General features: G+C 66.8%; 41 protein-coding genes and 2 pseudogenes (1 of these 43 only partly in view). 14 read left to right on the top strand and 29 right to left on the bottom strand.

Going from position 1 to position 57,671, the window contains the following annotated elements:
• Window positions 1-338, top strand: the 3' end of a protein-coding gene (locus J7E80_RS07580) for a helix-turn-helix transcriptional regulator (protein ID WP_215050856.1). Its footprint begins 1,150 nt before the window's first position; only the last 338 of its 1,488 coding nucleotides appear in the window; its start codon lies off the left edge, out of view; its stop codon occupies window positions 336-338.
• Between the two features lie 166 nt (window positions 339-504).
• On the opposite strand, the gene J7E80_RS07575 is transcribed toward J7E80_RS07580, so the two are convergent.
• Window positions 505-795, bottom strand: a complete 291-nt coding sequence (locus J7E80_RS07575; protein ID WP_311380778.1) for a DUF1801 domain-containing protein — start codon at window positions 793-795, stop codon at window positions 505-507.
• Window positions 796-1,181: 386 nt separating this feature from the next.
• Here J7E80_RS07575 and J7E80_RS07570 point away from each other — a divergent pair, with 386 nt between their 5' ends.
• Window positions 1,182-2,495, top strand: coding sequence for a serpin family protein (locus J7E80_RS07570; RefSeq protein WP_215050855.1), 1,314 nt, complete (start codon window positions 1,182-1,184; stop codon window positions 2,493-2,495).
• Between the two features lie 36 nt (window positions 2,496-2,531).
• Here the strand turns inward: J7E80_RS07570 and J7E80_RS07565 are convergent, their stop codons facing one another.
• The 3 genes from J7E80_RS07565 to J7E80_RS07555 are packed head-to-tail and all read right to left on the bottom strand — an operon-like array spanning window position 2,532 to window position 5,651.
• Window positions 2,532-3,560, bottom strand: a complete 1,029-nt coding sequence (locus J7E80_RS07565) for a TAXI family TRAP transporter solute-binding subunit (RefSeq protein ID WP_215050854.1) — start codon at window positions 3,558-3,560, stop codon at window positions 2,532-2,534.
• Window positions 3,553-4,986 carry a HAMP domain-containing sensor histidine kinase gene (locus tag J7E80_RS07560; protein WP_215050853.1) on the bottom strand — a complete coding sequence of 478 codons (1,434 nt, stop codon included), beginning with the start codon at window positions 4,984-4,986 and terminating at the stop codon, window positions 3,553-3,555. The genes J7E80_RS07565 and J7E80_RS07560 overlap by 8 nt, the downstream gene beginning before the upstream one ends.
• Window positions 4,983-5,651 (bottom strand): response regulator transcription factor, encoded by a 669-nt coding sequence (locus J7E80_RS07555; RefSeq protein ID WP_215050852.1) that lies wholly within the window; start codon window positions 5,649-5,651, stop codon window positions 4,983-4,985. The genes J7E80_RS07560 and J7E80_RS07555 overlap by 4 nt, the downstream gene beginning before the upstream one ends.
• A gap of 349 nt (window positions 5,652-6,000) precedes the next feature.
• Between J7E80_RS07555 and J7E80_RS07550 the strand changes: the two genes are divergently transcribed.
• Together J7E80_RS07550 and J7E80_RS07545 are read left to right on the top strand one after the other, a co-directional pair.
• Entirely contained in the window at window positions 6,001-7,428 is a 1,428-nt protein-coding gene (locus tag J7E80_RS07550; RefSeq protein WP_215050851.1) for an MFS transporter, read from the top strand.
• A gap of 161 nt (window positions 7,429-7,589) precedes the next feature.
• Window positions 7,590-7,802, top strand: a pseudogene (locus tag J7E80_RS07545) (VUT family protein); the annotation flags it as partial.
• Between the two features lie 172 nt (window positions 7,803-7,974).
• On the opposite strand, the gene J7E80_RS07540 reads toward J7E80_RS07545, so the two are convergent.
• From J7E80_RS07540 to J7E80_RS07510, 6 genes are all read right to left on the bottom strand, one after another.
• Entirely contained in the window at window positions 7,975-8,904 is a 930-nt protein-coding gene (locus J7E80_RS07540; RefSeq protein WP_215050850.1) for a type IV toxin-antitoxin system AbiEi family antitoxin domain-containing protein, read from the bottom strand.
• A 217-nt stretch (window positions 8,905-9,121) separates the two neighbouring features.
• Window positions 9,122-10,408: a tRNA guanosine(34) transglycosylase Tgt gene (tgt, locus tag J7E80_RS07535; RefSeq protein ID WP_215050849.1), complete on the bottom strand. Its 1,287-nt coding sequence runs from the start codon at window positions 10,406-10,408 to the stop codon at window positions 9,122-9,124.
• 33 nt (window positions 10,409-10,441) lie between these two features.
• The gene (locus J7E80_RS07530; protein ID WP_215050848.1) at window positions 10,442-11,167 is read right to left on the bottom strand and encodes an SRPBCC domain-containing protein; all 726 of its coding nucleotides are present in this window, start codon (window positions 11,165-11,167) and stop codon (window positions 10,442-10,444) included.
• 86 nt (window positions 11,168-11,253) lie between these two features.
• Entirely contained in the window at window positions 11,254-12,423 is a 1,170-nt protein-coding gene (locus J7E80_RS23715; RefSeq protein WP_251036597.1) for a DUF6707 family protein, read from the bottom strand.
• 88 nt (window positions 12,424-12,511) lie between these two features.
• Complete coding sequence (locus tag J7E80_RS07515; protein ID WP_215050847.1) at window positions 12,512-13,051, bottom strand: NUDIX hydrolase family protein; 540 nt, start codon at window positions 13,049-13,051, stop codon at window positions 12,512-12,514.
• A gap of 137 nt (window positions 13,052-13,188) precedes the next feature.
• Window positions 13,189-13,932, bottom strand: coding sequence for a VOC family protein (locus J7E80_RS07510; protein WP_215050846.1), 744 nt, complete (start codon window positions 13,930-13,932; stop codon window positions 13,189-13,191).
• An 86-nt stretch (window positions 13,933-14,018) separates the two neighbouring features.
• On the opposite strand from J7E80_RS07510, the gene J7E80_RS07505 reads away from it, so the two are divergent.
• Complete coding sequence (locus tag J7E80_RS07505; RefSeq protein ID WP_215050845.1) at window positions 14,019-14,639, top strand: YdeI family protein; 621 nt, start codon at window positions 14,019-14,021, stop codon at window positions 14,637-14,639.
• 60 nt (window positions 14,640-14,699) lie between these two features.
• Complete coding sequence (locus tag J7E80_RS07500) at window positions 14,700-16,403, top strand: glycoside hydrolase family 32 protein (RefSeq protein WP_215050844.1); 1,704 nt, start codon at window positions 14,700-14,702, stop codon at window positions 16,401-16,403.
• On the opposite strand, the gene J7E80_RS07495 is transcribed toward J7E80_RS07500, so the two are convergent.
• Window positions 16,400-18,280, bottom strand: a complete 1,881-nt coding sequence (locus tag J7E80_RS07495; protein ID WP_215050843.1) for a glycogen debranching N-terminal domain-containing protein — start codon at window positions 18,278-18,280, stop codon at window positions 16,400-16,402. The genes J7E80_RS07500 and J7E80_RS07495 overlap by 4 nt on opposite strands.
• A gap of 457 nt (window positions 18,281-18,737) precedes the next feature.
• Between J7E80_RS07495 and J7E80_RS07490 the strand changes: the two genes are divergently transcribed.
• Window positions 18,738-18,908, top strand: a complete 171-nt coding sequence (locus tag J7E80_RS07490; RefSeq protein WP_215050842.1) for a hypothetical protein — start codon at window positions 18,738-18,740, stop codon at window positions 18,906-18,908.
• 120 nt (window positions 18,909-19,028) lie between these two features.
• Complete coding sequence (locus tag J7E80_RS23710) at window positions 19,029-22,055, top strand: Ig-like domain-containing protein (protein WP_251036596.1); 3,027 nt, start codon at window positions 19,029-19,031, stop codon at window positions 22,053-22,055.
• 72 nt (window positions 22,056-22,127) lie between these two features.
• On the opposite strand, the gene J7E80_RS07465 is transcribed toward J7E80_RS23710, so the two are convergent.
• The 4 genes from J7E80_RS07465 to J7E80_RS07450 all read right to left on the bottom strand — a co-directional run bounded on the left by J7E80_RS07465 (window position 22,128) and on the right by J7E80_RS07450 (window position 27,432).
• On the bottom strand, window positions 22,128-23,294 hold the full coding sequence (locus J7E80_RS07465; protein ID WP_215050841.1) for an ABC transporter ATP-binding protein: 1,167 nt from the start codon (window positions 23,292-23,294) through the stop codon (window positions 22,128-22,130).
• Window positions 23,291-24,883, bottom strand: a complete 1,593-nt coding sequence (locus J7E80_RS07460; protein WP_215050840.1) for an iron ABC transporter permease — start codon at window positions 24,881-24,883, stop codon at window positions 23,291-23,293. Before J7E80_RS07460 ends, J7E80_RS07465 begins: the two co-directional genes overlap by 4 nt.
• A 4-nt stretch (window positions 24,884-24,887) precedes the next feature.
• Window positions 24,888-25,931 carry an iron ABC transporter substrate-binding protein gene (locus J7E80_RS07455; protein WP_215050839.1) on the bottom strand — a complete coding sequence of 348 codons (1,044 nt, stop codon included), beginning with the start codon at window positions 25,929-25,931 and terminating at the stop codon, window positions 24,888-24,890.
• 163 nt (window positions 25,932-26,094) lie between these two features.
• Entirely contained in the window at window positions 26,095-27,432 is a 1,338-nt protein-coding gene (locus J7E80_RS07450) for a glycoside hydrolase family 76 protein (RefSeq protein ID WP_215050838.1), read from the bottom strand.
• A gap of 100 nt (window positions 27,433-27,532) precedes the next feature.
• Here J7E80_RS07450 and J7E80_RS07445 point away from each other — a divergent pair, with 100 nt between their 5' ends.
• Together J7E80_RS07445 and J7E80_RS07440 are read left to right on the top strand one after the other, a co-directional pair.
• Window positions 27,533-28,387, top strand: a complete 855-nt coding sequence (locus tag J7E80_RS07445) for an SDR family NAD(P)-dependent oxidoreductase (RefSeq protein ID WP_215050837.1) — start codon at window positions 27,533-27,535, stop codon at window positions 28,385-28,387.
• Window positions 28,384-29,583, top strand: a complete 1,200-nt coding sequence (locus tag J7E80_RS07440) for an acyl-CoA dehydrogenase family protein (RefSeq protein WP_215050836.1) — start codon at window positions 28,384-28,386, stop codon at window positions 29,581-29,583. Before J7E80_RS07445 ends, J7E80_RS07440 begins: the two co-directional genes overlap by 4 nt.
• Before the next feature lie 129 nt (window positions 29,584-29,712).
• Here the strand turns inward: J7E80_RS07440 and J7E80_RS07435 are convergent.
• Window positions 29,713-30,530, bottom strand: a pseudogene (locus tag J7E80_RS07435) (DUF1684 domain-containing protein).
• A gap of 231 nt (window positions 30,531-30,761) precedes the next feature.
• On the opposite strand from J7E80_RS07435, the gene ppc reads away from it, so the two are divergent.
• Window positions 30,762-33,572 (top strand): phosphoenolpyruvate carboxylase, encoded by a 2,811-nt coding sequence (ppc, locus tag J7E80_RS07430; RefSeq protein WP_215050835.1) that lies wholly within the window; start codon window positions 30,762-30,764, stop codon window positions 33,570-33,572.
• An 87-nt stretch (window positions 33,573-33,659) separates the two neighbouring features.
• Window positions 33,660-33,965, top strand: a complete 306-nt coding sequence (locus J7E80_RS07425) for a hypothetical protein (RefSeq protein ID WP_215050834.1) — start codon at window positions 33,660-33,662, stop codon at window positions 33,963-33,965.
• Window positions 33,966-33,984: 19 nt separating this feature from the next.
• Here J7E80_RS07425 and J7E80_RS07420 read toward each other — a convergent pair whose 3' ends face one another.
• Window positions 33,985-34,614, bottom strand: coding sequence for a DedA family protein (locus J7E80_RS07420; RefSeq protein WP_215050833.1), 630 nt, complete (start codon window positions 34,612-34,614; stop codon window positions 33,985-33,987).
• Window positions 34,615-34,694: 80 nt separating this feature from the next.
• Between J7E80_RS07420 and J7E80_RS07415 the strand changes: the two genes are divergently transcribed.
• The gene (locus tag J7E80_RS07415; RefSeq protein WP_215050832.1) at window positions 34,695-35,249 is read left to right on the top strand and encodes an O-acetyl-ADP-ribose deacetylase; all 555 of its coding nucleotides are present in this window, start codon (window positions 34,695-34,697) and stop codon (window positions 35,247-35,249) included.
• Between the two features lie 25 nt (window positions 35,250-35,274).
• Here J7E80_RS07415 and J7E80_RS07410 read toward each other — a convergent pair whose 3' ends face one another.
• Both J7E80_RS07410 and J7E80_RS07405 read right to left on the bottom strand, forming a co-directional pair.
• Window positions 35,275-36,264: an RluA family pseudouridine synthase gene (locus J7E80_RS07410; RefSeq protein ID WP_215050875.1), complete on the bottom strand. Its 990-nt coding sequence runs from the start codon at window positions 36,262-36,264 to the stop codon at window positions 35,275-35,277.
• A gap of 139 nt (window positions 36,265-36,403) precedes the next feature.
• Window positions 36,404-37,882 carry a PLP-dependent aminotransferase family protein gene (locus tag J7E80_RS07405; RefSeq protein WP_215050831.1) on the bottom strand — a complete coding sequence of 493 codons (1,479 nt, stop codon included), beginning with the start codon at window positions 37,880-37,882 and terminating at the stop codon, window positions 36,404-36,406.
• A 60-nt stretch (window positions 37,883-37,942) separates the two neighbouring features.
• Here J7E80_RS07405 and J7E80_RS07400 point away from each other — a divergent pair, with 60 nt between their 5' ends.
• Window positions 37,943-38,614: a YitT family protein gene (locus tag J7E80_RS07400; protein ID WP_251036595.1), complete on the top strand. Its 672-nt coding sequence runs from the start codon at window positions 37,943-37,945 to the stop codon at window positions 38,612-38,614.
• Between the two features lie 59 nt (window positions 38,615-38,673).
• Here the strand turns inward: J7E80_RS07400 and J7E80_RS07395 are convergent, their stop codons facing one another.
• The 10 genes from J7E80_RS07395 to J7E80_RS07355 all read right to left on the bottom strand — a co-directional run bounded on the left by J7E80_RS07395 (window position 38,674) and on the right by J7E80_RS07355 (window position 56,169).
• Window positions 38,674-39,567, bottom strand: coding sequence for a DNA-formamidopyrimidine glycosylase family protein (locus J7E80_RS07395; RefSeq protein ID WP_215050830.1), 894 nt, complete (start codon window positions 39,565-39,567; stop codon window positions 38,674-38,676).
• The gene (locus J7E80_RS07390; RefSeq protein WP_215050829.1) at window positions 39,560-44,605 is read right to left on the bottom strand and encodes an ATP-dependent helicase; all 5,046 of its coding nucleotides are present in this window, start codon (window positions 44,603-44,605) and stop codon (window positions 39,560-39,562) included. The genes J7E80_RS07395 and J7E80_RS07390 overlap by 8 nt, the downstream gene beginning before the upstream one ends.
• 78 nt (window positions 44,606-44,683) lie before the next feature.
• Window positions 44,684-46,180 (bottom strand): FAD-dependent oxidoreductase, encoded by a 1,497-nt coding sequence (locus J7E80_RS07385; protein ID WP_215050828.1) that lies wholly within the window; start codon window positions 46,178-46,180, stop codon window positions 44,684-44,686.
• Window positions 46,181-46,322: 142 nt separating this feature from the next.
• On the bottom strand, window positions 46,323-47,015 hold the full coding sequence (locus J7E80_RS07380) for a DUF4232 domain-containing protein (RefSeq protein ID WP_215050827.1): 693 nt from the start codon (window positions 47,013-47,015) through the stop codon (window positions 46,323-46,325).
• Between the two features lie 131 nt (window positions 47,016-47,146).
• On the bottom strand, window positions 47,147-48,148 hold the full coding sequence (locus J7E80_RS07375; RefSeq protein WP_215050826.1) for a phosphotransferase enzyme family protein: 1,002 nt from the start codon (window positions 48,146-48,148) through the stop codon (window positions 47,147-47,149).
• A complete protein-coding gene (locus tag J7E80_RS07370) occupies window positions 48,145-49,182 on the bottom strand; it encodes a phosphotransferase family protein (protein WP_215050825.1) in 1,038 nt (345 codons plus the stop codon). The genes J7E80_RS07375 and J7E80_RS07370 overlap by 4 nt, the downstream gene beginning before the upstream one ends.
• 329 nt (window positions 49,183-49,511) lie before the next feature.
• On the bottom strand, window positions 49,512-49,637 hold the full coding sequence (locus J7E80_RS24225; RefSeq protein ID WP_285291824.1) for a hypothetical protein: 126 nt from the start codon (window positions 49,635-49,637) through the stop codon (window positions 49,512-49,514).
• Window positions 49,638-49,682: 45 nt separating this feature from the next.
• Window positions 49,683-51,620 (bottom strand): ABC transporter ATP-binding protein, encoded by a 1,938-nt coding sequence (locus J7E80_RS07365; RefSeq protein WP_215050824.1) that lies wholly within the window; start codon window positions 51,618-51,620, stop codon window positions 49,683-49,685.
• The gene (locus J7E80_RS07360) at window positions 51,617-52,642 is read right to left on the bottom strand and encodes an aminoglycoside phosphotransferase family protein (protein WP_215050823.1); all 1,026 of its coding nucleotides are present in this window, start codon (window positions 52,640-52,642) and stop codon (window positions 51,617-51,619) included. The genes J7E80_RS07365 and J7E80_RS07360 overlap by 4 nt, the downstream gene beginning before the upstream one ends.
• On the bottom strand, window positions 52,639-56,169 hold the full coding sequence (locus J7E80_RS07355; protein ID WP_215050822.1) for a glycogen/starch synthase: 3,531 nt from the start codon (window positions 56,167-56,169) through the stop codon (window positions 52,639-52,641). The genes J7E80_RS07360 and J7E80_RS07355 overlap by 4 nt, the downstream gene beginning before the upstream one ends.
• Window positions 56,170-57,671 lie beyond the last annotated feature (1,502 nt).

Genomic DNA, 57,671 nt, shown 5'->3' with positions numbered 1-57,671 from the left:
CCTACAACCAGTACACCGACACCCCGGCCGGAACCTACTGGTGCACGGCCCGGACCGAGCGGTCCGCGAACGGCGAGTTTTCGCTCTCCGTGGGAGTTCCCTACGCACAGGTCAAGTGGTTCCGCGGCCGGGACACCACCGAGCGGTCTAAATCGACCTGCCCGGACGAGAACTGCTGCAGGCGGCCCCCGGCTTCGCTGACGTCCGAGTGGGCGGGCAAAGCCTGGCCGTCCGCGCGGGCCCACTCGCACCTGCTTGCCGCGATGCCGCCGGGGGCATTTCCGGGCGTCGACGAGACCGAGGTCTACTCGTTCTTGCAGGCGCACTCGGGGAGCTGACGGGACGCTCCTGCAGATTTCGTCGGGAACTGGCTGACGCTCCCTCACTTCCTGCGGGTTCTCCCGGGGCGCTCCCTCAATTCCTGCGGGTTGTCCCGGGGCGCTCCCTCAATTCCTGCGGGTTGTCCCGGGGCGCTCCCTCAATTCCTGCGGCCAGGGGCGAGGTTTACTTTCCACCGTGCCTCTCCGCCGCTTTCCCGATCAGTTCGTAAGGAACCCGCTTCCCCAGCGGAAACTTCAGCGTGTCCTTGGCCGCCAGGTATGGTGCGATCTCCCGCTGGAACGCTTCATCCCCGAGGGGAACCGGGTAGACGGAGACGTGGTGTTTCCAAGCGGCGAAGTGTACGACGTAGTGCCCATTGCGAGTGATCGTGGGGATCCCGTAGCTGATCATCTCGCCGGCGTCTGGCACGGCTGCACGGGCTTGTGTGCGGATTTCCTGAAGGACCGGTTGCACGTCGGCGGGCTGTGCCGCGATGTACTCCTCAACGCCAGTGAAGTGCTGTGCCAGCCTTTCCTCGGAACCATGCCCCGCTGGAACCGGACTTGCTCCGCTTCCGGTGTGTCTCGAGCATACGCCGGTGCCCAACACGAGAGCGTTGATCAGGAATGTGCAGGAGGTGAGGGAGTGTTACCGAAACGCTGTGAATGGTGAGGGAGGGTTGTGACAAATCGTGCAGGAGGTGAGGGAGCGTTAGCGAAAACGTTGCGAACGGTGAGGGAGCGTCGGGGATGTGAGACCGAAACGACAACAAACCGTGACCGGACGGGCATCGAAACTGTCGGACCCTGCTGGTTGACTGTGGATAGGCGGTAACCGGCAGAATGTCTGAGGTTGGCACAATGAACAGGATTCGCGTGGCTAAATTGATGGCGGCGACCGCTGTGGCGGCATTAACTGCCTGTTCAGCGCCAGTACCCGGGCCCGGCATCCTGAAGTCCGGGCTCCTGAAGGCGGAGGGGGTGGAGCGCGTCTCCGTTGACCGTGCCTCGTACCCTGCTGAGCTGAAGTCCCTCAGGAACTCCGCCCTAAGGCTGGGGGAAGGACTGCTGACCAACGGCGGTAAGGGCGCCAACGGCAATGTCGTGTCGTCGCCGGGCAGCCTGCTCATTGCAATCGCCATGCTGAGGGCCGGCGCCGCAGGGCAAGCGGCTGCAGAGATGGATGCTGTCCTGAACCTCCCTGCCGAACACCGGGATGAAGCCATGAACGCGCTGCTCGCCTCGCTGGAAAAGTTCGACGGCGACCCCGGCTCCGTGGACGAGGAGAACCCGCCGCGGAAACCGGTCATGCACCCGGCGAATGGCCTGTTTGTGGACAAGAACGCGACGACCGGTGCCGCCTACCTCGACACGCTGGCCAAGCACTATGGAACCGGCGTGTACCCCGTTGACTTTCGGGATGAGGGGACCACTAAACCTGCCATCGATGCGTGGGTGGCTAAGAACACGGGCGGCCGCATCAAGGAGGCACCGGCCGAGTACGATACCCACAACACGTTCAGCCTGCTCAATACGCTGTATTTCGCGGCCGCATGGAGTTCGCCGTTTGATCCGGGCAGCACGTCCGACCGGCCCTTCACCACGGCGAAGGGCGAAGAGATCAAGGCTCCCGCCATGCGCAACCTTCTGCAGATGAAGTACGCGGACGGTCCGGGCTGGCGGGGCGTGGACCTTCCCTACGCAGAGGGCTTCGTGATGCGGCTCGTCCTGCCCGACGGGCCGGATGGCAACGCCACGGGCACTACTACGCCGGCCGCATTTGGCGCCGGGAAGTTAGCAGAAATCGCCGCTGCCATGGATTCCGCTCCACTGGAAACAGTCCAGATCCAGCTGCCACGGTGGGACCACAAGTGCAGCTTCGATCTTCGCACAGTCCTGGGTGCAATGGGGCTGACGAAAACCCTGAGCACCCAGACCGACTTCAATGCCATCCAGCCGGGCTTTATCCTGACGCAGGCAGGCCAGGCTGCCAACATCACTGTTGCGGAGAAGGGCACCGTGGCTGCCGCCGTCACGCAGTTCAACGGCACAGAAACAAGCGCCGGCCCGCAGCCGGAGCGGACCATCGATTTCGACAGGCCCTTCCACTACCAGATTGTGCACGTCGAGACCGGCCTGCCGCTGTTCATGGGAACGGTGGCGGATCCCCGCTGACGGTTGGCGGCGGCCGCCCACGGCCGCCGTCGCTGGCTAACCGTGCAATGTCCTGTATGCGGCGGCAGCTGCGGGATGCAGGGGCAGTCCCGCCGTGTTGATGAGCGATTCCGGGCTCAGGAACTGAACCCCCAGACTGGACCGTGGGATGAGTTCCTGAGCATGGTCCACCAGCAGTTCGACCGTCCTCTTCACGGTGGCATCATCCAGATCGTTGCGGCACAGGAGCAGGTTGGCCACGCCCACCGTCCACACTGCCGGGGTGCTTTCGTAGCCGCCTTCAGGGATCAAAACCCGATCGTAGAACACGCCGTAACGCGTCCGCATCGCCGGGATCAATGCGGAAAGGTCGAGGAAGCGAAGGCCGACCTCCTTGTGGGTGGCCGCGATGGCGGCCGTGGGCACGCCTCCGGACCAGAACAATGCATCCACTGAACCGCCCCGCAATGCGGCAAGGCCGTCGTTCAGCCCGAGGTTCACCACCCTGACGGTCTTCGCCGTGGAGGCAGCGTGGGCGGAGCGACCGGCAGCAGTGGATCCCAGCCCGGCGGCCTCGATGAGGCGATGAGTGGTTAGTGAGGTCCCCGAACCAGGCTGACCGATGGCCACGGTTCCGCCGGCGAGCTCGGTGAAGTCCCGGATGCCGCTGCTCTTGCGCACGACGCAATGGACGTAGTTTTCATACACCTTTCCCAGGGCGGCAATGTGGACAGTACCGGTTGGCGGATTTTTCGCCGCCACCTGCTGCGCCGCTGCGTCTGCCAGTGCGACGGCGAACGTGGTTTTGCCGGTCAGGAGATGCTCCAGGTTCTCGAGGCTGCCGCCCGTCGTCAGCGGCACCGCCCTGTCCGCAACGCCATGGCGCTGAAGGGACTCTGCCAGCAGGGTGGAAAACTCAAGGTAGAAGCCTCCCGGTTCGCCGCCTGCCACTGTGACCGTGCCGGGACGTCCCGTCGAAGTGCATGCACTGAGAGCGGGCAGAAGGACGCCGGCCAGACCCGCGGCCAGTCCGGCTTTGAGGGCGGTCCGCCGGGGAAGTCCGCAGGCTGCAATAAAATCAGTCATGAGGGTGCCCCTGCGGCGGGACCAACGGGTGCGGAAACTCGATGCGGGCCATCAGACCATGGGGTGATCGCTCCGCCAGCAGCAGGCGGCCGCCATTGGCCCCCGCCAGCTTGTCCACGATGGTCATGCCCAGGCCGTTGCCGCGAACCTCCCGATGCCGCGATGACCGCCAGAACCGGGTTGTGGCCGCGGCCCTTTCGTCAGCGGAAAGCCCGGGACCGTGGTCGGATACTTCGATTGTCGCCGTTCCTGTACCCTTGCGGACGGCAACGGAGATGGTGGCGCCGGGGGCGTATTTGATGGCATTGTTGAGGAGCTCCCCAACCATCTGGGCCAATTCGGCGGAGTTGCAGGCCAATTGCACCGCGGGGTCAGGCGGTCTTTCCAACACGATCGATGCTCCCGCACGCTGTGCGGCGGGTTCCGCCCGTTCGACTTCTTCCTGCAAAACAGGGAAGGGGTCGATGAGGGCCTTGTCCTGGCCGGAAGCGGGACCAAGCGCGCCGCGTGCAGAATCCTCGAAGGCCCGGTGCTCAGCCGCCGCCAGCTTCAGCACTCCGTCCAGGATCTCTTCCACACGTTCAAGTTCAGCCAATACTCCCGCCGCCGCGGCATGTTCCCGGCCTGTTTCCAGCTCCAGCTGCAGTAGATCGATCCTCAACCGCAGCGCGCCCACAGGATTGCGCAACTGGTGTGACGTGTCTGCTATCAGTTGGCGTTGGGAATCGATACTTTCACTGACGGCGCGGGCCATTGTCGAGAAGGAACGGCTCAGCTCCCTCAGCTCCGGCGGGCCATCCTCCGGAAGGTGACTCGTCCGGCCCGTCGCCTCGAGCTCGGTCACCGCCGAATTCAACCGATGAACGGGACGCAACACCCACCTGGTCACACGCGCCGCACCCAGGAGTAGCACCGCCCCGAGCGCCGACGCCGCCAGTCCGACGACGAGCCACCGTTCCCGAAGTTTGTGCCGGGCCGCGTCCAGGTTTACTTCGAGGACAGCCTCGCCAAGGACCTGGCTGGCACTTCCGAATGACCGCGATATCACTTCAGAGCCGGTTCCGAACGGCTGTAGCGGGGCGAGCGTCGTGTCGCTGAGGTTCAGATTGGCCCGGGCAATAGCCTCGCGAACGTCTGCCCGGTCCTCGCTCACGCCGCCGGAGCGCAAGGTACCCCGCTGGAGGCGGATCAGGACGCCCTCTTCGTACAGCCCGGAATACGTGTCCATCTCCCGCTGGAGCTGGGTGGAATCGCCGTCCAGCGCAGCGTCATAGGCGACTTGCGCGAACCTGTTGAGTGCTGCAACCCGGTTGATCTGGAGCTCCTGTGTGAGCTCCCGGCTCGCGGATGTCAGGATGGCGTTGGAGACGATGATGACCATGAGGACGGACAGCAGGCTGAGGACGCCCAGGACGCGCAGTTTCACGCAGAATCCGCCTCAATCCGGTAACCGACCCCGCGGACATTAATGATGAAACCGGGCAGCTGGAGTTTTGCCCTCAGGCCCGTCAGGTGAACGTCAAGGGACCGCGAGGATGCGACGAACGCATCACCCCACAAGGTATCCAGGATCTGTTCCCGGGTGACCACGGAACCCGCATGACGGGCCAAAAGCGCAAGCAAGTCGAACTCGGTCGCCGTCAATGGCAGCACCCGCGAACCGAGCGACGCCACTCGTCGGTCGAGGTCGACGTCGAGATCCCCCAGCACAATGTTTTGTTGCCTGTTGCCGCGGGGACGGCCTGCCCGCCTGGTGACAGCTTCTATGCGGGCAAGCAGTTCTACGAGTTTTACCGGCTTCACGAGGTAGTCATCGGCACCGGACCGCAGCCCCAGCACCACGCTCCGCTCATCGTCGCGGGCGGTGAGGATCAGGATGGGACACGGCGTGACCTGGCGAAGCTTCCGGAGTACCTCGAGCCCATCCATATCCGGAAGCCCCAGGTCCAGAAGGACCACCTCGAACCGCCTGTGGACCAGGAGTGCATCGGCCCCTCGGGACACCCTGGTTGCCTTATGGCCGGCGGAGACGACCGCTGCGTCAAGAGCGGCCGCCATGGCGTCGTCGTCCTCGACGATGAGCACTTCCATTGCCTGGTCCCTTTTCGCTGGTTGGGCGTCCGCATCATGCTGCCCGCTTTGGAGATTACCCCTTCTCCCGGTTTTTTGCCCTGCGGCGATGATGAGGCGCCACCACGGGGCGCCTTGATGGCGCCGTGGCGAGCCAGGATGAGCAGGGAGCGGGAAAACCTAAGGAAGTGTTAGGAAATCCCCGCGCACGTTGGTTGTGCCCTGCATCACGAATAGTTTGGATCGGGTCCTCTGCTGTTCAGGGGGACTGTCAACGTCGAGGAGGAACCGTGAGCAAAGTGGCCATGGACAGCATGAAAGTACGCCAGGAACGGCTGCCGGCAGCGGCACCGTCAAGGAAGGTTCACTGATGAGCATCCAGCAAACCGTGACCCAGTATGAGGCAGCCCAGACCCGCAGGGCCGTGAGCAATATCCTCAAAGGCTCCGCAGGCAACCTTGTGGAGTGGTACGACCTCTACGTCTACACAGTCTTCGCAGCCTACTTCCAGTCCCACTTCTTCAACTCCAAGGACGAGCTCCAGGCCGGCCTTGAGGCGATGGCCGTCTTCTCGACGTCGTTCCTCATGCGCCCCATCGGCAGCTGGTTCTTCGGCCGCTATGCCGACCGCAACGGCCGCAAGGCAGCCCTGACACTCAGCGTGACCATGATGTCGGCCGGCTCGTTTGCGATCGCGATCCTGCCCACGACCCAGCAGATCGGCGTCTGGGCACTGCTTCTGCTGATTCTCGTTCGCCTGGTCCAGGGCTTCTCCGTCGGCGGCGAATACGGCACCAGTGCCACGTACATGTCCGAGGCCGCCACCTCCAAGCGCCGCGGCTTCTTCTCCAGCTTCCAGTACGTCACCCTGATCGGCGGACAAATGCTGGCCCTGCTGGTCCTCGTCATCCTGCAGAACACCATGGGCAAGGACGTGCTGACGGAGTGGGGCTGGCGCATCCCGTTCGCCATCGGCGGCGTCGCCGCGCTCGTGGTCCTGTGGCTGCGGCGCTCCATGGAAGAGACCGTCTCCGAGGAGCAGGTCCGTGCTGCCAAGGCCCCCCTCGTGGCCGGCGAGGCCCGGCCCGGCACCATGAAGCTGCTGTTCACGCAGCACTGGAAGCCGCTGCTGATCTGCATCGGCGTGACTCTAGGCGGCACGGTGGCGTTCTACACGTACACCAACTTCATCCTGAAGTTCATGAACGATACTTCGGGGATCGCCAAGACGGACACGTCGGTCATCAACTTCTGGGCACTGCTCATTTTCATGCTCCTGCAGCCCGTCTACGGCATGATCTCGGACAAGGTGGGCCGCAAGCCGTTGCTGCTCTGGTTCGGCATCAGCGGCCTGCTGTTTACCTGGCCGCTGCTCTCCACACTCGCCGGCACCAAGGATCCGTTCACGGCGTTCCTGCTCATGATGGGCGGCCTGCTGATTGTTGGCGGCTACACCTCCATCAACGCCTTAGTGAAGGCCGAGCTGTTCCCTGCTTCGATCCGCGCCCTCGGCGTCGGCCTGGGTTACGCCATCGCCAACTCGCTCTTCGGCGGGACCGTTCCGCTCATCGGTGCGGCACTGCAGAAGGCCGGCCAGGTGGACCTGTTCTTCACCTACGTCACCGTGGCCATCGGCCTCTCGCTGCTGGTTTACATCTTCGCGCTGAAGAACAAGAAGGCAACGCACCTGGACCGTGAGCAGGGCGACGCCTGGTCGCAGGCAGCCGTTGCCGCGGACGACCCCACCGACGCAGGCCGCGGGGACGACGAGGAGCTTATCGAGGCATCTCGGCGCTAGGTCCGCGGGCCGTTTCGACGGTTCCGTGCACACTCGACGCCCGAAAGCGTCGAGGCGGCAGGGAACCATCGAAATAGACGCGTACGACGGCGGGTGGCCGGCTACTGGGCGGACTTCAGGTCCCGGAGCCGGCGGCCCGCCGTCGTCGTTAACCGGTCGTCGTCGCCGGGGAATTTGTGGACACACTGATCTTCTGCAGCATCCCGGCTTCCGTGATCTGCATCAGCGACTTGCCACATTTCTGAACTACGTGGTGGTCGGATTCCTTTACAAGACCCTCGTCGAGTTCCTGTTCGTGCCGGTGACGACCTTCGTCATTGGCTGGATCAAGAAAGCGCGAGCCGAGCTACGGCGCGGTGACGGAGACGCGGTGACGGAGACGAGGTGACGGAGACGAGGTGACGGAGGCAGTGCAGCCGGCCGCCGCCGTCCTACCGGCACGCCCTGACTGTGGGCCGTTTAGACGGTTCCTGCCCCAATCGATGCTGCGTGACATCGAAACGGCAGGGAACCGTCGAAACGGCGGGAGCGCCGGGACGGTGAAGGCTAGTCGCCTGGACGACCGCCAAGCGCCCGGAGCACCCGGTACTTGAATTCCGCTTCGTTGAACAGGTCCTTCCATTCGATCCGGATGAAGGTCCAGCCTTGCTCCATTAGCGCCTTTTCACGGCGACGTTCCTCAAACAGGACCTCGCCGGTGGGCTGATGGTCGAAATACTTGACCTTGCCGTCGAATTCGAGCGCCACTTTCCGCTTGCGCCAGGCGAAGTCCAGCCGATGCTCGCCCAGCCGCGTGTGCACCACGTACTGGGGTTCGGGCGGCTCGATCCTGAGCCGGTGAAGCAGCTCCCTGGTCAGGGTTTCACCGGGTGACTCAGAGCGGGGGTCAGCCAGTTCGAGGGCCCGCCGCACTGCGACGACTCCGTTGCGCCCCGTCAGTGCAGTGCAGCGGGACCGCAGATCCTCAAGGTCCGCGCCCAGCCGGCAGGCATGGTCCACAAGAATGAGAGACTGCCGAAGGTTGAACATCAGGCAGCAATCCACCACAGTCCGTTCAAGTGACGTGCAGGGGAGCCCGGCCACGAAACTGATATCGCCCGCGCCCAGGGTACGAGTATGGGCAACAACGTCACGGCCGTGCGAAATTCGGGACGGGCACGTGGGCTGCGTCAGATGGATCCGGTCGTCGACGTTCCACAAACGAAGCCGGCGCAGGCGGGCACCTGAGGTGTGGCTGTAAACAAAGCCGCCGGCCGACGTCGTAAGTGTCCCGTGTGCATGGGCATGAACCAGGTAGCGGCTGCGCGTACCGGGCTTCAGACTGTTCCACCAGCTGCCCCGGACGTAGCAGCCGCGGCGGGGCCGCACCAGGTCTCCGCTGCGCATCAGGCTGGCGATGGCCCGCGAATGAACGCCGACGCTGAGCAGTTCCTGCGTGCGCCACATGGTGCCGAGGGGAAGCTGAGGCTGTGTCATGGTTCCAGCCTCGGCTTCGCGACCGCCAGCTTCCAGACCCGGGATCGGCTATGTGGAAACCCGGCTCGACGGTTCCCTGCCGGTTCGACGCGCCCATGCGTCTAGCTGGCAGGGAACCGTCGAAACGGCGCGGGCGCGGGCGCAGGCGCGGGCGCGGGCGCAGGTGGCGGGCCGGGGTACGGGCGGCAGCGTCCCGGGTGGCGGGCCGGGACCGGACCTACGAGTAGTACCGCCCCAGGGTCTCGGCCTTGAACTCGAAGAAGGAACCGTCCTCGATGGCGAGCCGGGCGTCGTCCACCATCTTCACCACGAAGCGCTCGTTGTGGATGGAGATGAGCGTGGCGGAGAGCATCTCCTTTGCCTTGAACAGGTGATGGATGTAGGCGCGCGAGTAGTTCTGGCAGGCGTAGCAGTCGCAGCCGATCTGCAGCGGGCCAAAGTCGCGCTTGTACTTGGCGCCGGACAGGTTGAACCGCCCCTCGGGGGTGTAGAACGCGGAGTTGCGGGCCACCCGGGTAGGGGAGACGCAGTCAAAGGTGTCGGCGCCGTTCTCGATGGCTGTGAAGATGTCGTCCGGCTCAGAAATGCCCAGGAGGTGCCGCGGTTTGTTTTCCGGAAGCTCCTCGTTGCACCAGCGCACAATGGTGCCCAGGTTCTCCTTCTCCAGCGCCCCGCCGATCCCGTACCCGTCGAAAGGCATGGCGCCAAGGTCGCGGCAGGCCTTGCGGCGCAGGTCCTCGTACTGCGCGCCCTGGATCACGCCGAACAGCGCCTGGTACGGCTTACCCGCCCGGGAGACGGTGAGCCGGAAGTGTTCGTCCAGACAGCGCAGGGCCCACCTTCGCGTGCGCTCCAGCGACTCCTCCTGGTATCGGCGGGAGTTCTGCAGCGTGGTGAGCTCGTCAAAGGCGAACATGATGTCCGCGCCGATCTGGTGCTGGACCTGCATCGAAATCTCGGGCGAGAAGCGGTGGCGGTCGCCGTTGAGATAGCTCTTGAACCAGACGCCGTCGTCGTCCACGTGGGCCAGGCGTTCCTTGCCGGCGGCCACGGCGTCGTCGGGCCCGGACTGGTCCACGGATTTCATGTCGATGACCTTCTTGAACCCCGAACCCAGGCTCATCACCTGGAACCCTCCGGAGTCGGTGAAGGTAGGGCCGGGCCAGTTCATGAAGGCCCCGAGCCCGCCTGCCTCGTCCAGGACTTCCGGTCCCGGCTGCAGGTACAGATGGTAGGCGTTGGCCAGGAGTGCCTGCGCCCCTAGTTCGGCCATGGACTCGGGCAGCACTGATTTGACAGTCGCTTTGGTCCCGACGGCGATGAAGGCCGGCGTCTGAATCTCGCCGTGGGGCGTGGCAATGGTCCCGGTCCGGCCGAGGAACTCGCCGCCGTTGGCGGACACCTGCCCGGCCGCCGGGCGGCACGTTTCGGCGAGACGCTTGCCTACCCGAAAGGAGAACTCCGACTGGCGGGCGGGCGGCACTGGTTCAGGATTGGCTGGCACGGTTCAAGTGTGCCAGCTTGGGCGCGCGGCAGCTCAGTGGATCGGCTCCGATGTGGGGTAGTTCTCAGCCCGCCAGTCATCCCACAGGCTGCGGATGGTCTCGAGGCTGTGGGCCCCCAGATCGTAGGTCGAGAGGATCACCAACGAGCCGCCGTCGGGACGGACTTCCGGGATGACGGGCTGGTCCGCCACGATCAGCAGGCCATCGCCGCGTTCGGCATAGCTGTGCACGGTCAGTCCCACCTGATGGTTGGATTTGTACCAGACCTTGCCGGAAATCTCCTCGCCGGTTCCCAGAGTTAGGGAATAATCTTCGCCGGGTGCCGGGACGTCCTGGAGCCCGAGCTTTTCGATGGCGGAGCCTTCGCTGCCGGGAACCGAGAAGAAAAAGGTCCGGCGTTTGCCGTGGGGATGACGTTCCAAGGCAAACCTGAGCTGCTGGAGGAAGGTCAGCCAGCCCTGGGTGATGTCCTCGTCCCATGCCGCCCACTCGGAGTTGTGATCCAGCGCTGCACGCGTGACACTCACCTCGGTCCCGGAGGGCACCGGTTTCAGCGTGAAGATGTCACCGCCGTCGACGGTCAGTGAAGTGTGGTCCGGGCTTTCAATCACGGTGCTGTTGAAGTAGATTTCGTTGATTTCGGCGGCAAGGTCGTCTGCCTGCCAGCCGTGCCACTCGGCTACTTTGGCGGGTTCACGCAGCATCGTCCAAACCTGCGGCGCATCGGAGTTGATCACTACGCTCAGATTGTTCGTCATGGCCTGAATTTACAACTTCGGCACAGCCGGGGCTAGAGGAAGCGCACTCGTCGGGGGAAGACGCCCCGAGGCCAGGCCCGCACAGACTAGGCCCGCACAGACTCCAGTTCGTTCGCTATCCGCCGTTCCAGCTCACCTGCACTGATGGTCTGCGATCCGCCGTGCGCGCGCAGGAACAGCAGCGACTCGAGGCGCAGCAGCCGCCATTCGCGCTCGGCCTCATGGTTGGAATTGTCCATGGACCGGAAGATCTCTTTGTCATACAGGTTCGGTTCGTTCAGCGAGCGCTGGCGGACCCTGGCCTGCATCCTGGCCTTGAACGGGTCGGTCTCCTGGTTTTCCGGCGCGCGCAGCAACTTTTCGTAGACGGCCGCGCGCTCCTTCTGACCGGTCTGGCGGCAGATGTAGGTGGACAGCGCGAGCGACGCCTCCACGGACGACCACCTGCCGGGGTTGCCGTCGAATGGCAGCACATTCAGGAGGTCCGCGACGGCCAGCGCGCCGTCTGCGTCCTTGAGCATGATGAAGAGCTCGTGCGCCAGGTCGCTGAGGTCCTTGAGGCAACTGCCGGATTTCGTGTTGATGCCCTTGACCAGCTTGTCGGCCAGCAACAGCACACCCACGGAATCCGGATGGGCCTCCGCAACGGCTTCCACAACGGATTCCGGCGTACCTGCCGGCTCCGGGATGAGGGCTAGGTCTTCTGCGCTCGGCCCGATCACCGCGGGCGTTGTGGCCGGCAGGGGAGGAACGACGACGGCGGGAGGCGCCGGGGGCAGCGCCGCCCCCTCGCGGGGGTTCCCGACCACCTGAAGCGGGGTGGCGGCGTCGGAGTCCCTGACTGCACTTGCGTCGGCGGCATTTACCTGGACCACAGCGTCCTGGCTGGCACTGTTCTGGCTGGCGCTGTCCTGTCGGGCACTGTCCTGTCGGGCACTGTCCTGGCTGGCGCGTTCCTGGTTGGCAGTGTCTTGTCCGATACCGTCCTGGGCGGCGGCGGCTTCCAGCAGCGAGGGCTCATCCATCGCAGATTCCGTGCCCGTGATCCGTATTGACGAGCCGGCGGCAATGCGCAGCATTCCGCCACCGGTGAGGGTTGCGAGGACTATGGCGGGGCTGCCGAAGTCGTCGTTTTCGATTTCGACGGAATGGATTTCCGCGGACCGCTGGCCGTCTGGCAGGAGGAGGTGGTCGCCACTCTGCAGAGACCCAGCCTGCTGTTCGCGATAGGTCTGGGCAGCTGGTTGGTGGTTCATCGGGAGTCCTTAGGTTCTCTTGCGGTCCGCCCAACAGTCTACAAAGGACGGAGCACCAAGTCGGGGAGGCGGGACTCTCCGCGCGCTGTCAGCCCCCGACGCCGGCGAATGCCAGGGCCTGCCGGACCAGTGCTCCGCGCCCGCCCGAGAACTCCAGCTGGACGTCATCGCTGAGCACTTCCTGGGGAGTCATCCACGTGAGTTCCAGGGCGTCCTGGCGCGGTTCGCACTCGCCGGTGACGGGGATGATGTAGGCGAGAGAGACGGCGTGCTGGCGGTCATCGGTGAAGCCCGTCTGGGACGGGGCAGGGAAATACTCGGCCACGGTGAACGGCACCGGGCTGATGGGCAGCTGCGGGAAAGCGAGCGGGCCGAGGTCCTTCTCCATGTGCCGCAGAAGCGCGGCCCTAATAGTTTCGCGGTAGAGCACGCGGCCGGAGACCAGGGAGCGGACCATGGTGCCGTCTGCGTCAGCCTGCAGGAGCGTCCCCACCTCGTTAACGAACCCCAGCGGATCGAGCCGTACCGGCACCGCTTCCACATAGACCATGGGGAGCCGCCCGCGGGCCTCAAAGAGGTCCTCGTCGGAGAGCCAGCCGGGATTGGGGTCAGGGGTGCGCAGGTTCATGGTTAAGTTCTACCCCATCACCACCCATCCGGCCGCCGATGCGTGGGATCTCAGCTCTTAGCGGAGGGCTAAGTGCCGAGATCCAACGCATCAACGGGCCGGCCCGCCGGCGCACACCGGCCTGGCCGGACCGCCCGTCACGCCCCTCGCGGTGCCCGCTGGGAGATCCAAAGCGTTGGCGCCACGTGGGAGTCCGGAGCGGCGTCGTGCGCGTCGGGGTTGGCGACGTGCAGGGTACGCCCGAAGGCTTCCTCGGTCATGGTAACGCGGTGGCCGGCGGCGGTGAGCCGGTCACGCAAGACGTCGAGGTCGCCGTCGTACTCAAAACCGAAGCCTGACCGAGCCGGGCCGGTACCGGGGCGCACCATCAGCACGCCGCCGTTCTTGGCCGTGAAATCGGCGGTTTCATCGTCATCCGGGACGGGCCTGAACCGGGCACCCATGCACCGGAGCGTATCGGCGGCCGCGGCGGTATCCTCGGTGAACCAGACGGCGACGACGGTCAGCGCCGGGTCGGCGTCGGCACACTGCGCGCCGTGAGCGGCTTTGTCCGCGGTAAAGCTGAAGCCGTCCTCGCCCGTGATCCGGCAGGAGTCCCCGATATCCGCCGGGACCAGCTCGGCCGGGCTGGTTCCGGTTTCTGCGCCCGCAAGATTGGTGCGGCGGGCGAACTCCTCCAGATCGCCCACCTCGACGCCGAAGGATGTGCTGCCGTCATTCTCTTCTCCGGCCGGGGTGTGCTGGAGCGCCAGCCTCCCTGAACCGGCGTCGAATTCACGCCATGTGTCGTCTTCAGTGGTCTTGATCATGCCCAGGTCCGTGAGCAGCCGCTCCCACGGTGCCATCCGGGATGTGAAATGAACGGGGCGGACACGCAGCATGGGTTCTCCTCGGATTCGGAAACAGCGCTGTCATGGCCATGATGCCACGACTTGAATACTCCGGCACCGGGGGCAGAATAGGGCCTATGTCCGCTGAACTCGAGGAACTGCTGGTTAAGGACGCCGCCGAATGGCGCACCTGGCTGGAATCGAACCACGCGCACAGTCCCGGCGTCTGGCTGGTGCTGCATAAAAAGGGCGGTGCAGTCACGGAACTGGACTATGAAGCAGCACTGAACGAGGCGCTGTGTTTTGGCTGGATTGACGGGCAGGGCAGGAGGCGCGACGACGGCAGCTCTTTCCAACGGATGACGCGCCGCGGGCCAAAGAGTGCCTGGTCCGCCCGGAACGTGGACCGGGTCGGAAGGCTCGAAGCGGACGGCAAGATGACTGCCGCCGGCCGGGCTGCCGTCGATGCCGCCAAAGCGGACGGCCGCTGGGAAGCCGCGTATTCCGGGCAGGCGACGGCGGAAGTCCCGGCGGATCTCGCCGCGGCCATCGCTGCCGTCCCCGCAGCGCAGGCCATGTTCGACGTCCTCACCTCCGTCAACCGCTACGCCCTCATCTACCGGACGAACTCGGTTAAACAGCCCGCCACACGGGCGCGGAAAATCGCCGGTTTCGTGGACATGCTGGCGCGCGGCGAGACGCCATACCCGCAGAAGAAGCGCCCGCAGCGGGAAGGTAAAATTGAACCTGGTCAATGAAGCGCTGGCAGCCGCGCCCTGGCCCGCCGGCGTTTCACCATTCTCCGACGATCGGCGGACATGCACAGGTTTTCCCCACTGAAGCCCGGCCCCCGCGCCATCGGAATCGCAGCGGCTGCTGTCCTGGTTATCCTTCTGGCGGTCATGGCCGTGATTGGGCTGGCAGGAGGGTCCCCTGATGCGCCCGGTTCGCAAAACCAAGGTACCCAGAACCAGGGTGGTCAGAAGCCGGAGGCCCAGAACTTCAGCCGGCCCGAGGGGGCATCCCAGTACCGCCCGTCCTACCACCTCACACCGGCGAAGGAGTGGATGAACGATCCACAGCGGCCGTTCATGCTGGACGGCGTCTGGCATTACTACTATCTCTACAACGCCGACCATCCGGAAGGAAACGGCACCGAGTGGTTCCACGTCACCAGCACCGACATGGTGCATTGGAAGGACGAAGGCGTGGCAATCGAGAAGTTCAAGAACGGTCTGGGCGACATCGAAACGGGCAGCGCCGTGGTGGACCACGACAACACCGCGGGTTTCGGCAAGGGCGCGGTCATCGCCGTCCTCACGCAGCAGGACAACGGGGTCCAGCGGCAGTCCCTCTTCTACTCCACGGACAAGGGCTACACGTTCAAGCCCTACGACAGGAATCCAGTCATGGATAACCCGGGTGCGCAGCATTGGCGGGACCCGAAAATCATCCGTGACGAAGCCCGCGGGCAATGGGTGATGGCCTTGGCGGAAGGCGAAAAAATCGGCCTGTACACGTCGCGGGACCTCAAGGACTGGCGCCATGCCTCCAGCTTTGAACGCAAAGGACTGGGGATCCTCGAATGCCCGGACCTTTTCCAGCTGGACCTCGACGGCGATCCTGCGAAGCGCAGCTGGGTCCTCGCCGCGAGTGCCAACGGTTCAGGAGAAGGCCGGACGACCGGTGTGGCCTATTGGACGGGGGAGTGGGACGGCACCACGTTCACGCCCGCAGATGAAAAACACCAGTGGCTCGACGCCGGATCAGACTTCTACGCGGCGGTCACCTGGGATGATCCCCGGCTTCCGGAAAACCAGCGGACGGCGTCACGCCACGCCATCGGCTGGATGAACAACTGGACCTACGCACGCAAGCTGCCCACCAGTGACTGGCAGGGCGGCGCCGATTCAATAGTGCGGGACATCCGCCTCGAAACGGTCCAAGGCAAGCCGGCCCTGGTGTCGACTCCCGCCGAGGCCCTGGCAGGTCTGGAAGGCACCCCCGAGGCCATCAGCGACCGGCAGGTGACGCCGAGCGGTGCAGGGGAACTGCCTGTTCCCGACGGCGGAGCATACCGGCTCGACGTGACCCTCGAACGCGGGCCGGACGACGACGGCTCGGAAGTTCTCCTCAAGCTCGGGAGCGGCTCGGCGGGCAACGGCGCTGCTGGGAATGCTGCGGCGGACTTTGCCACGGTCGGATACAACTTCGAGGAGGGGACGGCCTCCGTGTCCCGCTCGGCAATGGCCCCGGGCGTTGAAGGGCTGGGCCCGGTGTTTACCGATCGGCGGACAGCGTCGAGCCCGCCGCGCCACGGTTCCGCAGCTGGCAGGGGCACGGTGGAGCTGACACTTTTCGTGGACTATTCCTCCGTGGAGGTGTTCGTTAATGGCGGCGAGCAGACCCTGACCTCGCTGGTCTTCCCGCGTGCCGGCGAACACAGGATCAGCGCCTCGACAGCAGGCGGAGGAGTGACGCTGAAGGCGTTCAAGTACACGCCCCTGGCCAACGCACGCTAGGCCAGTGCGCCGAGCGCCTGCGCCACCACCACGGCTGCCGCCGACGACCAGCTCTGCGGACGGCAGGACGCCGGGAACGGCACCGCATATCCGGTCTGCGACGCGGGCACTCCGGCGAAGAGCCCCGGCAGACGGTTTCCAAAGGACTCAGACGCCGTCAGCAGCCCTTCCGCCAGCGTCCGGGCCTCCGACGTGAAGCCGTCAGCGAGGAGTCCCCGGATTGCTACCGCGGTGTCGTGCGTCCAGACCGAACCGCAGTGATGGCTGTAAGGCCAGAAGCCGGAGGCCCGGTTCGAAATCGTGCGGAGGCCGTAGCCGGTGAAGAGCTCGGCGCCGAGGAGCCGGCCGGCCACGAGCCGTGCCTCCTCTGGCGACAGAATGTCGGTACCCAGCAGGTGGCCCATATTGGAACCCGGGACGTCCAAAGGCGTGCCGCTTCCGTCCAAGGCCATGGCCGGAAAACGTCCGGCACCGTCCTCCAGCCAGAAGCGCTCGCGGAACCGTTGCTGCAGTCGTGACGCAAAATCCCGCAGGGCATGTGAAACAGAATCGCCGGCTTCCCCGGCGGTGGCCTCGAAGAGCTCTGCAGCGGCGACCGCTGCCTGATAGGCGTAGCCCTGGACCTCGGCTAACGCAATGGGGCCGTCGGCCAGGCGGCCGTCCCCGAACTGCATGGCATCCGCAGAGTCCTTCCAGCCCTGGTTCCTGAGCCCGTTGCCGCCGGTGTCCTGGTACGTCAGGAAGCCGCTGTTTCCTCCATCGGGACTGCCCGTGGCGAGAAGCCAGTCCGCAGCGCTCCGGGCATGCGGCAGCAGGGCACGGACCACATCGTCTTCCTTGCCTGTGTGCCACAATTCGGCCAGCAGGCAGAGCCAGAGGAGCGTGGAATCCACTGCGCCGAAATACCGGGGAGGAAGGCGGAGCCCTTCGCTTTCCAGGACGAGCTCCTTGGAGCGCAGTTCGTGCAGGATCTTTCCGGGCTCCTCGGCGGCCTCCGGGTCGGACGCCGTGCCCTGGAACTGCGCGAGTACCCGGAGCGTGCCCGCAGCCAGGCCGGCGTCGAGGGGCAGCAGCATGCGCGCGGTCCACAAGGAGCTTCTGCCGAAGAGCGTGAAGTACCAGGGTGCGCCAGCGGCGATGAAGGGTGCGTCGGGCAGTTGGCGCGTTGCCAGGCGCAGACCGTCGAGTTCGTCCAGCGAGTTCTCGAGGAGCGTCTGCAGGGCCCCGGTGGGGACGGCATGGGACGGGAAGGTCAAGGAGGAGGGCGCGGCGGCCACCAGAATGCTGCTGTGGTCATCCAGGACGGCCTGCCATTCCGCTTCGTAAGGCCTGCCTCGCCCGGCGCTTCCCCGCCACGCCAGCTGCTGCCCGGACCCGGCACTGCCGGGAGCCGAGACGGCAAGGCTCCTGCCGTCGTCGTGCCAGCGCAGCACCGTGTCATCCGGGGCCGGTTCCTGGGGATCGCGGAAGCGGCCCAGGCGGATGTCAGCCATATCGGTGAAATCGGCAGAGAGTTCCACGGCGACTTCGACGGCGAGCTCCTCCAGAGACGTACTGACCCGCAATGTGTGGCGGACGACGCCCGGCGTCACGGTCCAGGTCTGGAGGAGTTCGACGGCGGGATCTGCCGTCTGCCCCGCGATGCCCCTGATGAGGCCGCGGACCCGCAGGACGCCGCCGGGTGCCTGGTCAACGGAGATCTGTTCGGGCTCCAAGCCGTTGACGGTGACCGACGCCTGGCAGAGCATGCGCGTGTCCCCATGGAGCAAGCCGGTAAAGGCGGAGCCGCCGGACAGCCTGCCGTCGGCATCGAGCCACAGCTGGGTCGGCGCGGCCACGGAACAGTACTGGCGGTGGAGACCCAGCTGAACGCTCATGCGCCCAGCCTACGCGGGACGTGCTGACGCGGGGATTTCGACAGGCTCAATCGGCGGTGCGGGGAATTCGACAGCGCGCGATAGGCCCAGGATTAGCGCACGTAGACAATGTGGGGCCAAGCCGACACCGATCTGGGAGAGCACGAGCTGAACCCTGGTAGTACTTGTTAGTCCTTTGGCGACTAAGAGCGAGTAGTCCGGGCTGAGAACGGGTAGTGCTTGCGGGAAAAACGAGTACCGGGAGGCCTCTCGCTACGCTGGTTGGCCTCTTGTCCCGGACATACACTGGCCAAGTCTCATTTGGCCTTAATAACAATCGGTACATCTCACGGTTCGGCGCTGGGGACGCCCGCGACTGGCAGAACGTAGGACGCCATGTCTGTGCGCAGTCTCCCGAATCGTCATACTCCGCCGATCCGGGCCCGGGTGCGGGCGCGGAATCCGGAAGACGCCCTCAATGAACCCGGCCATCATCATGCTGCGCATGGGCCGGCAGTCTCACTTCCACGCGCCCCGGATTCACGCACATGCCCCGGCCGGAATGAACGGCCCAGAGGCGGCCGAGGTACAGCCTGCTGACCCCGCAAAATTTCTCGTCGGTTCGCCGCAGCTCTGGAAATTCTGGTGAACAACGTTTCCGTTAACCGCCCGGTAAAAGGCTTCGCACCGTGCTCGAGGGGCACGGCGCACGATCCACCTAAAGTCAGACGCTTCCCGCGACGCCCGACTAAACAAAGGGAGAAGAATCATGAAGAAACCATCGCCCCGGGAACCAGGGGGACGTCCGGCACTGCGACGGTTAGGGGTTTCACTGATTCTGCTCACCGCCATCCTCGGAGTCCCCGCGCCGGCGTCCGCCGCCGGCCCAGCCACGACCCGGGCAAGCGTCGCCAGCGACGGCACCCAGGCCAACGGCTCTAGCGGGTCTGCCGAGATCAGTGCCGACGGACGCTACGTCGCCTTCGAGTCGTCAGCGCCCAACCTGGTGCCCGGCGACACCAACAACAGTTCGGACGTGTTCGTGCACGACCGGGGCACCGGCGCCATGGAACGCGTCAGCGTCGCCAGCGACGGCACCCAGGCCAACAGAAGCTTCGGCAGCTCCTGGCCCGCGATCAGTGCCGACGGCCGCTACGTCGCTTTCGTATCGTTTGCAGACAACCTGGTGCCGGGCGACACTAACGGCTGGGATGACGTATTCGTGCATGACCGGGTGACGGGGAGCACCGAACGGATCAATGTCGCCAGCGACGGCACCCAGGCCAACGGCCACAGCTTTTACCCCGCGATCAGCGGCGACGGCCGCTACGTCGCCTTCCATTCATTTGCGACCAGCCTGATGCCCGACGACACCAACAACGACAATGACGACGTGTTCGTGCGTGACCGAGTGACGGGGATCACCGAGCGGGTCAGTGCCGCCAGCGACGGCACCCAGGCCAACCGCGAAAGCTTCGGCGCCGCGATCAGCGCCGACGGCCGCTATGTCGCCTTCACATCGCCTTCGGACAACCTGGTGCCCGGCGACACCAACGACAGTGACGACGTGTTCGTGCATGACCGCGTAACGGGCAGCACCAAACGGGTCAGCGCCGCCAGCGACGGCACCCAGGCCAACAGCTCTAGCTCCCAGCCCGCGATCAGTGCCGACGGCCGCTACGTCGCCTTCGTGTCGTTTGCGTCCAACCTGGTGCCCGGCGACACCGACTTCACCTACGACGTGTTCGTGCATGACCGCGTGACGGGGAGCGCCGAACGGATCAGCGTCGCCAGCGACGGCACCCAAGCCAACTCACACAGCGGCGGGCCCGCGATCAGTGCCGACGGCCGCTACGTGGCCTTCCAGTCGGACGCGAACAACGTGGTGCCCGGCGACACCAACTTCACCGACGACGTGTTCGTGCATGACCGCGTGACGGAGAGCACCCGGATCAGTGTCGCCAGCGACGGCACCCAGGCCAACGGCGCAAGCGGGGACGCCGCGATCAGCGCCGACGGCCGCTACGTCGCCTTCACGTCGGATGCGAGCAACCTGGTGCCGGGCGACACCAACGCCACCGGTGACGTGTTCTTGCGCGACCGGCAGGGCGTTGCCCCGAGCGATACGACCGCTCCGACCGTGACGCGTACGTCTCCGGTTGCTGGTGCGACCGGTGTGGCCGTGACGGCGAATGTGACGGGGTCGTTCTCGGAGGCGATGGATGCCTCGACGCTCACGTCGAGCACGTTCACGTTGAAGGCCGGGACGACGACGGTGGCGGCCGCTGTGACGTACAACAGCACGGACAGGGTTGCGACGTTGAATCCTGGTGCGGATCTGGCGGCGGGTACGACGTACACGGCGACGATCAGGGGCGGCTCCAGTGGGGTGAAGGATGTCGCCGGCAACGCGTTGGCGTCGGACAGGACGTGGACCTTCACCACGGCTGCCGTGGGCGGCGGCACGTCGGAGACGGTCACGCTCACGGCCACCGCTGACAGCTATGTCTCGAGCGGGGCGACGGGGACGAACAATGGCACGAGTGTCATGTTGGGTGTGGACAACAGCCCGGTGGAGGCCACGTACTTGAAGTTTGACCTGTCGGCGTATGCGGGCAGGACGCTGGAGAGTGCGACGTTGCAGTTGCGCAGCGCGGGGAGCGGGTCAACGGGTAAGCAGAACGTCAAGCTGGTCGCTAACGACAGCTGGACCGAAGGCGGGATCACGTACAGCAACCGTCCGGCGCTGGGCACCAGCATCGGCACCCTTGGCCCGACAACGACCAACACCAGCTACAGCGTTCCGCTGACGGTCAGCGGCCTGACCGGTGAGCTCGGCCAACAGCTCTCTCTTGGGATGGACTCCAGCAGCAGCGACGGCCTGGACCTCAACTCCAAGGAGGCCGGCAGCACGACCGCACCCAAGCTGGTGCTCACGTTGAGCCCCAGCGGCGGCGGTGGCGGTGGTGACACGACCGCTCCGACCGTGATGGGTACGTCTCCGGTTGCTGGTGCGACCGGTGTGGCCGTGACGGCGAATGTGACGGGGTCGTTCTCGGAGGCGATGGATGCCTCGACGCTCACGTCGAGCACGTTCACGTTGAAGGCCGGGACGACGACGGTGGCGGCCGCTGTGACGTACAACAGCACGGACAGGGTTGCGACGTTGAATCCTGGTGCGGATCTGGCGGCGGGTACGACGTACACGGCGACGATCAGGGGCGGCTCCAGTGGGGTGAAGGATGTCGCCGGCAACGCGTTGGCGTCGGACAGGACGTGGACCTTCACCACGGCTGCCGTGGGCGGGGGCACGTCGGAGACGGTCACGCTCACGGCCACCGCTGACAGCTATGTCTCGGGCGGGGCGACGGGGACGAACAATGGCACGAGTGTCATGTTGGGTGTGGACAACAGTCCGGTGGAGGCCACGTACTTGAAGTTTGACCTGTCGGCGTATGCGGGCAGGACGCTGGAGAGTGCGACGTTGCAGTTGCGCAGCGCGGGGAGCGGGTCAACGGGTAAGCAGAACGTCAAGCTGGTCGCTAACGACAGCTGGACCGAGGGCGGGATCACGTACAGCAACCGTCCGGCGCTGGGCACCAGCATCGGCACCCTTGGCCCGACAACGACCAACACCAGCTACAGCGTTCCGCTGACGGTCAGCGGCCTGACCGGTGAGCTCGGCCAACAGCTCTCTCTTGGGATGGACTCCAGCAGCAGCGACGGCCTGGACCTCAACTCCAAGGAGGCCGGCAGCACGACCGCACCCAAGCTGGTGCTCACGCTGAAGAAGTAGGCACACGTTCTCGGTCGGGGGTTTTGTTATTGGAGGCTGCAAACAACGAGGATGAAGCCTCGAGATGACCGATTAGCCGCCGTTTTCGATGGGGAATGCCACAGCCTCGCCCACCACACGCAGGCAGAGCTCGGTACCGGGCTGGGCGATGGAGGCGTTCCAGTGCCGGATGGTGATCACTTCACCGCCGCCGGGGTAGCGGTGGTCAGGCATGGCTCCGGCGAGTTTCGGCGGGACCGCCAGCTTGAGCCGCACTGTGGTCTCGGGGCCGAAATAGTCGGTGTCCACCACCACTCCCCGGATGTTTCCGTCCTCGGCAATGCGGATCTGCTCAGGCCGCAGCATGAGCTGCACGCGGCCCTGGGCCGGCGGGCGCCGGACGGGGATGCCGCCGAGCGAGCACGTGGCCAGGGAGCCCTCCATCCAGGCGTCGAGGATCACGGCGTCGCCCAGGAATTCGGCGGTGGCACGGTCGGCCGGGCGGGTGTAGACGACGAACGGATTGCCGATCTGGGCAAGCTTGCCGCCGCGCATCACGGCCACCTGGTCGGCGAAGGACAGGGCCTCGGCCTGGTCATGCGTGACCAGGATCGTGGTGACGCCGGCCTGGCTGAGTACTTTCGCCACAGCCCGTCGGGTTGCCACGCGGAGTCCGGCGTCGAGGGCCGAAAACGGCTCGTCCAGCAGCATGAGTTCCGGCTCGCGGGCGAGGGCGCGTGCCAGGGCAACCCGCTGCTGCTGTCCGCCGGAGAGCTGGTGCGGGCGCCGTTTGGCCATGGCGGCATCCAGGGAAACCATCTCCAGCAGTTCGGAGACGCGCGCCGCAACAGCCCGCCGCCCGCCGTCGAGCTTTGAGGCGCTGAGCCCGAAAGCGATGTTCTGGCCCACTGTCAGGTGCGGGAACAGGGCGCCGTCCTGGGCCACGTACCCGATGTGGCGCTTGTGCGCGGGTGTCCACACGCCGTCGCCCGCCACCGGACTGCCGTTGAGCAATATCCTGCCGGTACCGGGATGCTCGAAGCCGGCGATGAGCCGGAGCAGCGTGGTCTTGCCGGAGCCGGAGGGGCCCACGATCGCGGTGGTGCCGCCCTTGGCCACGGACAGGTTGACGCCCTTGAGCACGGCCTGCGAACCGAAGTCCTTGGTGACATCCTCAATCACCAGATGGCTGTTGGTGCTCGGCGCCACGGACGGCGAGATCCGAGGCTCCGGAAGCCTGGAAGGCGCTTGTTCGGTCACTGTCCCGCTACTTTCTTGGACTGCTGGAAGAGCAAATAGGTCATGGGCGCCGAGATCACGATCATCAGCAGGGCATAGGGCGCCGCACCGGCGTAGTCGATTTCGCTGCTCTTGCTCCAGAACTCGGTGGCGAGCGTGCGGGTGCCATTGGGGGCGAGGAGCAGCGTTGCAGTCAGCTCGTTGACGATTGCCAGGAAAACCAGGGCAGCCCCGCCCGCAGCCGCCGGCGCCGTCAGCCGAAGTGTGACCCGGATGAAGGACAGCAGCGGCGGTGTTCCCAGCGACTGGGCTGCCTCGTCCAGTTCTTTCGGTGCCTGCGCCAGCCCGGCCCGGATGCTGACGAGCGCCCGGGGGAGGAACAGAAGCACGTAGGCGGCGATCAGGACGAAGGCCGTCTGGTAGATCCCCGGCGCCAGCCGGATGCTGACGGTCACGAAGGCAAGCCCCACCACGATTCCGGGCATGGAGCTGGTGATGTAGTTCGATAGCTCAAGCGCCTTGCTGAACCAGCTGGCATGCCGCACGGCGAGGTACGCCATGGGGAACGCCACGGCGGTGGTCACCAGGGCGCCGCCCAGCCCGAAGCCGAGGGTCTGCAGCAGGGCAGGGAGGAACTCGTCGGCCGCCCAGACATCGGAGCCGCCTGCGACAATCCAGCGGAACACGAACAGCAGCGGCAGCCCGAACGCCAGTGTGCTCGCGGTCAGCAGCGCCGCCTGTGCAGGGAGTTGGTAGGCGTGGAGGGGAAGCCGCAGGGCCTTCGCCTGGGCGCCGGAGCCGACGCGGGCGTACCGGGCAGTGCCGCGACTCCGGACCTCCACCAGCAGCAGGATCAGGCAAAAGAACACCAGCACGCTGGCCAGCATGTTCCCGGCGGGGCCGTTGAAGGTGGATCTGAACTGCACCATAATCGCCGTGGTGAAGGTGTCGAAACGGATCATGGCGAAGGCGCCGTATTCTGCCAGCAGGTGCAGTGAAACCAGCAGCGCGCCGCCGGTCATGGCAATCCGCAGCTGGGGCAGGACCACCCTGAAGAAGGCCCGCCAGGCGCCGAGCCCCAGCGAAGCGGCGGACTGTTCCACGGCGGGGTCCAGCCGGCTGAGGGTGGCGGCCGCGGGGATGTACACCAGGGGGAAATAGGACAGTGTGGCGATCAGGACGCCCGAGAAAAGGCCCTCCAAGGACGGCACCGCGGAAACCCATGCGTAGCTGTTGACGAAGGCCGGTATGGCCAGCGGCGCTGCGAGGAGCACGGCCCAGACTTTGTGGCCCCGCAACTCGGTCCTTTCCACCAACCAGGCAGCGCCCACACCCAGGACAAGGCACAACGGAACGGTGAACGCGATCAGCAGCGCTGTGTTCAGCAGCAGCTCGCCCACGCGCGGCCGGAAGATCAGGGACGCCGCCGTATCCCAGCCCGTGACTGCCGTCATGAAGGCGACGTAACCCAGCGGGACGAGCGATACCAGGGCAATGAGAACAGCAATGACAGCTATGGTGGAAACGCCGAAAGGCGGGCGGGGGCGCTTGCCCCTGCCCGCCGTCGTCGTGCGTCCGGAAAGCTCCAGAGCCGCAAGATCGGTGATCACGGAATTACAGCAGTCCTGCCTTGGTCATCAGATCGGAGACCGTCTTGGAATTCAGCTTGGCCGGGTCCACGCTGGGAGCCTGGAGGTCCTTGATCGGGACCAGCTTGTCGTTGGCCGGAACCTGGGAGCCGATGGCATACTCGAAGGACGTGCCCTTCTGCAGGACTTCCTGGCCCTTCTTGCCCGTGATGAACTTCAGGAAGGCCTGGGCCTTCTCGGTGTTCTTGGAGGACTTCAGCACGCCGCCGCCGGAAACCGACAGGAAGGCCCCCGGGTCCTGGTTCTTGAAGTAGTGCTGGCTGACATTTTTCGAGTTTTCGCCGGTCTTGGCCTGGTCGCCGAAGTAGTAGTAGTGGTAGATCAGCGCGGTCTCCACCTCGCCGGCGTTGACGGCCTTCATGGCGGTGCTGTTGCCCTTGTAGACCTTGGCGTTTTCCTTCATGCCCTTGAGCCACTGTTCGGCAGCGGCCTGGCCCTTGAGCTCAACGAGAGCTGCGACGATGGCCTGGAAGTCGGCGCCGGACGGTGAAGCGGCCCACTTGCCCTTCCACTCCGGCTTGGCCAAGTCCAGCATGGACTTCGGCAGCTTGTCCTCGGTCAGTTTGGTCTTGTCGTACACGAGAACGGTGGAGCGGGCGGCAATGCCGGTCCACTTGTTGGTGCTGGGGCGGAAGGCGGCGGGAACCTGGGCCACGGTGGCCTTGTCCACGTCCGCGAACAGTCCAGCGTTCTCCACCTGGGCCATCGCCGGGGAGTTCTCCGTGAGGAAAACGTCCGCGGGGGAGCCTGCACCCTCCTGGACGATCTGGTTGGACATCTCGGTGTCGTCGCCCTGGCGGAGCGTGACCTTGATCCCGGTCTCCGCTGTGAACGCGTCAACCCACTCCTTCGTGAGGCTTTCGTGCTGGGCGTTGTAGACGGTGATCTCGCCGTTGGTGGCTTCCGCGGAGGTGGAGCCGGGGGCGGGCGAGCCGCCGCAAGCGGACAGTCCCAGTGCTGCGGTGGCTGCGAGTGCGATGCCGGCCAGAGCGTTGTTGCGGATCTTCATCGGGGCTTCTTTCTGCAAAAGTCAGGGCGGACCGCAGTCCTTGTGAGCTGGGGAAGTTAGGTGAAGCTCACTTCGAAAACTGTAGGTTAGCCATACCTAAGCAGCAAGGCGACAGGGGGATTAAGTGACCAGTATCACATCAATTACGGAACTGTTGCATGACCTATTTCGGGGCGATGTCTTCGGAGGGCGCCCCCGCGGCAGCGGGTGGGGCGGCGGCCGCTGCCGCCGCTGCTTCGAGCATCATCCATGCCTGGAGCTGGGTGGAAAGTTCGACGGCGGCGCCCGGCGGATAGGCGGAACCGGCCGACAGGTGCGGATCGTAGGAGAAAACCAGACGTCCCGCCCCGCCGTGTTGTGCGAGGGCCTCGCCGGCGGAGACGACCCTGCGGCCTGCCCAGAGGGCGGCGGCGGTGTCCCTGACCAGCCGGGCGGCCGTGGTGCGCGTGTGATCCGGCAGCCGTCCGTCACGTGCCGCCAGAGCGAGGTAGCGCATCAGAATTCCGGTGAACAGCCCGCCGTCGCCCGTTCCGTCGCAGCGCAGGACAGCCGTGCCGGTGGTGCCTCCGTTGATGCCGGTGCTGCCGCCAGCATCCGGCGCGCCCGCTTCCGGCGCGCCCGCTTCCGGCGCGCCCGCGCCGGGCAGCGTGAGATGCGGCGTCACCGCGTCCACTACTGCTGCGGCGCGCTCCAGGTTCCTGGTGCCGCCGAGTTCCAGCAGCGCGCCGAGGACCGGCCCCTGGTTGTAGGTGTAAATAGCGTCCTCGAGGACTGTTTCGCCCGTCGGGCTGATCCGCAGGCCGTCCAGGTAGAGGCCGCGGCCGGCGTCGAAGAGCCTGGCGTCGAGCCAGTCCAGCAGCGCCTGGGCTTTGGCCGGATTGCCCGTGCGTGCGTAGTAGAGGGCCACCGGTGCCGTGGCCGGCGTGTTCTTGAAGTCGCGTTTTGTGCTCCAGAACGTGCCGCCGTCAAGGTCGTCCGTGGAGGCGGAATCGAACTGGAGCGTCAGGCTCTTGCGGATCCGGGCGTGGCGGCGTCTGCTTGGCCGCCGGCTTTCCTCCGCCAGCTTCTCCAGCCGGAGGGTGGACAGGGCCAGCCAGGCCATGTCGTCGTAATAGCTGTTGACGAAGGTCAGGAAATTGCGCAGCCGGATGCCGGTTACCAGGCGGGATGCGAGCTGGCCGGCGCTGGGGTTGTTGTCGCCGTCGAACCGGGCAGGGGGCCGGTCGGCCGTCCCCAGTTCCCGCCGGCCGGTGTCCACGAGGCAGTCGACGTAATGGGCCTGCCACCAGTAGTGCCACGGTCCGACGAGGATCTTGAATTGACCCGAGGGGCGGGTGGTGGCGGCGATGTGTGTCCCCGGCAGGAAGAGCAGCCGCTGGCCGAACAGGTGGGTGACCGACCGGGCGGCCTCGTCGGCACGGGCGGCCCAGTCCGGATCTGTGCCCGGCTTCCCGGCGTGCGGCTGATCCTCACGGGCGGCGGATGCGTCGTGCTGGCTCATCCCGTCAGCCTAGCCAATCCGGTGAAAGGTGCGCCCGCGGTTGCTTTCAGTTAACATTCACTAACTATGCTCGCGCCGGTTTCCGCATCAAGGAGGATGTATGGACATCAAGGGTTGTGTCGCGCTGGTCACGGGCGGGGCGTCCGGATTGGGCGCTGCCACCGCCCGGCGGCTGTTCGACGCCGGTGCTTCAGTGGTGCTCGCGGACCTCGGCTCCTCGGCGGGCGCCTCCTATGCGGAGGAGCTGAACGCCGGTGCTGGCGCGGTTGGCGGCACTGGCGGTGCCGGTGGAGACGGGGGGAACGAAGGGAACGGCGCGGCCGACGCGAAAAGGGCTGTCTTCGTCCCCACGGACGTAACCCATGAGCAGCAGGTGCAGGCCGCCGTCGACGCCGCCGTGGCGCTGGGTCCGCTGCGGATCGTGGTGAACTGCGCCGGCATCGCCACCCCCGGCAAGGTTCTGGGCCGCGACGGGGTCCTGCCGCTGGAAACCTTCAACCGCGTCATCCAGATCAACCTGGTGGGCACCTTCAACGTGGTCCGCCTGGCCGCCGCGGAAATGGTCCTCACGAAGCCGGCCGTCACCGACCTTGGCGGGGAAGAGCGCGGCGTCATCATCAACACAGCGTCTGTTGCAGCGTTCGACGGGCAGATCGGGCAGCCGGCCTATGCCGCTTCGAAAGGCGCGGTCGCCGCCATGACCCTGCCGCTGGCGCGGGAACTGGCCCGCTCGCTGATCCGCGTGGTGACCATCGCCCCCGGCATCTTCGAGACGCCCATGATGGCTGGCCTGCCGCCCGAGGCACAGGAGTCCTTGGGGAAGCAGGTGCCGCACCCGTCCCGCCTTGGCCGTCCCGCCGAGTACGCCAACCTCGCCGCGCACATCGTGGACAACGCCATGCTGAACGGCGAAACCATCCGCCTCGACGGGGCCATCCGGATGGGGCCGAAATGACACCGCTCACCGCCACCGAAACCCTGCCCACCGCTGACTTTTTCGACTATGAATCGCAGCTCAGCGCCGCCGAACAGCGCAAGCTCCGCGAGTTGCGGGAGTTCCTCGCAGCTGAGATCGCGCCCTACGCCGGGGAATGGTGGAACAAGGCCGAGTTTCCCGCCCACATTCTGCCGAAGCTCGCAGCACTGGAGCTAAGCACCCCGGCACAGCGCGGTTACAGCCACTTGTTCGCCGGGCTCGTGATCGCCGAAATGACCCGCGTGGACACCTCGATCGCCACGTTCTTCCTGGTGCACCACGATCTCTTCGTGGAGGCGCTCTACGAATTCGGCTCGCAGGACCAGCGGGACCGGCTGCTCGACGACGCCTCCAGCCTGCGCACCACGGGTGCCTTCGCGCTGACGGAACCGGACCACGGCTCCGACGTCGCCGGCGGCATGGAGACCGCGGCCCGATTGGTTCCGGGAGGTGCCGACGACGGCGGCGACTGCTGGGTGCTGAACGGCGCGAAACGCTGGATCGGCAACGGGACGTTCTGCGACTACATGCTGGTCTGGGCGCGCGACGAGGCGGACGGCGCCATCCGCGGCTTCATTGTGGATGCCCGCCTGCCTGGAGTGAGCCGGACCCGGATCGAAAACAAGATTGCGCTGCGGACCGTGCAGAACGCCGACATCCGCTTCGACAACGTCCGCATCCCCGAGGCCGACCGGCTCGCCGGGATTAACGGCTTCGAAGACACGAATGCGCTGCTGCGAGGCTCCCGGATCATGGTGGCGTGGCAGGCCGTGGGGCAGCAGCTGGCGGCGTTCGACGTCGCCCGGCAGTACGCGGTGGAACGCTCGCAGTTCGGGCGCCCGCTGGCGAAGTTCCAGCTGATCCAGCAGCAGCTCGTCTCCATGCTGGGCAACGCGGTGGCAAGCGCGGGCATGATGGTCCGGATCGCGCAGCTGCAGGACCAGGGCGCCGCCGACATGGCGCGGGTGGCCCTGGCCAAGTCCTACACCTCGGCCAGGATGCGTGAAACGGTGGCCATGGGCCGGTCCATCCTGGGCGGCAACGGGATCGTTACGGACTACCGGATGGCGAAGATCTTCGCCGACGCCGAGGCGATTTACACCTACGAGGGCTCGTACGAAATCAACACGCTCATCGTAGGCCGGGCCGTCACCGGTGTTTCCGCGATCGTCTAGCCCGCCCGCCAAAGATTCGAAGCGCGAACGTGCAGCTAATGCCCGCGAAACCCGGGTTTGAGGGCATTACCTGCCTGTTCGCGCTGGGGTGAGGGTACGTTCGCGCTGGGGGTAGGGGCCTGTTCGCGCTCAGGCGTTGGGCTGCTTTTCGCCCGCTTCGATCCGGACGTCCAGGCTGTTGTTCTTCACCGGCATCGGGCATGTGCCGTACGGCGTGAACGCGCTCGGGTAGTTGATGGCGCGGTTGAAGTCCAGGATGACCGAGCCGTCTGGCCGTGGCCGGGCCGTGGAGACCTTGCGCCATTCATCGGTGCTGTCCCCGTTGGTCTCGTCGTGGAACGTCACCGTCAAGGCGCCGAGCTTCTCTTCCTCGGCGTGGAGCCGGTACTCGTGGTCCCTGCCGGGCAGGCGGAACACCAGCTCGCCCACCGTCCGGTGCACCCCGTCCACCAGGGGATTGGCGGTGGCGATCGGCACGTCCTCCGGCTCGGAATAGGCCTCAAAACGGGCCTCCACCACGAGTCCGGGCGGTAATCAAAGGTCGGCACGCCGTCGAACTCCGTCAGCACCGGCGACTGTGAATCCCGGGTGCGGATAGCGTACTTATTCGCCCGCATGGCCAGTTCCACTATCACCTGCGTGCCTCCGTCGCCGCCGAACTGCACCCACATCAGGGACTCCTCATCCGCGAGCCGGGCGGTGATGGTGCCGTCCACCGGTTCGCCGCTCTCCACGAGCGTCAGCCCATCGGCCGCTACAGCGGTGAGCGCCGCCGTCGTGCCGTCCGTTGACCACAGCCCCGGGGCGAGGTCGACGGCGGAGGGCCGGCTTTCGAGCCATTGGAACGACGTGAGGGTGAGCCAGCCGTGTTCCGCGGCGAGGGCGGTGTTGCGGCTGGTCCGGAAGCGGTGCCAGCGTTGCAGCTGGACATCTGGTGACGTGCTCATGGTTCCTCCAAGGTAAATGGCTGCCTGTACAACCCCAGGCGACGGGACTTCATTCCGCCCGCGAAAGCCCCTCAGCCTGCCCGGGCGGGCGGGTTCAAGGGCGTGCCGGCCTCTGACACATATTCCCGGCCCCGGCGGGAGGCGGGTAACATTCCATAGGAACAAGTAACCCGGCTCACAGTATCCAGCGCAGTGTACGAGCCAAGTCCGAACCCTCGAAAGATAGCTTCCATGGCTGACACTGCAATGAATTCAGAAACAGATCTCGCCGCCGAACTCCGCGCCGATGTGCGCCGCGTCTCCACCCTGCTGGGCGAATCGCTGGTCCGCCAGCACGGTCCCGAACTCCTCGACCTCGTGGAGCAGGTTCGCCTGCTGACCAAGGAATCCAAGGAAGCCGCCCGCGGCGGCGCAGACGCAACGGGTCCGTGGAGCGCGCACGACGTCGTCGCCCAGGTCCGTGAGCTGCTCGCCTCCCTGCCGCTTGAGCAGGCCACCGATCTGGTCCGCGCCTTCGCCTTCTACTTCCACCTCGCCAACGCCGCCGAACAGGTCCACCGCGTCCGCGGCCTGCGCACCCGGCAGGAAAAGGACGGCTGGCTGGCCAAGGCGGTCGAGGACATCGCAGGCCAGGCCGGTCCGGCCGTGCTGCAGGAAGTGGTCAACGAACTGGACGTGCGCCCAGTCTTCACCGCACACCCTACCGAGGCATCCCGCCGTTCAGTGCTGGACAAAATCCGCAAACTCTCCGATGTGCTGGCCGAGCCGACGGTTGAAGGCACCACGGCCCGCCGCCGCCAGGACCGCCAGCTGTCCGAGATGATCGACCAGATGTGGCAGACGGACGAGCTCCGCCAAGTCCGGCCCACCCCCGTGGACGAGGCCCGCAACGCCATCTACTACCTCAACAGCATCCTCACCGACGCCCTGCCTGAGATGCTGACGGACCTGTCCGAACTCCTGGGCGAGCACGGCGTCACCCTGCCTGCCCAGAACGCCCCGATCAAGTTCGGTTCCTGGATCGGCGGCGACCGCGACGGCAACCCCAACGTCACCGCGGCCGTAACCCGTGAGATCCTCCAGCTGCAGAACCAGAACGCAATCCGGATCAGCATCGCCATGATCGACGAACTGATCTCCATCCTGTCCAACTCCACAGCCCTGGCCGGCGCGGACCAGGCCCTGCTCGATTCCATCGACGCTGACCTCGCGAAGCTGCCCGGCCTGGACCGCCGCATCCTGCAGCTCAACGCCCAGGAGCCCTACAGGCTCAAGCTGACCTGCATCAAAGCCAAACTCATCAACACGGGCAAGCGAGTCGCTTCGGAATCGTCCCACCAGCCCGGCCGGGACTACACCTCCACGGAGGACCTCATTTCCGAGCTGGAACTGCTGGAACTCTCGCTGCGCAACCACTCGGCGTCGCTCGCCGCGGACGGGGCCCTGGCCCGCGTGCGGCGTGCCATCGCGTCCTTCGGCCTGCATCTGGCCACCCTGGACATCCGCGAACACGCCGACCACCACCACGACGCCGTCGGCCAGCTCATGGACCGCCTGGGCGGCCCCGGCATCCGCTACGCGGAACTGACGCGTGAGGAGCGGCTCGAGGTGCTGAGCGCCGAACTGGCCTCCCGCCGCCCGCTGTCCGGCCACCCCATTAAGCTCGACGGCGTTGCTGACGGAACGTACGACGTCTTCCGTGAGATCCGGCGAGCCCTGCGCACCTACGGCCCAGACGTCATCGAGACGTACATCATCTCCATGACCCGCGGCGCCGACGACGTCCTGGCCGCTGCCGTGCTGGCCCGGGAAGCCGGGCTGGTGAGCCTCTTCGGCGACGCCCCGTACGCCAAAATCGGCTTCGCCCCGCTGCTCGAAACCGTTGAGGAACTGCGCGCCTCCGCGGAAATCGTGGACCAGCTGCTGTCCGACTCCTCCTACCGCGAGCTGGTCCGGCTGCGCGGCGACGTCCAGGAGGTCATGCTCGGCTACTCGGACTCCAATAAGGAATCCGGTGTGATGACCAGCCAGTGGGAGATCCACAAGACCCAGCGGAAGCTGCGTGACATCGCCGCAAAGCACGGTGTCCGCGTCCGCCTCTTCCACGGCCGCGGCGGATCTGTCGGCCGCGGCGGTGGGCCTACCTATGACGCCATCATGGCCCAGCCCAACGGCGTCCTCGAGGGCGAAATCAAGTTCACCGAACAGGGCGAGGTCATCTCGGACAAGTACTCGCTGCCGGAGCTGGCCCGCGAGAACCTGGAGCTCTCGCTCGCTGCCGTGATGCAGGGGTCGGCACTGCACCGTGCACCCCGGACATCCGAGGACCAGCGCGAACGCTTCGGGCACGTCATGGATATCATTTCCGACGCCGCCTTCGACCGCTACCGGAGCCTGATCGACGATCCGGACCTGCCCGCCTACTTCATGGCGTCAACTCCGGTGGAGCAGCTCGGTTCACTCAACATCGGCTCCCGGCCCTCCAAGCGCCCGGACTCCGGTGCGGGCCTCGGCGGCCTCCGCGCCATCCCGTGGGTGTTTGGCTGGACGCAGTCACGGCAGATCGTGCCGGGCTGGTTCGGCGTCGGCTCGGGCCTGAGGGCAGCCCGCGAAGCAGGAAACTCCGCGCAACTCGTGGAGATGATGGAAGGCTGGCACTTCTTCCGCTCGGTACTCTCCAACGTCGAGATGACCCTGGCCAAGACGGACCTGGACATCGCTGGCTACTACGTGGACACCCTTGTCCCCAAGGAGCTGCACCACCTCTTCCGCGCGATCCGGGAGGAGTACGAGCTCACCGTCTCCGAGATCCAGAACCTTACCGGTGAGAACGTGCTCTTGGATGCCCAGCCCACGCTCAGGCGTTCGCTGGAAATCCGCGACCAGTACCTCGATCCCATCAGCTACCTCCAGGTGGAGCTCCTGCGCCGCGTGCGGGCCGAGGGGAGCAGCATTTCCGGGACCGAGATCGGCGAGCGCCTCCAGCGGGCCATGCTCATCACTGTCAACGGCGTCGCGGCTGGCCTGCGCAACACCGGGTAGCCGGTCCCCTGGCCCAGTTACGAGTCAGGCGAGGCCCGGGTTTGCGGGTGTTACCAGCCGGTTCGCGCCGGCGCTAGGGTGGAGTCCATGCCGTCCTTCCAGACCAGACTCAAGATCACCGGGCTGAAGCCGGGCAACCCTCCCGAAGCTGTGATGGCCGCCGCGGTCGAAGCGCTCGGCACGCGCCATCATGTGGAATCGAACCAGCTGGAACTTGTCGGCGGCGTGCCGCAGCTGAACCTGCGCTTCCTCGTGGAGCCAACCGAGTATACCGGTGAGAATAACCGGGCGCGGGAATCGGCTTCGATGATGCGCGACGCTGTCGAACGCGTTGCGGTGACCGGCTCGCTAGCGGTGCTCCGGCGGAGCCGCGGCCGGTGGGCGCCCGTCTGAGCGCCGCTGTTTCGGGCCCTTAGGAGGCCGGCTCCGGCGGTTCGTCGGGCTCGTCCACCGGTGACCGGCTGCCGCGGCGCCTGGTGGCTATCACCCCGACGATCGCGCCGATCACCAGTCCGGCGCCTGCCCCGATGAGCGAGCTCGCCCAGAAAGGCAGCTGGGTGGCAGAGCCCGTGAAGTAGCCGAGACCGACGAGCCACGTGGCCCAGAGGACCGCGCCCAGTCCGGCGCAAAGATTGAAGCCTCCCGTGGAGACCTCGGCAATACCCGCGGCAGCGGAAGTGGCGAGCCGGCCGCCGGGAATGAAACGGGCCCCGATAATGGTGCCGTACGTGGAGGAGCGCCCCGCCTTGGCGATGGCGTCATGGATGCCGTGGTGCACTTTCCGGCCCCACCGCCAGCGGTCCAGGACATGGCTCAGCCGGCGCTTGAACAGCTGGAACACCACCACGTCGCCCAGCCATGAGGCGGAGGCTGCAAGGAGTCCGATCAGGAACAGATTGGCCCGGCCCTCGGCCGAGAGCGCGCCGCCGGTGATCAGGACCATCTCGGATGGCACCGGCGGGAAGATGGCGTCGCCCAGTACTGTCGGGAAGATCCAAAAGTAGATCGCGGCTCCCCAGTTGTCCGCGTTTCCGAAGTCCATTGGCACAAGGTACCGCAATTGGCCTGCGCAGGGGATGGTCCGCCCTTTGCCCAGGCCGGCGGCGGTGTGAAACTGGCTGCATGCGGATTGAAATAGTTCAGGGCGACATCACTGCCCGGCCGGTGGATGCGATTGTCAACGCCGCCAATTCCTCGCTCTTGGGCGGTGGCGGCGTGGACGGCGCGATCCACCAGGCGGCAGGGCCGGAACTGCTCGAAGCCTGCCGCGAGCTGCGCGCCACGAAGCTGCCGGACGGCCTTGCCCCGGGCGCGGCCGTGGCCACCCCCGGGTTCCGCCTGCCGGCCAAGTGGGTCATCCATACGGTCGGTCCGAACCGCCACGCCGGCCAGACCAATCCGGCGCTGCTCGGCTCGTGCTTCAGCGAAAGCCTGCGCGTCGCCGAAGGGCTCGGAGTGCGGTCGCTTGCCTTTCCGGCTGTCGGTGCTGGCGTTTACGGCTGGGAGGCCCGCACGGTCGCCCAGGTGGGGTTCGAGGCGGTTCATGCGTATATGGGCCGCCCGGTCGAAGCCGGGGTGCAACGAGTGGAGCTGGTGGAGTTTGTGCTGTTCAGCGAGGAGGTCGCGGAAATTTTCCGGACTGTCCTCGAGGAAACCGGCGGCGGCGTCCCGGCCTGACTGGAACAATCCCGCGGGTCAGCAGTTAGCGGGCTTCGCTCAGTTCGAGCCGGCTGCGGTACTCCACGGGCTTCCCGGTGATGGGGTCGACGAAGCGGATGCCGCGGGCGAGGAGCTGGAGCGGTTTTGTGTAGTCGTCCGGGGCTTTGTCCAGCAGGTCCGGGTAGAACGCGTCGTGCAGGATGCCCAGGCCCAGCGAGGCCATGTGCACCCGCAGCTGGTGGGTCTTGCCCGAGTGCGGCTCGAGCCGGTACAGGCCGCGGCGCTGCGGTGTGGGGCGCTGTGGTGTTGGGAGCTTTGGCGAACCAGAGGTGGGACGGCCGCCGTCGGGGGTTCCGGCGTCGAACGCCTTCAGCAGGTCGATGCGGGTCTCGGCGTTCGGCTCGCCGTCGACGACCTCGGCGAGAAGGTAGCTGCGGGACTTGGTCATCCGGTTCCGGACCACCACGGGGAAGTCAACGGCGGGGTGGCCTGCTGCCGGCTCGGCGGCGGCCACGCACTCGTATTCCTTCTGTACCTGGCGCTTTTCGAAGAGCACTTGGTATTTGCCGCGGGTTTCGGGATTGGTGGACAGGAGCAGAAGGCCTGCGGTCATGCGGTCCAGCCGGTGCATGGGGATCAGGTCCGGGAGGTTCAGCTGGTTCCGCAGCCGCACCAGGGCCGACTCCTGGATGTAGGTGCCGCCGGGAGTCGTGGGCAGGAAATGGGGCTTGTCGACCACGAGGATGTGGCTGTCCTGATGGAGGATGTTCAGCTCGACCGGCAGGCGCGTCTCCGGTGGCAGCGTGCGGTAGTACCAGATGAAGGTGTGGTCCTCGAGCCTGGTCCGCCGGTCAAGGGGGACGCCGCCCTCGCCCACGATCTCGCCGGCGTCGAAACGGTCCTCGATGCCCTGCGGGTCGATGTGGCCCCAGCGGTGCATCATGTAGTCCATCGCGGTGTCCCACGGCCCCTCGTCCGGCAGGCGCAGGCGGGTTGCGTTCACGCCGTCGCGCACGGGGAGAGGGGATTGCATCACCGGTCCATTCTACGTGCCGGGCCGCTGCCCGCCGTTTCGACGGTTCCCGTCCCGCTCGACGCGGCCGGGCAACGAGTACGCGCGGAACCGTCGAAATGGCGGCCGGGTCAAGGGTTCCGCCGGGCTGTGGCCTCAGTCAGGCGATGGCAACGGCGGGGGAGTCCTTGAGGGTCCTGCGCAGCTGGGGGGAGGAATCCAGCCGGTCCTGGGCTGAGCGCAGGGCCAGGACCGCCGTTTCCAGCTTGTCGGGCGGCAGCGTGAAGGGAACGCGCAGGTGGTTCTCAAAGACGCCACCCACGCCAAATCTGGGGCCGGCTGCGAGACGGATGCCGAATTCGGGCGCGATGACGGTCAGAGCCGTGCTGCTCGGGGCCGGCAGCCTGCACCATACGGCCAGCCCCCCGTCGGGGCGTTCCGGCTTCCACTGCGGAAGGTGGGTCCGCAGCAGGTCCAGCAGCACCGCACGGTTTTGCCTGAGCGCATCCAGCCGGGACGGCAGGGGCTCATCCAGGGCCCGTACAAGGTGGGCGGCGGCCAGTTGGTCAACCACCGGGCCGCCCAGATCCATGCTGGTCCGTGCCGCGGTAAAGCGCTGGATCAGGCTTTCGGAGGCGCGGATCCAGCCGGTGCGCAGCCCCGCCCAGTGGGACTTGCTCAGCGACCCTATAGAGACTACAGCCGGGCTGAAGGATGCCAGCGGTGCCGCCGTGCCGCCGTCGAGGTTCAGTTCGCGGAGGGTTTCATCCGCCACCACCACCGTGTCCGACGCGGCGGCGGCGCGGACGAGCCGTCTGCGCTGGGCGTCGGGCATCAGCCGGCCGGTGGGGTTGTGGAAGTCGGGCACCATATAGGCCAGCTTGGGACGCTGCTGGATTAGTGCCGCCTCCGTGGCGTCCATGTCCCATCCCGTTGCCGGGGCGGGAGGCAGGGCAACCGGAACCATCCGGTATCCGGCGGCCCGGATGGCATCGAGGGCGTTCGGGTACGTGGGGTGCTCCACCAGCACCTTGTCCTGCCTGCCCGCCATGGCGCGCAGCACGATGTTCAGCGCATGCTGCGCGCCCGAGGTCACCAGGATCTGCTCCGGGGTAGTGGGCACCCCGACGGCGGTATACCGGCCCGCGATCGCCTCCCGGAGTGCGGGGAGGCCCAGCGCGTCATAACCGAAGCCGGGCAAGAGGACCGGCAGTTCGGTCAGGGCTGCGGCAAAGGCCCGGTGCACCACCTCCCCGCTCGCAGGGAGGGATGCGTATGCGAGGTCGATGACGCCGTCGGGAATTGCGAGTCCCGGCGCACCCGACAGTCCAGCGCCTGCGGCTGCCTCCGTCTCATGGGCAGAGGTTCGGGGAAGGCAGGTGCGTCCCCTGGTGCCCTGCCCGCTGCTGAGGAAGCCCTGGTCGCGCAGGCTTGCATACGCCGCCGTGACAGTGGTGCGGCTGAAGGCCAAGCTGGCGGATAGCGCGCGCTCGCTCGGGAGCGCGGTTCCCAGTGGGATGCGGCCGTCCAGGATGAGGAGACGGACGACGTCGGCCAGTTCCCGGTAGGCGGGGGCGGCACCGAGGTGCCACTGGCCCAGAAGGCGTGCGAGGGCAGTGGGGCTAAGGGAACCTGACATCAGGCCAGTATCTCAAACTGGCCATGGAAAACAAGGCCAGTTGTGGCTCAGGATGGTTCAATGATGACTCGCAGACTCCTCCAGCTCTTCACCGGCCTTGCCATGTACGGCATTTCTTTGGCCCTGTTCATCCGCGCCGGGCTCGGCCTGGACCCATGGGACGTGTTTCACCAAGGAGTCGCGGCCAGGACGGGAGTGAGCATTGGTGTGGTGGTGATCATCGTCAGCTTCCTCGTGCTCCTGCTGTGGATTCCGCTGAAGCAGTGGCCCGGATTCGGCACGCTGTGCAACGCCGTTCTGGTGGGTGTGTTCGCGGACGTCGGCCTGGCGCTCATCCCTGTGTTCTCCCACCTCGGCGGGCAGATAGCGATGCTCGGCGGCGCCGTGGTGCTGAACGCCATCGCGTCCGCCTGCTACATCGGTGCACGTTTCGGCCCCGGCGCCCGGGACGGACTCATGACCGGCCTGGCCCGGCGCAGCGGATGGTCTGTCCGGACGTCCCGGACTCTTATCGAAGTGGTGGTCCTTGCCGCGGGCTGGCTGCTGGGCGGATCCGTCGGAGTGGGCACGGTGGTGTACGCCCTCGCGATCGGACCGATGGTCCAGCTCCTGCTGCCGCGCTTCATGGTTCCGGCACGGGTCGCGGCACCGGAGGCAGCCGCGGACGTGGCCGCTGATACGCAGCCTGCCGACCCCAGCGGCGAGGCCAAGACCCCGGTGACCGCTACCTGACGGGATTCCTGACCGGGTTCTCCAGAATCGCTCGCAGCGTGGGCGCTGCCCGAGCAGCGTCAGCTGTCGGCGGCGCCCAACAACGGCTGGCATTTGGGGCAGAAGTAGATGTCACGCTCCTCGACGACAAGTTCGCGTCCACTCAAACCCGGTCCACCCAGGGTGGTCTTGCCCAAGACGCCGTGGAGGATCGGAGTTCGACAGCGGAGGCATGGCTGGTGCTCCCGCCGGTAGACCCAGTATCCGGGGCGGCCGACCGTCCTGCCCATCGGCGTCCCGCGCGGACCGAGGGTCCCGCGCGGATTGAGGACGGTGGTGCGGCGGCCGGGGCCGAGGTTGGCTTCGAGCAGCTGCTTGGCATGGGCGAACAGGGCGGGCAGGTCCGGTACGGCCGAGACCGGCGAGGCCGGATGGATGCCGGAAAGGAAGCAGGCCTCACAGCGGTAGATGTTGCCGATGCCGGCAAGATTGCGCTGGTCCAGCAGGGCCACGCCGATCGGCACCTCCGGCGCTGAAGCCATGCGGCGCTCGGCCTCGGCCGGATCCCAGTCAGGGCCCAGTAAGTCCGGCCCCAAATGCCCCACAGCCTTGTCCTCCTCAGCGGTCCGGATGACCTCGAGCAGCCCGAGGGAGAACCCGACGGCGTCCGCCGTAGGCGTGCGGAGCACGCACCGGGCCGTAAACCCCGGTTTCCGCCACCGGCCGCCGGGCGGGTAGACGTGCCAGCTGCCCTCCATCTTGAGGTGCGAATGGATGGTCAGCCGCTCCCCGGCCGGACTGAGCAGCCGCATGAGCAGGTGCTTGCCGCGCGGCACCACTTCCTCCACGGTCCAGCCCTGCAGGTTCAGCGTGGCGAAGCGCGGGACACGGAAGTCTGAAGCAGTGAGTTTCTGGCCGGCGAGGGCATTGTGCAGCTGGTTGGCGGCCCGCCATACGGAGTCACCCTCAGGCACGGATCCTCAGCCCCTTCGGCGTCGAGTAGGCGCCGGCCGCCGTCAATGCTGCTGCTGTCGGAGTGTCCAGGATGGCGTGGCCGTTGACCTTTTCCATCACGAGCTTGTCCACTGCACCCCGCTTCACCACATCGACCAGGGCCGCAGCGGCGGAAGTCAGAACGGATTCCTCGTCGGTGAAGACAAGGAGCGTCTTTCCGCCGCGTTCGACATAAAGCGACAGCGCGCCGTCGACCAGCACAACGAGTGCCCCGGCCTTCCGGCCCGGACGGTGCCCGCTGCCCGCCTCCACGTTCAGCGCGGGCCAAGGCAATGCGGCGCCGTACGGGTTGGCCGGATCCGTGGCGGCAAGGGCCAAGGCCACGGGGTCCGGCTTCGCTAGCTGTGTGTCTTCCGAATATGAGCGCAGGCGGTCCACCGTGGCGGGTACGGCGAACTGGGCGGCGCCGAGATGCTCGATGAAGTAGCCGCGCCGGCAGCGTCCGGCTTCCTCCAGCCTGGCCAGCACTTTGTACATGAGTCCGAAGCCACCCAGGATGTTCTCGGCCATGACGGAGCCGCGGGTGACGACTCCGTACCTGTCCAGGAGCAGTTCCGCGGTGGCGCGGGCATGGATCGTGGGGTCGAGCTCCGGGGACGGAAGGGCGGACCATCGTCCGGCGGCCAGCGGGGGCGTCGGTGCAGACCCGGTGACCGAGCCGTACCGTCCGCCGGTGAGCCCCGGCGAACCAAACAGTCCGGTTCCGTGTGACCGGCCCAGCCGGCTCATCCGCGGAGCGCGGGCGCGGGGAGGCCGCGCAACCTGGCGGTGGGCGGTGTGTCCGCCGGCGATGAGCGCGCGCACGGGCGCGAAGGTGTCGCCTGTGACGCGGCCCGCCCACACCAGATCCCACAGCGCGGAAACAACTTCCTGGTCGTTGAGCACCGCGTCCATCCCGCCGGCAATATCCGTCAGTTGGCGGAAGAAATAGCCGCCGCCGGTCTGCAGGTGCTCCAGCAGCCGCTGCTGGGCGGCGCCGGGCTCGAAGTCGAGGGCCGGATTCAGCGTCAGCTCCGCCGAGTCGGCCAGATGCAGGCTGATCCAGCCGTCATTGCCGGGCAGGGAACCCGCGCCGGACCAGAGGACCTCGCCGGCGGCCATCAGCTCATCCAGCATGGCTGGCTGGTAGTCGGACACCCGGCTGGCCAGCACCAGGGGTTCCCAGGCCGAGGCCGGAATGGGCACACCGGACAGCTGGTCAATGGCCGTGGCGATTCCATCCAGGCCGCGCAACGCCGGTTGACCCCGCCGGCTTCCCGGTGTGCGGACGTTCTGCCAGGCAGGCAGGAACCGGCCGTACGCGGTGGCGTCCACCGGCTCCACTTCGGCGCGCAATGCGGCCAGGGAACGACGGCGGAGCTTGCGGAGCACTTCGGCGTCGCACCATTCGCTGCCGGCGGGGGCGACAACGACCGCTGATGTAGGCGATGCATCCGCTGCCGACGGCGTCTCAGCGGTGGCCGCGCCTTCGGTCTCCTCAGCCGCTGCTGGGGCGCCGGTGCCGTACCTCTTTGATTCGGCATCTGGCTCCCGGCCCGCAACCGGCTCTACATGGGGCCGGAACTCGCCCTCAACTACGCGGCCGTCCGCGGCAAGCCGCTTTAGTGCGGTACTGACGACGGCGACCCCAAGTCCCAGCCTCGCCGCGGCTTCGGTGGCGGTGAACGGACCGTGCGTGCGCGCATAGCGGGATACGAGGTCGCCGAGGGGGTCGGCTACGGGCTCGATGAAGGCCAGGGGCACGCCCATGGGGAGGGGAACCCCGATCGCATCGCGCAGCCGCGCGGCATCTTCCACCGCTGCGAACCGCTCGGTGCCGCCGATGCTCACCTTGATGGCGCGATTGGACCGCTGGAGAGCGGAGAGGTGCGCCACGGCATCAGCCAGCGGGGGTTCGGCAGTCCCGGTTTCGGCAGGCTCAACCAGCGGGGGAGACCCAACCGGCGGGACAAGCCTGGCGGCAACCTCTTCGGGCGACAGCGGGCCCAGCAGGCGCAGCAGATCGGCGACGCCCTCAAGCCCGCGGACCTTCCGGTCCGGAGCGAGCCGCTGAAGCTCACTTTCGGTCGCTTCAATGACCTTGGCGTCCAGCAGTTCCCGCAGCTCCACCCGGCCAAGGAGCTCGTTGAGCAGCGTGGAATCCAGTGCCAGCGCGGCCGCCCGGCGCTCCGCCAGCGGCGAGTCGCCTTCATAGAGGAACTGCGCCACGTACCCGAACAGCAGCGACTTGGCGAACGGCGACGGCTGCTGCGTGGTGGTCTGCACGATCCGCAGCTCACGCCGTTCCACCGACCCGGCGATGTCCTTCAGGGCCGGAAGATCGTAAACATCCTGCAGGCACTCCCGCACCGTTTCCAGCACGATCGGGAAGGACGGGTATTTCCGGGCGACGTCGAGCAACTGGGCGGACCGCTGGCGCTGCTGCCACAGCGGCTGCCTCTTGCCCGGAGTCTGCCGCGGCAGCAGCAGCGCACGGGCTGCGCATTCGCGGAAGCGGGAGGCGAACAGGGCGCTGCCGCCCACCTCCGCAGTGACGATCTGCTCCAGCTCGTCGGGATCGAACAGGAACAGCTCGGCGCCGGGCGGTTCGTCCTCCATCATGGGCACGCGCAGCACGATGCCGTCGTCGGCGGCCATGGCGGAGCCGTCCAGGCCATAGCGCTGGTGGAGGCGCTGGCCCACGGCGAGTGCCCAGGGGGCATGAACCGGCATGCCGAACGGGCTGTGGAGAATGACGCGCCAGTCACCCAGTTCGTCGTGGAAGCGTTCCACGACGAGCGTGGTGTCGCTCGGCACCACTTCGGTGGCAAGCTTCTGTTCATTCAGGTACTGCAGCAGGTTATTGGCGGCGAAGTCGTCCAGGCCGCTGGCCTTGCAGCGTTCGGTGGCAGGGCCGACGTCGGACGCTGACAGTTCGCGGACGAACGCGCCGAGGGCGCGCCCCAGGTCGACGGGCCGTCCCAGCGAGTCGCCCTTCCAGAACGGGAGTTTTCCCGGCTGGCCGAACGCCGGCGAGACAAGGACCCGGTCATGGGTGATGTCCTCGATCTTCCAGCTCGTGGCACCGAGCGCGAAGATATCGCCGACCCGGGATTCATAGACCATTTCCTCGTCGAGTTCACCCACGCGCCGGCCGCCCTTGGCAGGCGAGGAGGAGCCGGAACCCTTGCCGTCGGCCGCTGCGCCGGCGGGCGAGGCCGATCCTTCAGCCTCGGTGCCGATGATGTAGACGCCGAACAGTCCCCGGTCCGGGATGGTTCCTCCGGACGTGACGGCGAGCCGCTGGGCGCCGGGCCTGCCTTCAATGGTCCCAGCGTTCCGGTCCCAGACGATCCGGGGCCGGAGCTCGGCGAATTCATCAGATGGGTAGCGCCCGGCCAGCAGATCCAGCGTGGCCTCGAAGGCGGAGCGGGGGAGGGAGGCGAAGGGAGCGGAGCGCCGCACGGTGGCAAACCACTCCTCCACATCAATGCTGCCGAGGGCCGTCGCAGCGACGGTCTGCTGGGCGAGGATGTCCAACGGGTTCGCAGGAACACTGAGCCGCTCGATCTTGCCCTCCAGCATCCGCTCCACCGTGATGGCGGTGTGCACGAGATCGGCGCGGTGCTTGGGGAAAAGGTAACCCTGCGAGATTTCGCCCACCTGGTGCCCGGCCCGGCCCACACGCTGCAGCCCGCTGGCCACGGAGGGCGGCGATTCAACCTGGACGACGAGGTCCACGGCGCCCATGTCGATGCCGAGTTCCAACGATGACGTGGCCACCACGCAGCGCAGCCGTCCCGACTTCAGATCGTCCTCAATCAGCGCGCGCTGGTCCTTGGACACAGAGCCGTGGTGCGCCCTGGCCAGCAGCGGTTCGGCACCCGCGGTGCTCCCGGCCTGCGCCATCATGTGGGCAGGCGTGGCCGTGGACGTCGGGACTTCCGGCAGCCTCGGCGTGGAGTCGTTCCAGCCACCCCCAACAGCCAAGAGCTGCCGTTCGGCGTGGATCTCGTTCAGCCGTGCGGTCAGCCGCTCCGCGAGCCGCCGTGAGTTGGCAAAGACGATGGTGGACTGGTTGGCCAGCACCAGGTCCACGATCTTCTCCTCCACGTGCGGCCAGATGGAGGCCTGGGGCTGCAGCCCTGATGCGGGACCCGAATCGAAAGCTCCGGCCGCGCCCTGGAGATCGGACATGTCCTCCACCGGGACAGATACTGTAAGGTCCCAGTTCTTCCGGGCAGGGGGTGCCACAACCGTGACCGGAGCGGAGCCGGCCAAGAACTGCGCCACGAGCTCCCGCGGCTCAACGGTGGCGGAGAGGCCGATCCGCTGGGCAGGTTTGGGCAGCAGGGCATCGAGACGCTCCAGCGAGACGGCGAGGTGCGCGCCCCGCTTCGTGCCTGCCACGGCGTGAACCTCATCCACGATGATGGTGTCCACCTCGTTCAATGTTTCCCGGGCCTGGGACGTCAGCATAAGGAACAGTGATTCAGGCGTGGTGATGAGGATGTCGGGCGGGTTGCTGAGCAGGGCGCGGCGGTCGGAGGCTGACGTGTCGCCGGACCGTACGCCAACGGTGATCAGGGGAGCGGGCAGGTCCAGCCGCTTTGCCGTCTGCATGATGCCGATGAGGGGCGAGCGCAGGTTACGTTCGACGTCGACGCCAAGCGCCTTGAGCGGCGAAATGTACAGCACCCGGGTTTTCCGCTTCGGCCGCTTGGCCTTGGGCTGTTTGGCCAGGACCTCCAGCCCGGGCAGTTCGGCGGGCGCAGCCGCCCCGGAAACCAGCAGCCGGTCCAGTGCCCAAAGGAAGGCCGCCAGCGTCTTTCCGGATCCCGTGGGGGCGACCACAAGGGCGTGCGAACCCGAGGAAATGGCCTGCCAGGCGCCCTGCTGCGCGGGCGTGGGTTCCGAGAAGGCACCAAGGAACCACTCCCGTGTGGGCAGGCTGAACTGGCCCATGGAGTCCACCGAAGATGTGCCGCCGGATGCGCCGGCGGGCCCCTGCGACTGCATGCCTCCATCATGCCCTAAGGCACTGACAGTATGCCCCGGGCCCGCTAATACAGGCAGCCCAGGGCCCCGCCGCCCGGACTATTCCGCTGGCGGAAGGTTGTGCGTCGCCGGCCCTTCGAGCAGCTCCCCGTCGCTGCTGAAGCGGGAACCGTGCAGGGGGCAGTCCCAGGATTTCTCGTTGTCATTCCAGTGCACGATTCCGCCCAGATGGGTGCACACAGCGGACAGCGCGCAGGTGGTCCCGTTCACGGTGGATCTTGCCACCGGCTTACGGCCGCGGAGGGCCACAACGCCTGTGCCTTCCGCGGGTGGGGTTTTGTCTTCGGCCGGCAGTTTCTTCAGGCCTGCCCGCCCCCAGTCCTTCGCAATCCTGGCTGCAACGCCTGCATTGAGTGCCACAGCGGACGCAGCGCCCGGCGGGGAGGTTACCCGATGGTGGATAGTGTTGGCCCATTCCACGTTGCCCCCGAGGATGTCCGCTGAAATGCCGAGGGACGCGGCCACCGAATTGGTCATTCCCCACTTGTTGTACCCGGTGCCGACGAAGATCCTGCCCCGTCCTCGCGGCAGTTTCCCGAAGAACGGCACGAGGTTCGTGGGCTGGTAGTCCTGGGCAGACCAAGCGTGTGTCACCGTCGCACCGGGAAAATGCGAGCCGGCCCAGGCAAGCATTTCGTCCAGATGTGCCTGTTCTGACTCGGCTTGTCCTACCGGGTGGCCGTTGCCGCCCACCAGCAAGAGGCGCCGGCCGTCGACAGGGTAATCGCGCAGCGACCGGACAGGCTGCTCCACGGACAGGTACATGCCGTCCGGAGGCGTGGCGGAATCGGGCAGCTCCAGAGCCGCAGCATAGGAACGATTGGGCTTGAGCTTGGCAAAGTACAGCCCCCGGTTCAATATGGGCGTGCCGGTGGCGAGTACCACTTCGTTGGCCCGCACTGTCCCTTGGTCCGTCTCCACGGTGACCGGACCCGTTCCGCTGACATTCTGGACCCGGACGCCGGTGACGATGGTGCCGCCATGCGAGCGCACGTCCTCCGCCAGGGCGAGGACAACATCCATGGGATTGATCTGGGCCTGTTCGCGGAGACGCACGGCGCCGTGGATCGGGAACGGGAGGCCGGCGTCGCGTACGTAATCCACCTCGACCCCGGCGGCCAGGGCGACGGCAAGCTCCTCGCGCAACTTCTCGGCACCCTTCGGCGTGGTCGCGTAGGTATAGGCGTCCCGCTCCTGGAACGGCAGATTGCCTGACTCCATATACCGCAGGAGCCACGCCTGCCCTTCGCGGTTGGCTGCCACGTAGGCGTCCACAATCTTCTGAGAATACTGATGACGGAGTCCGGACAGAACGGTCCCCTGCAGCACCGTGACCTTGGCGGTGGTATTGCCGGTGGTCACGGCACCCAGGTGCCTGGCTTCGAGCACCAGGACGTTCTTTCCGGCCCGTGCCAGCAGGAGTGCCGTCACCAGCCCCGTGAGACCGGCGCCGACGACTACGGTGTCGTACGCCTCGCCCGGTGTAAATTCATCTCCGCTGAAAGTGTCTTTGCGGTCCAACCAGAGCGACGTCATGTAAATCAGCCTGCCTTCAACCCGTAGCCAGTTTCGCGGAGCAATCCTGCGGCGGGTCCGGCCTAGACAGCCTGAAGCCCGACGTAACCGTAAGTGTACTTACCGATCCGGGGTGGAGGAACAGCTCCAGAGCGGGCCGGACTTATCCGGCTTGGAACGCCCCGATGGTGAGGAGCTCAATGGAGGCGTTGCTGCACGCATCCGATGGCCGGGCGACGAACAGGGAAGCCGTATCCTCGGGCGGGTAAATCCGGAAGCCGGCAGCGGGAGCCAGGACGCAGTCAGAATAGTTCCGGGCCTGGGTGTAGCGGAGGACGGCCGTTCCGGACTGTCCGGGGGCCAGCAGCACATCGGTCACCGGCGCGGACGCGTCCCGCCGGGCCGGCGCACCTATCGGCTGGCCGGCGGGACCATTCGTCAGTGAGACTCCGGCGAAGCCCTTGAGGTGGCAGGCGGCCGTCCCGCTGTTGGTCAGGATGAGCTGCATGTAGACGCTGCCGGCCGCGCCGCCGCCCGTGGGGTCGGTGGAGGCTTTCAGCGCAGATGCCTTGCAGCGCTGGGCCGCGGCGGCTGTGGATCCCGGCGTCGTGGGGGAGGTGGTCGCCAACTTGGTCGGCGAGGGCGTTGCGGCAGGCGAAGAAGCCGACGGCGGGGCGGACGTTTGCGGGGCCGCCGGGCTGCTGCTCTCGCTGCCGCCCTCAGCGGCCGAACCGGTGGCCGGTCCGGGGTTCGGCTGGCTCGGTCCGCAGGCGGTGAGCAAGAGCGCCAGTACGGCAGCCGCCGTCGTGCATTTCAGTCCCGTACATGTCAGTCCCTTGAATCGCTGAAGGCTCATGGTTCTAACTTTGCGGCACGGGCGGCCGGAGTCAACGATGCAACAAGCGGCGGGCGGATTTGGTGCCCGGATTGTGATGTCCGGGCACCAAGCGAATCCAGCATGCACGCGGCCACTGCGGAAGCTCGTTGTCAGGCTCCCGCCAAGGCCCCACGGCAGGCTGCCGCCAAGGCGTCCCGATGCTCGTCCAGCCAGGCGAGCCGCTGATCCTCCAGGCGGATCTTTTCGTGGTCGTTGTCGGAAAGGAGTTCCCCGCCCAGGATGCGGCTGCGCCGCCCCAGGCCCCGCTTCAGCCGCTTAGCCTCCAGCAGCAGCGGCAGGGCCTCCACCTCGGCCGCCGTGGGCTCCACGTCCCGGCTGTAGGCGGCCAGCAGTTCGGCAACCCGGACGAGGTCGAGCGCCACCTTGTGGTCGGCCTGCCCGTGGAGGGTGTAGACCTTGCTGACGTCGTGGACGGCGACGGCGAGATCGAGGACCCGCACGTCCGGGTGGGCGCTGTCGAAATCCAGAACCCCTGCCACCTGGTCGCCGTCGAAGATCAGGCTGCCGCGCCGGGCGCCGCCGTGCACGACCACCCGTGGCAGGCGCGGTAGCAGACCGGTCAACCGCTCGACCAAGTGCGCCGTCCGGGCCCGCAACGCCGGATCCACCCCCTGTTCACTGCCCCGGGTGCGCAGTTCCATGAGCACGGCCGGCTCGGTCACCGCTGCGGGCTGGTCGGCGACGATTTGGTGGTACCTTGCGAGCGTCCGGCCCAGGGCCCGCACATGGGCCAGCGAGCCGTCCTCGAATGGAGTGCCTTCTACGCCGCGGGTTGTGATCCACAGCCGGCCGGAAAGCTCGACCTGGTCGGCGCCCGAGCAGGTGGGGACCACCTCCGGTGCGGGGAATCCCCGCTCCCGGAGCAGCCGCATCAGGCGCAACTGGGAGGTGAGTTCCTCACGCGACTTGGACCGGTAGGAGCGGCGCAGGTAGTGGACGCCGTCCCCGGCAGCCACGCGCAGGTGCTCGTTTTTGCCGCCTGTTACAGGGGTGACGGAGGTCCAGCCATCCAGCGGCCACAGGGCGGCGAGCTCGGCCAGCGGGAGTTCCTGCCCGGCACGGTCCAGCAGCACGCCTTCCAATGAAATCATGCTCCTGCCCGTCCCTCTGCGACGCGGTCGAACTCGTCCCGGTACAGCCGGAACAGGGCGTTCCCGCCGTCCCGCCAGTCGGCCTCCCCGCTTTTGAACTCTCGGTTGAGGCTGTGAAAGATGTAACGTGCCCAGTGGAAGCGGAGGTTTACCAGTCGGTCCCCGTCGGTCGCTTCCCGGTAGGCAGCGAGGAACTCATCGCATGGCCGGTCGGCCCGCCTGATGTCACCGGTGGCCGAGTGCACGCTCTGGCGCAACCGGTGCAGGAACTCGGCGACGTCGCGCGCCGGGTCGGCCGGTGCGCTGCGGTCCAGGTCTATGACCGTCACGATGTCCTCGGTCAGGAAGACGTGGATCGGCCTGTATTGCCCGTGGCTTTGGGCCAGGATGCCGTCCACCGTGTCCAGGGTGAGGGCGTCCAGGCGATCGAGCAAACCCAAGGCCTCATCGACGTAGCCGGGGTGGTCAGCGGCGACCTTGGCCAGCCGCTTGGCCAGGCTCGCCAGTTCTCCCGTCACCAAGAGGGAGCGCGGGGCCCCGGCCCGCAGATCCACGCTGTGCAGGTGGGCCAGCCATGATCCGGCGCGGGCGCAGCCCTCGACGAGTCCAGCGCCGTCGTCGAGCAGTTGCGACAGCGGCTGGCCCGGTGCTCCACGGCATAGCAGGACCTTCTCCTCCGCGTACCACGCCAGGGGCTCGACGGTCTGGTACTCGGAGCCAGCCCCCAGCCCGGCCCTGCGCAGCGCCTGCAACTTTGCGTGCACCGCAGGACCGTCCTCGAAGGGAAACAGCTTGGCGAACACGGGGGCGCCACCGTCGAGTTCGATCTGCACGGTGGCGGCCCCGGAACCATCCAGTTGGATCACCTTCGTCGTCCACGTCCCGCCGCCGGGCGTGAGGTCTGTGGCCAGATGCGGGCGGACGTACCGGTCGAGGAACTCCGGGGTGCAGACCCGTCGGGCGCGATCGATCTGCTGCTCCTTCACCTGACGGTTCTGGATGCGGTTCTGGGTGCGGCTCTGGATGCGGTTCATTCGTCCTCCTTAAATGGTGAAGGGGGTTGTCGGTGAGCCAGCGCACTAGGGCGCATTCGCGCTTAAGCACCAGCGCGAATTTGATGCCGTCCTTGGGCTGCTGGGGGACTATCGTCTGCTTCGTCAGCCGGTTGTTGCACTTCTTGCGATCACGATCAGGCGCCTGGGCTTGGAAGACCCCGGGTATGGGCGCCACGTCCGCCTCCGCCAGCACGGTCCGCTGCGGTAGTGGCGAAGGAATGTCCGGCCGCGGGCACGGTCGACCCGGCCGGGGAGCGGCCGAATCCCCTAGCGGCAGAAGGACCTCAGCGCATAGCCAGATCCAGGCCCTAAAGGTCTTGCGCGGAGCGGTCCAGGTGGATCGCGCTGTCCAGGATGCGCTGTACGGGCGGGGCAGGATAGCCGTGCCCGCGCGGGTGGTCGATGAGGGCGCAGTCGAACTCTGCCCTCACCACCGTCTTCAGGTTGTGGGGGCGGCGCCGGCTGGGAGATGGGCTCGGTCATGGTCGGGCTCCCCTCCGATGGGTCTGGTCTGCTTCGACGTCGCGAGAAGGGCTGGCGTGACGCCCGTAATCGGCGGCGCCGTCATTCATAGCCAGCCGGGAGCCGATGATGCCCTGGAGAAGGCACATCTCGGCGTAAAGTCCGCCCGCCGCGATGAGTCGGTGGTGGGTACCGCGTTCCACCACCCGCCCTGCGTCAAGGACGACGATCTCGTCCGCGGCCATCGCGGCCGCCATTCGGTGCGTGATGATTACGGTGGTCCGCCCCGAGGTGACGTGCCGCAGTGCGCGCAGCACAGCGTGCTCAGAACGGGCGTCCAGGCCAGTCGTCGGCTCGTCGAGCACGAGGACCGGGCAACCTTGCAGGACCGCGCGCGCCAGTGCCAAGCGCTGTCGCTGCCCTCCTGACAGCGTCGTCCCGCGCTCGGCCAGGATCGTCTCGTAGCCGTCCGGTAGGGCCTGCACGAAGTCGTGCGCCTGGGCTACGCGGGCAGCGTGCTCGATCTCGTCCGCGGAGGCGCCGGGACGTGCGTACGCGATGTTCTCCCGCACGGACACGCGGAACAGCACGGCGTCCTGCGTGACCAGCCCGACCTGGGTGTGCAGGCTCTCGCCTGTCAGATCGCGCAGGTCCGCGTCGTCCAATAGGACGCGTCCGCTGGTGGGGTCCTGTAGCCGGCACAGCAGGGCGGCGATCGTCGACTTCCCCGCGCCCGTGGGCCCAACGATCGCGAGGGTGTTGCCTACCGGCACCGTCAGGTCCACGTCCCGCAGGACGGGGCGGTCCTTGGTGTACGCGAATCCGACCCCGTCGAGGCTCAACCTCTTCTGTGGCCGCCCGGCAGCGCGGGCACCTGGCTTGTCCTGCACGTCCGGGCGGTGCCGGAGGGTGTCGGCGATGCGAGCCGCGCGGACGCCGGCACGGGTCAGCTGTGCGGGCAGCTTGGACAATGCTCGGGTGGGGCCGAAAAAGTCACGCAGGTACGACGTGAAGATCACTAGGTCGCCGGGGGTGAGGGCACCCTCCAGCACGCGCTGGGCCCCAAGCCAGATGAGACCGGTGGTGGCCACGGCCACCACCGCGTCCACCGCGGCGCCGAAGGCGGCGCTCGTGCGCGCCGAGCGAAGTACAGCCGCCACCGAGGCATCGGAATGGCGCCGGAAGCGGCGGGACTCGTGCCCTTCCCGCCCGGTGGCCTTGACCAGTTTGATTGCCACCAGCGACTCCTGCGCTACCGCCGCTAGACCGCCCTCGCTCTCGCGGGAGTTCTCCTCCACCGCCCGGATGCGGGCGCGGAAGCTGGCGACTGTGAGCAGGAGCAGGGGCAGCACCAGAAGCAGCGCCACGCTGAGCTGCCAGTCCAGGACCAGCAGCACCCCCGCCATGCCGGCCAGCGTGAGGACGTGCGTCGAGGCGTCGACGAACGTCACGGTAAGCAGCGCGCGCACCTTGTCGACGTCCCCGGTCAGGCGGGTGGTCAGTTCACCAGTCGGCGTCCGCTCGTGGTAGCGGAGGGGCAGCCGCTGCAGGTGATCGTACAGCTGTGTGCGGATGGCTGCGGCCACGCGTTCGCCGACCACGGTCAGGGTGTAGCTCCGCGCGGCCCCGACCAGGGAGTCCAGGACGGCGATGCCGGACAGTGCCGCGACGACGAGGACGAGGATGTGCTGTATGTCCTGACCAGCCGTATCGCCGCTGGGCAGCAGCACTTCGTCGAAGAGATACTTCAGCGGCCACGGCTTGAGCAGGGCGACACCAGTACCGGCGACGGCGAGTAGCCCGGCCAGCAGGCAGCCGGGCCATTGGGGCCGCAGAAACGGCCCGAAGGTGCGCAGGATCATGCGGGCGTGCATGACGGGAATGGGGGAGGCGCCCGATGCGTGCGGAGTTGCTGCGGCATCGGGACCCGTGTCCCGGGTGCTGGATCGGCTCATCGGTACCCGCCCCCTGCCGCGGCCTCGACGGCCGCTTCCCAGGCGTCGAGCCAGTCAGGCACGAACCAGGAGTTCCTGACGGGGCGGACCACAAGGCGGTAGAAGAGCACCTCCGCGAAGGTGCGGGCCACGTATGCAGGGGCGGAACGGACTGCGCCGGCGTCGCCACCGCCGTCGGAGTAACCGTCCAGGAAGGCATCCACCCAGGGCGCGGCGGCCCCCAGGCTTCCGTGCCGCGAGGCACCCATGGTCAGGGTCTGCCCGATGAAGTGGCCGAGGTCCCGGGCGGCGGGGGCAAGGGCGGCGCGGTCGAAGTCGATGACCACGATGCAGTGTCGGTCGAGGTGGATGTTCTTGGGCTGGAAGTCCCCGTGGGTGACCACCCGTGCGCCGCCGGCGCGGACCAGGCCCTCCAGCGTCCCCGCCGTGAGCTCGCCCAGTCGGACGGCGGCCTGCGGCAGCAGCCCGGCCAACGCTGCCGCATACTCGGTGAGCTTGAGTCGCTCGAAGCCCACTGGAAGGTCGGGCACGTGCACGCCCCGGACATCATGAAGTCGGGCCAGCCAGCGACCTGCCCGTCCAGCCTCGGGTGCGGCCAGCCTCGGGTCACCGGTCAGGAGCGAGTGCAGCGTGGTGCTCGGTGCTTCCTCCTGAGCGAGGAGCTGACGGGTCGGGTCGAAGCCGTATGGCGTGGGGACCCGCAGTTCGGGGTCGTCGAAGCCGGCATGACGCAGGCTTCTCAGCAACCTCCACGCCTGCTCGCCACCGCCAACGCGGTAGCCCTTGCCGATCACGGCCAGAGGAGCCGAGGGGCCGGTTCCGGAGTCGAGGGTGACGGTCCATCTGACCACCGGGCGGCTGCGGGAGGCGTGCACGACCGAGCGTGTGAGCACCTGCGATGGACCGGGTGGCAGGGCATCGAGCGGTGGTGGCGAGGCGAGCAGCGTCTCGGCGATCGCAATCCGCTCAGCCCGTGAGTCATCGGCAGGCGTGTCCGCGACAGCGCCGATTCCGGCGGTCACTCCCGGCCTCCAATCGGGTCACGGGCGGTCAGCTCGGCGAGCCGTTCCCGCCCCTCCTGCACGGCTGTTCCCGCCATGTCGTCGTCGGTGTCGCCGACCCCGATGAGCAGGTGGAAGGACCGCGCATCGGCACGTATACGGATGAGCACGCCATGACCTGGTTCCGGCCCGGTGGGGTCGCACCAGATGGTGTCCTCGTCGCGTGCCAGAGCGACCCATACGCCCGATCCGCGGTTGCTAGCGCCGCGCCAGCTCCGTCCTCCGCTACGCTGCAGATCTGCCACTCCGTGGCGGAGCAGTCGGTAGTAGTCCGGCGACAGGCACGTCTCGATGGTGATCCCGGATGCTGCCGCGGGCAGGTCATAGGCCACCAGCAGTGCGGGGCTGACGTCGTCCATGATGATCCGCTTGCGCAGCCCGTGCAGCGGACTGTTCTCCTGCACGTTCCTCAGCTCCACCCGGATGGCTCCGTCACCGGAATGGATGCTCACCTCGTATCGGTCGTGGACGCCCCCGCCGTCCGCGAGTCCGCCGGGGTGGTTGGCCGGGACGTCCATGTAGGCATTCATCTCCTCTTGGCGGTTCCAGTCGTCTGTGGGGTTCCCGATTACCAGCACGCCACCGTCCGGGCCGCGGCATGCCAGGTAGACAAGACGCCCGCCATGTTCCGGCGCCAGCACGGCGAACAGGTGCTCGCTCCTCAGCACCAGTTCCTTCGTGCCGTCATCGTCGACGTCGATCAGTTCGGCCCCGAGCGTGCGAGTTGTGCCACCGAACCACCCGGCGGCCGAAGCCAGCACGCTGGCGGCCCGCCCATGGCTGGCCACCGCCTTGGCCCAGGCGGCAGGTAGTCGCTCCGGCTGGTCCGTGTCGTGCCACGCAGTCTCGTATGCCGAAGCCAGCAGGTGTTTCCAGGCCAGCGCCATCAGTCGCGGCTCGGCGCCGGCACTCTCCGCGTCTGCCACAGCGCGGCGGGCCTGGGCAAGGTGCCTCTGGTAGGGGGCCCATGCAGCGTCCTGGCACCAGCCCGCGTAGTCCTCTCCCGCGTGCCAGTCCTGTGCAAGCTCAACGAACGTGCCGCGCTCCACCACGCGGACGCCGGGGACACGTCGGCGCTGACGGAGCCACGACGGCAGATCCACCGGTATCAGATTCGGCTGGGTGGCCAGCCAGCGCAGGAACTCCTCGTACCGTCCGAGGGCACTCGGGTGCCAAGGACCCACCCCGGCGCTCTTCTCCATGTCGTCGGCGTACACCAGGACGGTGTCATCACCGGGGGCGGTGGGGAGTTCGGCCGCCCGGGACAGGCTGCGCCAGTGGCTTCGGTCCTCCGGAGGAATCCAGTAGCGCAACCGGGTAGACATCGGCACGACCTGCATGCCGTTGCCGCCCTCGATGCGGTAGGGGCGCAGGGCGTCGGCCGGGGGAGGGCTGGCCGGATCAGCCCCGTCGAAGTCCGCCCTGTCACTGCCTCCGTAGGCACCGTCGGTGGGATACAGCAGCCGGTCATCGAGCAGGACGTACCGATAGCCGCCATTGGGTAGAGCCGGGTCGGTCAGCACCCCCGCCAGTCGGTCGGTGTCCCACACCCGTTCGGGGATCCAGCAGATCTCCAGATCCTCCGGTGTGCAGCCAAGATGGCGCCGGTACAGCCAGAACAGCTCGTGCAGCTGTCGCCGGTTAAACTCCGGGTCAAAGGCGGTGAGGACGTTCTCGGAGTACGTTCCGCCGACGAGCGAGAGAAGGCCGACGTCGCGCAGGCGGCGAACGTTCGCGAGGAACCAGGGGTGGTGCCACGCGGCCGCTTCGAGCATCGTCCCCGACAGGTGGAGGTTGACCGGGGTGCGGTACTTCTCGTGCAGCCGCAGCAGCGCCGCGTACCCGGTCACGAGCGAGGTCAGGCCCTCCCGGTCCTGATAGCCGTCGGTGACCAGATACTGATTGGCGTGGTGGACGAGCGCCAGGGGAAGCGGAGCCGGACGCGGCCTCGACCTGGGCATCGGGATGCTGGACGCTGCGGCGCTCCGGATGACGTCCGCACTGCGGCGCGAGCGCACGGCCTCGTCGTACAAGGCGACGTATTCGCGGGCGGGGGCCTGCCAGGAGAAGTCCGCCCCCATCGCCCGACGCTGCAGGCGATGCCACTCAGGCGCGCAACCGTAGACCGCGAGTGCGTTGTCAACTGCCGACAGCATCGACGCGACGCGGCGCTGGACGAAGACAAACCCCAGCCCCACGTCCGGATCCTCGGCGTAATCCTTCACGGTGTCCGCGAGGCCACCGGTCCGACGGACGACGGGGATGGTGCCGTACCGCAGGGCGATCAGCGGTGTCAGTCCGCAGGGCTCGAAAACGGACGGCGCCAGGAAAAGGTCCGAGCCAGCGTACACCTGTCGGGCCAGGGATTCCCTCGCCGTGGGGTGGTACGCCACGCTGCCCGCGAGACGCCGAGCCGCGGCCTGCAGATCACGTCGGTATCGGTGCTCCCCCTCGCCCATCACCACCACTTGGGCACCCCGGGCCACGAACTGCTCCAGCGCGGAGGACAGCAGGCCAACGCCCTTCTGCGAGACCAGCCGGGCGACCATGCCGAAGAGCGGACGGTCCGGCGCCCGATCCAGTTTGCTGATCCGCTGTAGAACCTCCTTATTCGCGCCCTTGCCACTGACAAAGGAGCCGTCGTAGCGCGTGTCGATCCATGGGTCCCGCTCGGGGTTGAACTCCTCGTAGTCGATGCCGTTGAGAATGCCGCGCGCGGAGTCCCCACGTGTGCGCAGCAGCCCGTCCATCCCTGCTCCTTGTGCTGGCGTGAGGATCTCCTGCATGTAGCGGGGGCTGACGGTGGTGACCCGATCTGCGAAGGCGATGCCCCGCTCGAGCAGACTTCCTGCCGGGGGTAGTCCGATCAGCTGGTCCGTCGCGGCTCCGACTCGCCCCTGATAGGCAATGTTGTGGATCGTGAAGACGATCCCGGTGGGGTCCAGCGCCCGCCGGTGGGGCCCCTGCCGGGCTTCCTGGGCCACGAGCCCGCAGTGCCAGTCGTTGCAGTGGATGACGTGAGGACGCCACGCGTCCTGGGCCGCCAGCGTCGTGACGGCCTTGGAGAACAGCACGAACGGCATGACCTCGTCGTCCTGGTAGCTGTAGGGTATCTCCCGGTCGAACCACCCCGGAATGCCAAGCGTCAGGACCTCCACCCCGCCCAACGGCGGTAGACGGCGGACTACGACCCGCTCGGCGAGCGGGCCGAACGGCACGTCGAAGGTCAGCACCGGGCTTCCACCGAGCCCTCGATACGCCGGGATCACCAAGCGGATGCTGAAGCCAAGCTCGGCCAGTCTCTTCGGCAGCGCACTACTGACGTCAGCCAGCCCGCCCACCTTGACGAACGGGTAGGCCTCCGCGCTGGCGAACAGCACGCGCTGCGCCCGTAGCGACGGAACGGGTAAGAGGTCCTCGGCCGGATCGGCTTGGTAGAGCGGGCCGCCGGTGGTCCCGTGGCTGCGCGCAGTCGGGTCAGCGCCCATCGCCTGGGCATCCAGGACGATGCAAAATCACCCCGGGGGTCCCTACCGGTTCCAGGTCATGGCGCAGGCACAGCCGCTGGCGTTCGAACTCCGTTCCGCCGGGGGCGACACGCCCTGCAGACCGCGCTCGATAACCACAAGCGCCCCGTACAGGTTCAAGCTTCTCAAGCCCCGGAATGCCGGCCGCGGCCGCGAAAACGATCAAACGAAACTCAAGTCTCCAGCGGACAAACCAACCGCTCATATCCTCAGCCCCCATCGCCATCGGAACAGGCACCATTGCCGGTTCCAATTACTGATGCGCCTTATTCAGGATCACGCGCAGCGGCGTTGCTGCGCGTGAATGCCGAGCTGCCTCCCTCAACCCTGCACGTCCCCAACATCCCGGGGACGGTACTGGCCGCGCCATGGATCAGGCGCGGCCAGACGGTGAGTTATATTTCTACGAATAGATTCAATTCGTGGACAAGCGAAACCACGCCCATTCTGGCACAGGGAATTGGGCATATCAACGGAACATTGCCCGTTTGAACATGCATCTTTGCCTCAGGCGCAGATTTATCGTTGCATCACGATCAAATGCTTTGAAGTTGCCAAATCAGGCCGAGGGAGAGTTTCCCGACCACAACCAGAACCCCAGGACCGGTGGGCTCAGGACAGCTTCGACGCGAACGTCAACGGGCCACAGAGGGCACCAGTTCTGGCACTATCGCACTGGGTGCAATTTCGCCGGGTTCAGGCTTGCACAATCACGGGTATCGGTGGAGATCCTTGCTCTTACGAGGGATTGGGGAGCGGCCACGCCTTTCCTGGAAATTGAGCCGCTTGAATGCCGGCGTGGGAAGTGCTTCCAGAGAGTCAGATAGAGTCCGGTAACTGGATTCCGAATCGGGTAGGTAGGTAGTCGCCGAGTCGAAAATGCAGGTTCTTACTGTTGGTGCGCCGGTGCGGGTACCTACCTACTGCCGTTTCAGCAGGTATGAATTGCCGTAATTGAATTAGTCCGCGGAGCGCTCGCGGTGTAAGCCAGTTGTTCACTGCTGGGGAATTGTGACTGCGTATTCCGTCTTTGCCGCCCGAACGGGTGCAGCCTTTCCTGAACAGTGAACCTTACCGGACGATGATGTCCTCCAGCCTCACAGAAGCCTTCATCACGGCGAAGCGCATCATCCATATCTGGCCCGGCCGCATTCGTAACTGCCTTTGGCCATGACGAGGTCCCGATCGTCGCTGGATTTCGCGGAGGGACTATGCGAAGGGTATCTGAGTCATCCTGCTGCCGAAACTGTTCCGGCTTGGCTGGGACGGCATTGCGCCGCTGGTTGATCCCTATCCGCCGCGGTTTCAGCCGGCAGGGCTTTAGCGCAGTCCCCCAGAATCCCATGGCCGTAGGCGGGGCTGAAGGTCCAGGTAACCGTGACGCTGGCGCCGGCAGTGGTCTGCGCCCTGTCGGCCTGTTTGGCAATCCCGGCCGCCAACGGCTTCCCAGCGCTCGATCCACT

The organism is Arthrobacter sp. ISL-28, assembly GCF_018613875.1.
Lineage (GTDB): Bacteria > Actinomycetota > Actinomycetes > Actinomycetales > Micrococcaceae > Arthrobacter.
Note: the sequence above shows the minus strand (reverse complement) of the source record. Positions and strands in the feature narration are given on the sequence as shown.

Excerpts from the sequence above, each read along its gene's own strand:
- J7E80_RS07370 (WP_215050825.1), bottom strand. The coding sequence starts at position 49,182 with ATGAACCGCATCCAGAGCCGCACCCAGAACCGCATCCAGAACCGTCAG.
- J7E80_RS07490 (WP_215050842.1), top strand. The coding sequence starts at position 18,738 with ATGAACCCGGCCATCATCATGCTGCGCATGGGCCGGCAGTCTCACTTC.
- J7E80_RS07500 (WP_215050844.1), top strand. The coding sequence starts at position 14,700 with ATGCACAGGTTTTCCCCACTGAAGCCCGGCCCCCGCGCCATCGGAATC.
- J7E80_RS07495 (WP_215050843.1), bottom strand. The coding sequence starts at position 18,280 with ATGAGCGTTCAGCTGGGTCTCCACCGCCAGTACTGTTCCGTGGCCGCG.
- J7E80_RS23710 (WP_251036596.1), top strand. The coding sequence starts at position 19,029 with ATGAAGAAACCATCGCCCCGGGAACCAGGGGGACGTCCGGCACTGCGA.
- J7E80_RS07540 (WP_215050850.1), bottom strand. The coding sequence starts at position 8,904 with ATGACACAGCCTCAGCTTCCCCTCGGCACCATGTGGCGCACGCAGGAA.
- J7E80_RS07455 (WP_215050839.1), bottom strand. The coding sequence starts at position 25,931 with ATGAAGATCCGCAACAACGCTCTGGCCGGCATCGCACTCGCAGCCACC.
- J7E80_RS07570 (WP_215050855.1), top strand. The coding sequence starts at position 1,182 with ATGAACAGGATTCGCGTGGCTAAATTGATGGCGGCGACCGCTGTGGCG.
- J7E80_RS07505 (WP_215050845.1), top strand. The coding sequence starts at position 14,019 with ATGTCCGCTGAACTCGAGGAACTGCTGGTTAAGGACGCCGCCGAATGG.
- J7E80_RS07380 (WP_215050827.1), bottom strand. The coding sequence starts at position 47,015 with ATGAGCCTTCAGCGATTCAAGGGACTGACATGTACGGGACTGAAATGC.
- J7E80_RS07390 (WP_215050829.1), bottom strand. The coding sequence starts at position 44,605 with ATGCAGTCGCAGGGGCCCGCCGGCGCATCCGGCGGCACATCTTCGGTG.
- J7E80_RS07440 (WP_215050836.1), top strand. The coding sequence starts at position 28,384 with ATGACACCGCTCACCGCCACCGAAACCCTGCCCACCGCTGACTTTTTC.
- J7E80_RS07445 (WP_215050837.1), top strand. The coding sequence starts at position 27,533 with ATGGACATCAAGGGTTGTGTCGCGCTGGTCACGGGCGGGGCGTCCGGA.
- ppc (WP_215050835.1), top strand. The coding sequence starts at position 30,762 with ATGGCTGACACTGCAATGAATTCAGAAACAGATCTCGCCGCCGAACTC.
- J7E80_RS07530 (WP_215050848.1), bottom strand. The coding sequence starts at position 11,167 with ATGACGAACAATCTGAGCGTAGTGATCAACTCCGATGCGCCGCAGGTT.
- J7E80_RS07550 (WP_215050851.1), top strand. The coding sequence starts at position 6,001 with ATGAGCATCCAGCAAACCGTGACCCAGTATGAGGCAGCCCAGACCCGC.
- J7E80_RS07385 (WP_215050828.1), bottom strand. The coding sequence starts at position 46,180 with ATGACGTCGCTCTGGTTGGACCGCAAAGACACTTTCAGCGGAGATGAA.
- J7E80_RS07555 (WP_215050852.1), bottom strand. The coding sequence starts at position 5,651 with ATGGAAGTGCTCATCGTCGAGGACGACGACGCCATGGCGGCCGCTCTT.
- J7E80_RS07425 (WP_215050834.1), top strand. The coding sequence starts at position 33,660 with ATGCCGTCCTTCCAGACCAGACTCAAGATCACCGGGCTGAAGCCGGGC.
- J7E80_RS07415 (WP_215050832.1), top strand. The coding sequence starts at position 34,695 with ATGCGGATTGAAATAGTTCAGGGCGACATCACTGCCCGGCCGGTGGAT.
- J7E80_RS23715 (WP_251036597.1), bottom strand. The coding sequence starts at position 12,423 with ATGAACCACCAACCAGCTGCCCAGACCTATCGCGAACAGCAGGCTGGG.
- J7E80_RS07515 (WP_215050847.1), bottom strand. The coding sequence starts at position 13,051 with ATGAACCTGCGCACCCCTGACCCCAATCCCGGCTGGCTCTCCGACGAG.
- J7E80_RS07375 (WP_215050826.1), bottom strand. The coding sequence starts at position 48,148 with ATGATTTCATTGGAAGGCGTGCTGCTGGACCGTGCCGGGCAGGAACTC.
- J7E80_RS07420 (WP_215050833.1), bottom strand. The coding sequence starts at position 34,614 with ATGGACTTCGGAAACGCGGACAACTGGGGAGCCGCGATCTACTTTTGG.
- J7E80_RS07450 (WP_215050838.1), bottom strand. The coding sequence starts at position 27,432 with ATGAGCCAGCACGACGCATCCGCCGCCCGTGAGGATCAGCCGCACGCC.
- J7E80_RS07565 (WP_215050854.1), bottom strand. The coding sequence starts at position 3,560 with ATGACTGATTTTATTGCAGCCTGCGGACTTCCCCGGCGGACCGCCCTC.
- J7E80_RS07400 (WP_251036595.1), top strand. The coding sequence starts at position 37,943 with ATGATGACTCGCAGACTCCTCCAGCTCTTCACCGGCCTTGCCATGTAC.
- J7E80_RS07365 (WP_215050824.1), bottom strand. The coding sequence starts at position 51,620 with ATGAGCCGATCCAGCACCCGGGACACGGGTCCCGATGCCGCAGCAACT.
- J7E80_RS07410 (WP_215050875.1), bottom strand. The coding sequence starts at position 36,264 with ATGCAATCCCCTCTCCCCGTGCGCGACGGCGTGAACGCAACCCGCCTG.
- J7E80_RS07510 (WP_215050846.1), bottom strand. The coding sequence starts at position 13,932 with ATGCTGCGTGTCCGCCCCGTTCATTTCACATCCCGGATGGCACCGTGG.
- J7E80_RS07355 (WP_215050822.1), bottom strand. The coding sequence starts at position 56,169 with ATGGGCGCTGACCCGACTGCGCGCAGCCACGGGACCACCGGCGGCCCG.
- J7E80_RS07405 (WP_215050831.1), bottom strand. The coding sequence starts at position 37,882 with ATGTCAGGTTCCCTTAGCCCCACTGCCCTCGCACGCCTTCTGGGCCAG.